Source organism: Streptomyces hesseae (genome assembly GCF_031845785.1).
GTDB lineage: Bacteria > Actinomycetota > Actinomycetes > Streptomycetales > Streptomycetaceae > Streptomyces > Streptomyces hesseae.
Window position 1 is genome coordinate 1 of record NZ_JAVRFI010000035.1, and the last position, 57,671, is coordinate 57,671.

General features: G+C 72.9%; 43 protein-coding genes and 1 other RNA gene (1 of these 44 running past the window's edge). 11 read left to right on the forward strand and 33 right to left on the reverse strand.

Features of this window, described 5'->3' with window-relative positions; translation table 11 throughout:
• Positions 1-630: 630 nt before the first annotated feature.
• The 8 genes from RM609_RS32050 to RM609_RS32085 all read right to left on the reverse strand — a co-directional run bounded on the left by RM609_RS32050 (position 631) and on the right by RM609_RS32085 (position 8,635).
• Positions 631-2,937 (reverse strand): HelD family protein, encoded by a 2,307-nt coding sequence (locus RM609_RS32050; protein WP_311615861.1) that lies wholly within the window; start codon positions 2,935-2,937, stop codon positions 631-633.
• Positions 2,938-3,123: 186 nt separating this feature from the next.
• Positions 3,124-3,915: an anti-sigma factor family protein gene (locus RM609_RS32055; RefSeq protein WP_311615776.1), complete on the reverse strand. Its 792-nt coding sequence runs from the start codon at positions 3,913-3,915 to the stop codon at positions 3,124-3,126.
• Positions 3,912-4,451 carry a sigma-70 family RNA polymerase sigma factor gene (locus tag RM609_RS32060; protein WP_438828589.1) on the reverse strand — a complete coding sequence of 180 codons (540 nt, stop codon included), beginning with the start codon at positions 4,449-4,451 and terminating at the stop codon, positions 3,912-3,914. The genes RM609_RS32055 and RM609_RS32060 overlap by 4 nt, the downstream gene beginning before the upstream one ends.
• Before the next feature lie 110 nt (positions 4,452-4,561).
• Positions 4,562-5,167, reverse strand: a complete 606-nt coding sequence (locus RM609_RS32065) for a CGNR zinc finger domain-containing protein (protein ID WP_311615781.1) — start codon at positions 5,165-5,167, stop codon at positions 4,562-4,564.
• 112 nt (positions 5,168-5,279) lie between these two features.
• On the reverse strand, positions 5,280-5,549 hold the full coding sequence (locus RM609_RS32070; RefSeq protein WP_311615783.1) for a hypothetical protein: 270 nt from the start codon (positions 5,547-5,549) through the stop codon (positions 5,280-5,282).
• A gap of 38 nt (positions 5,550-5,587) precedes the next feature.
• Positions 5,588-6,169: a flavodoxin family protein gene (locus RM609_RS32075; protein ID WP_311615785.1), complete on the reverse strand. Its 582-nt coding sequence runs from the start codon at positions 6,167-6,169 to the stop codon at positions 5,588-5,590.
• A gap of 52 nt (positions 6,170-6,221) precedes the next feature.
• On the reverse strand, positions 6,222-7,199 hold the full coding sequence (locus RM609_RS32080) for a LysR family transcriptional regulator (RefSeq protein ID WP_311615787.1): 978 nt from the start codon (positions 7,197-7,199) through the stop codon (positions 6,222-6,224).
• A gap of 209 nt (positions 7,200-7,408) precedes the next feature.
• Positions 7,409-8,635, reverse strand: coding sequence for a COG1470 family protein (locus RM609_RS32085; protein ID WP_311615789.1), 1,227 nt, complete (start codon positions 8,633-8,635; stop codon positions 7,409-7,411).
• Between the two features lie 73 nt (positions 8,636-8,708).
• Here RM609_RS32085 and RM609_RS32090 point away from each other — a divergent pair, with 73 nt between their 5' ends.
• Entirely contained in the window at positions 8,709-9,170 is a 462-nt protein-coding gene (locus tag RM609_RS32090) for a GNAT family N-acetyltransferase (protein ID WP_311615790.1), read from the forward strand.
• Positions 9,171-9,259: 89 nt separating this feature from the next.
• Here the strand turns inward: RM609_RS32090 and ssrA are convergent.
• From ssrA to ftsE, 5 genes are all read right to left on the reverse strand, one after another.
• Positions 9,260-9,629, reverse strand: a transfer-messenger RNA (tmRNA) gene (gene ssrA, locus RM609_RS32095).
• A gap of 98 nt (positions 9,630-9,727) precedes the next feature.
• On the reverse strand, positions 9,728-10,240 hold the full coding sequence (smpB, locus tag RM609_RS32100; protein WP_311615792.1) for an SsrA-binding protein SmpB: 513 nt from the start codon (positions 10,238-10,240) through the stop codon (positions 9,728-9,730).
• Positions 10,241-10,258: 18 nt separating this feature from the next.
• The gene (locus RM609_RS32105) at positions 10,259-11,551 is read right to left on the reverse strand and encodes a S41 family peptidase (protein WP_311615794.1); all 1,293 of its coding nucleotides are present in this window, start codon (positions 11,549-11,551) and stop codon (positions 10,259-10,261) included.
• 124 nt (positions 11,552-11,675) lie between these two features.
• Positions 11,676-12,590 (reverse strand): permease-like cell division protein FtsX, encoded by a 915-nt coding sequence (gene ftsX / locus RM609_RS32110; protein WP_311615796.1) that lies wholly within the window; start codon positions 12,588-12,590, stop codon positions 11,676-11,678.
• Positions 12,591-12,618: 28 nt separating this feature from the next.
• On the reverse strand, positions 12,619-13,308 hold the full coding sequence (gene ftsE / locus RM609_RS32115; RefSeq protein WP_311615798.1) for a cell division ATP-binding protein FtsE: 690 nt from the start codon (positions 13,306-13,308) through the stop codon (positions 12,619-12,621).
• Positions 13,309-13,550: 242 nt separating this feature from the next.
• Here ftsE and RM609_RS32120 point away from each other — a divergent pair, with 242 nt between their 5' ends.
• On the forward strand, positions 13,551-13,745 hold the full coding sequence (locus RM609_RS32120; protein WP_311615800.1) for a hypothetical protein: 195 nt from the start codon (positions 13,551-13,553) through the stop codon (positions 13,743-13,745).
• Positions 13,746-13,867: 122 nt separating this feature from the next.
• Here the strand turns inward: RM609_RS32120 and RM609_RS32125 are convergent, their stop codons facing one another.
• The 4 genes from RM609_RS32125 to RM609_RS32140 all read right to left on the reverse strand — a co-directional run bounded on the left by RM609_RS32125 (position 13,868) and on the right by RM609_RS32140 (position 19,793).
• A complete protein-coding gene (locus RM609_RS32125; RefSeq protein ID WP_311615802.1) occupies positions 13,868-14,944 on the reverse strand; it encodes a hypothetical protein in 1,077 nt (358 codons plus the stop codon).
• 256 nt (positions 14,945-15,200) lie between these two features.
• Complete coding sequence (gene prfB, locus RM609_RS32130) at positions 15,201-16,307, reverse strand: peptide chain release factor 2 (protein WP_311615804.1); 1,107 nt, start codon at positions 16,305-16,307, stop codon at positions 15,201-15,203.
• 139 nt (positions 16,308-16,446) lie between these two features.
• Complete coding sequence (locus RM609_RS32135) at positions 16,447-17,790, reverse strand: serine/threonine-protein kinase (protein WP_311615806.1); 1,344 nt, start codon at positions 17,788-17,790, stop codon at positions 16,447-16,449.
• A gap of 212 nt (positions 17,791-18,002) precedes the next feature.
• Entirely contained in the window at positions 18,003-19,793 is a 1,791-nt protein-coding gene (locus RM609_RS32140; RefSeq protein WP_311615808.1) for a serine/threonine-protein kinase, read from the reverse strand.
• Positions 19,794-20,305: 512 nt separating this feature from the next.
• Here RM609_RS32140 and RM609_RS32145 point away from each other — a divergent pair.
• From RM609_RS32145 to RM609_RS32160, 4 genes are all read left to right on the forward strand, one after another.
• Complete coding sequence (locus tag RM609_RS32145; protein WP_311615863.1) at positions 20,306-24,085, forward strand: FtsK/SpoIIIE domain-containing protein; 3,780 nt, start codon at positions 20,306-20,308, stop codon at positions 24,083-24,085.
• A 177-nt stretch (positions 24,086-24,262) separates the two neighbouring features.
• Positions 24,263-25,702, forward strand: a complete 1,440-nt coding sequence (locus tag RM609_RS32150) for an ABC transporter substrate-binding protein (protein ID WP_311615811.1) — start codon at positions 24,263-24,265, stop codon at positions 25,700-25,702.
• A 14-nt stretch (positions 25,703-25,716) separates the two neighbouring features.
• Positions 25,717-27,081 carry a carbohydrate ABC transporter permease gene (locus tag RM609_RS32155; RefSeq protein ID WP_311615813.1) on the forward strand — a complete coding sequence of 455 codons (1,365 nt, stop codon included), beginning with the start codon at positions 25,717-25,719 and terminating at the stop codon, positions 27,079-27,081.
• On the forward strand, positions 27,078-27,974 hold the full coding sequence (locus tag RM609_RS32160) for a carbohydrate ABC transporter permease (RefSeq protein ID WP_311615814.1): 897 nt from the start codon (positions 27,078-27,080) through the stop codon (positions 27,972-27,974). Before RM609_RS32155 ends, RM609_RS32160 begins: the two co-directional genes overlap by 4 nt.
• Positions 27,975-28,044: 70 nt before the next feature.
• On the opposite strand, the gene RM609_RS32165 is transcribed toward RM609_RS32160, so the two are convergent.
• The gene (locus tag RM609_RS32165) at positions 28,045-29,589 is read right to left on the reverse strand and encodes a glycosyltransferase family 39 protein (RefSeq protein WP_311615816.1); all 1,545 of its coding nucleotides are present in this window, start codon (positions 29,587-29,589) and stop codon (positions 28,045-28,047) included.
• A gap of 89 nt (positions 29,590-29,678) precedes the next feature.
• On the opposite strand from RM609_RS32165, the gene RM609_RS32170 reads away from it, so the two are divergent.
• Positions 29,679-31,472 carry a glycosyltransferase family 2 protein gene (locus RM609_RS32170; protein ID WP_311615818.1) on the forward strand — a complete coding sequence of 598 codons (1,794 nt, stop codon included), beginning with the start codon at positions 29,679-29,681 and terminating at the stop codon, positions 31,470-31,472.
• Positions 31,473-31,523: 51 nt separating this feature from the next.
• Here RM609_RS32170 and RM609_RS32175 read toward each other — a convergent pair whose 3' ends face one another.
• The 6 genes from RM609_RS32175 to manB form a co-directional block, all read right to left on the reverse strand.
• Entirely contained in the window at positions 31,524-32,696 is a 1,173-nt protein-coding gene (locus RM609_RS32175; RefSeq protein WP_311615819.1) for a glycosyltransferase, read from the reverse strand.
• Positions 32,693-35,521, reverse strand: coding sequence for a bifunctional glycosyltransferase/CDP-glycerol:glycerophosphate glycerophosphotransferase (locus RM609_RS32180; protein WP_311615821.1), 2,829 nt, complete (start codon positions 35,519-35,521; stop codon positions 32,693-32,695). The genes RM609_RS32175 and RM609_RS32180 overlap by 4 nt, the downstream gene beginning before the upstream one ends.
• Positions 35,522-35,524: 3 nt before the next feature.
• Positions 35,525-36,808 carry a glycosyltransferase family 87 protein gene (locus RM609_RS32185; protein ID WP_311615823.1) on the reverse strand — a complete coding sequence of 428 codons (1,284 nt, stop codon included), beginning with the start codon at positions 36,806-36,808 and terminating at the stop codon, positions 35,525-35,527.
• Entirely contained in the window at positions 36,805-38,439 is a 1,635-nt protein-coding gene (locus tag RM609_RS32190) for a hypothetical protein (RefSeq protein ID WP_311615825.1), read from the reverse strand. Before RM609_RS32190 ends, RM609_RS32185 begins: the two co-directional genes overlap by 4 nt.
• A 3-nt stretch (positions 38,440-38,442) precedes the next feature.
• Positions 38,443-39,258 carry a polyprenol monophosphomannose synthase gene (locus RM609_RS32195; protein ID WP_311615827.1) on the reverse strand — a complete coding sequence of 272 codons (816 nt, stop codon included), beginning with the start codon at positions 39,256-39,258 and terminating at the stop codon, positions 38,443-38,445.
• Between the two features lie 141 nt (positions 39,259-39,399).
• Positions 39,400-40,479 (reverse strand): mannose-1-phosphate guanylyltransferase, encoded by a 1,080-nt coding sequence (gene manB, locus RM609_RS32200; protein WP_311615829.1) that lies wholly within the window; start codon positions 40,477-40,479, stop codon positions 39,400-39,402.
• 138 nt (positions 40,480-40,617) lie between these two features.
• On the opposite strand from manB, the gene RM609_RS32205 reads away from it, so the two are divergent.
• Positions 40,618-41,181 carry a GtrA family protein gene (locus RM609_RS32205; RefSeq protein WP_311615831.1) on the forward strand — a complete coding sequence of 188 codons (564 nt, stop codon included), beginning with the start codon at positions 40,618-40,620 and terminating at the stop codon, positions 41,179-41,181.
• Here the strand turns inward: RM609_RS32205 and RM609_RS32210 are convergent.
• The 4 genes from RM609_RS32210 to RM609_RS32225 all read right to left on the reverse strand — a co-directional run bounded on the left by RM609_RS32210 (position 41,109) and on the right by RM609_RS32225 (position 48,936).
• The gene (locus RM609_RS32210) at positions 41,109-42,269 is read right to left on the reverse strand and encodes a glycosyltransferase 87 family protein (protein ID WP_311615833.1); all 1,161 of its coding nucleotides are present in this window, start codon (positions 42,267-42,269) and stop codon (positions 41,109-41,111) included. The two genes, RM609_RS32205 and RM609_RS32210, sit on opposite strands and share 73 nt — an antisense overlap.
• A gap of 84 nt (positions 42,270-42,353) precedes the next feature.
• Positions 42,354-47,360: an NAD-glutamate dehydrogenase gene (locus RM609_RS32215; RefSeq protein ID WP_311615835.1), complete on the reverse strand. Its 5,007-nt coding sequence runs from the start codon at positions 47,358-47,360 to the stop codon at positions 42,354-42,356.
• A gap of 332 nt (positions 47,361-47,692) precedes the next feature.
• Complete coding sequence (locus RM609_RS32220) at positions 47,693-48,397, reverse strand: HAD family hydrolase (protein WP_438828590.1); 705 nt, start codon at positions 48,395-48,397, stop codon at positions 47,693-47,695.
• A gap of 35 nt (positions 48,398-48,432) precedes the next feature.
• On the reverse strand, positions 48,433-48,936 hold the full coding sequence (locus RM609_RS32225; protein ID WP_311615837.1) for a DUF6912 family protein: 504 nt from the start codon (positions 48,934-48,936) through the stop codon (positions 48,433-48,435).
• A gap of 286 nt (positions 48,937-49,222) precedes the next feature.
• Between RM609_RS32225 and RM609_RS32230 the strand changes: the two genes are divergently transcribed.
• A complete protein-coding gene (locus RM609_RS32230) occupies positions 49,223-49,663 on the forward strand; it encodes an Rv3235 family protein (RefSeq protein ID WP_311615839.1) in 441 nt (146 codons plus the stop codon).
• Positions 49,664-49,738: 75 nt separating this feature from the next.
• Here RM609_RS32230 and secA read toward each other — a convergent pair whose 3' ends face one another.
• Positions 49,739-52,558: a preprotein translocase subunit SecA gene (gene secA, locus RM609_RS32235; protein WP_311615841.1), complete on the reverse strand. Its 2,820-nt coding sequence runs from the start codon at positions 52,556-52,558 to the stop codon at positions 49,739-49,741.
• A 226-nt stretch (positions 52,559-52,784) separates the two neighbouring features.
• On the opposite strand from secA, the gene RM609_RS32240 reads away from it, so the two are divergent.
• On the forward strand, positions 52,785-53,378 hold the full coding sequence (locus RM609_RS32240; RefSeq protein ID WP_311615843.1) for a GNAT family N-acetyltransferase: 594 nt from the start codon (positions 52,785-52,787) through the stop codon (positions 53,376-53,378).
• A gap of 13 nt (positions 53,379-53,391) precedes the next feature.
• Positions 53,392-54,645 carry a winged helix-turn-helix domain-containing protein gene (locus RM609_RS32245; protein ID WP_311615845.1) on the forward strand — a complete coding sequence of 418 codons (1,254 nt, stop codon included), beginning with the start codon at positions 53,392-53,394 and terminating at the stop codon, positions 54,643-54,645.
• A gap of 57 nt (positions 54,646-54,702) precedes the next feature.
• On the opposite strand, the gene RM609_RS32250 is transcribed toward RM609_RS32245, so the two are convergent.
• From RM609_RS32250 to RM609_RS32265, 4 genes are all read right to left on the reverse strand, one after another.
• The gene (locus tag RM609_RS32250; RefSeq protein ID WP_311615847.1) at positions 54,703-55,446 is read right to left on the reverse strand and encodes a response regulator; all 744 of its coding nucleotides are present in this window, start codon (positions 55,444-55,446) and stop codon (positions 54,703-54,705) included.
• Positions 55,447-55,694: 248 nt separating this feature from the next.
• Positions 55,695-56,381, reverse strand: a complete 687-nt coding sequence (hpf, locus tag RM609_RS32255; RefSeq protein WP_311615849.1) for a ribosome hibernation-promoting factor, HPF/YfiA family — start codon at positions 56,379-56,381, stop codon at positions 55,695-55,697.
• 338 nt (positions 56,382-56,719) lie between these two features.
• Positions 56,720-57,445 (reverse strand): ComF family protein, encoded by a 726-nt coding sequence (locus RM609_RS32260; RefSeq protein WP_311615852.1) that lies wholly within the window; start codon positions 57,443-57,445, stop codon positions 56,720-56,722.
• 150 nt (positions 57,446-57,595) lie between these two features.
• Positions 57,596-57,671 carry the end of an LpqB family beta-propeller domain-containing protein gene (locus tag RM609_RS32265; RefSeq protein WP_311615854.1) on the reverse strand. The gene runs 1,766 nt beyond the window's last position, so the window shows 76 of its 1,842 coding nt (coding positions 1,767-1,842); its start codon lies off the right edge, out of view; its stop codon occupies positions 57,596-57,598.

The following is a 57,671-nucleotide window of genomic DNA, read 5'->3' on the forward strand; positions in this document are numbered from 1 at the left end:
TCCAGGCCGGTCACGGACCCACCGGAGGACTCCACGGCCGTGGTCAGCTCACTGACCGCGGTCCCCGACACGGGAACCTCCAACCGGACCGTCATCGAATACGAGACGCTAGGCGCCGTTGCCATGGCCGCTTTCCCCTGCTTTCGCTGTTCTGCGCTTGTTTCGATCGCTTCGCCGTGGTTCGCGTCACGAAGACGCGACATGTCCCGTCGAGGACGCGACGTTCGATCGTCCCACCTACCGGCGAGTAGGGGGTAACCCGGCCCTCATTCCGGAAGAAAGCTTCCGGAATCTTGCGGAATCTTGGGAAGACAAAAACCGACGGGCGCCCTTCCGCATAAGGAAGGGCGCCCGTCGGTTCACGAAGAGCGACACCGACCCGCCATGCTCGCCTCGCGGCAAGTGGTCGCTCGTAGCGACGAAGGTTGGGCCCGGGGGCTTGGATCGAGCCGGTGTCGTAACCAGGCTAACAAACAGTCCACGGAACTGATTCCGCGCGGAGCGTCCCACCGGGAGAACGGGCCGTACGGGCGGCCGGAACAGGCCGTTCGGCCGCACCGGTCCGGCCATCCGGCCCACAGCGAAAGCCCTGCACCGGCCCCCCGCCGACCCGTTCCGCCCGGCGCCCGATCAGTCGCGCAGCAGGTCGGGCACCCCGTGCTCGTCCGGGTCGTCCCGCTCGCCCGAGACCACCGTCAGCCGCTGCGTGGCCCGGGTGAGCGCCACGTAGAGCACCCGCAGACCGGCCGGTGACTCGTCGGCGATCCCGGCCGGGGTGACCACGATCGTCGCGTCGTACTCCAGGCCCTTGGCCTCCAGGCTGCCCAGCACCACCACACGGTCGCTCAGCCCGGCCAGCCACTCCCGGGCCTCTGCCCGGCGGCCCATGGGAACGACCACGCCGACCGTGCCGTCCACGTCCGCCAGCAGGTGCTCGGCCTCCGCGCGCACGGTCGCGGCGAGGCCGTCGCCGGCGACCACGAAGCGGGGCTCGATGCCGGTGGAGCGCACGGCCGAGGGGGACTCCATCCCCGGCATGGCCAGCGCCAGCACCTTCGACGCCAGCTCGGCGATCTCCGCGGGGTTGCGGTAGTTGACCGTGAGCCGGAAGCGACGGCGGGGACGGGTGCCCAGCGCCTCGTCCCGGGCGGCGCCGGCCTCGTCGGGGTCGGACCAGGAGGACTGCGCCGCGTCCCCGACGATCGTCCAGGTGGCGTGACGGCCGCGGCGGCCCACCATCCGCCACTGCATGGGCGTCAGGTCCTGGGCCTCGTCGACGATGACGTGCGCGTAGTCGCGGCGCTCCTCCGCCAGCCGCTCGGCGCGCTCGCGACGCGACTCGAAGCGCTGCGGCATCAGTTCCTCGAGGCCGGTGAGCGCGTCGAGCGGGTCGGCCTCGCGGGGCTGCTTGGGGCGGACCGGGGCGCCGAGCAGCGTCTCCAGCTCGTCCAGCAGCGCCACGTCGTGCACCGACAGCGGGCCCTTGCCGGCCGGGTCCAGCCGGCGCAGCGAGCGGGCCAGCCGGCGGGTCTCGCGGGGGTTGAGGTCCCGGCGGGACCAGCGGCCCAGCCGCTTCTCGTCAGCGAGGCAGGCCAGCACCCGGCGGGGGGTGAGCTCCGGCCACCAGGCGTCGAGGAAGTCGATGAAGGAGTCCTCGGTGGTGATGTCCTCGTCGAAGGCCGAGCGGGCCTCGGCGGCGAGCTCGGGATCGGTGTAGCGGCGGGGGCCGCCGGACCTGGACCACAGGGCGTCGAGGATCAGCCGGCGGGCGCGGGGGCGCAGCAGGTTGATGGGGGCGGTGCCGCCGAGGGCCGCGTTCCGGATGCGCCGCAGGTCGTCGGCCTCCAGCTCGATCCGGGCGCCGAAGGCGACGACGCGCAGCCGCTCGGGCACGGGCACGCCGGAGCGCGGGACGTCCAGGGCGCCCCGGACCGCCTTGCGCAGCACCTTGACCATGCGGGAGGAGCCCTTGATCCGGGCGACGTCCGGCTCGTCGTAGACCTCGGCCTCGGCGCCGTCGACGAGGTTGCCGACGGCGCGGATGGCGACCTGGCCCTCCTCGCCGAGCGAGGGCAGCACGCCCTCGGTGTAGGCGACGAGCAGCGGGGTCGGCGAGACGACGAGGATGCCGCCCGCGTAGCGCCGGCGGTCCTGGTAGAGGAGGTAGGCGGCGCGGTGGAGGGCGACGGCGGTCTTGCCGGTGCCGGGGCCGCCCTCGACCTCGGTGACCGAGGCGGCGGGGGCGCGGATGACCAGGTCCTGTTCGGCCTGGATGGAGGAGACGATGTCGCGCATCGTGTGGCTGCGGGCCTGGCCGAGCGCGGCCATCAGGGCGCCGTCGCCCACCACCGGCAGGGCGTCCCCGTCGAGGGTGGCGCGCAGCTCCGGGCGGAGCAGGTCGTCCTCGACGCCGAGGACCCGGCGGCCCTTGGAGCGGATGACCCGGCGGCGTACGACCCGGCCGGGGGCGACCGGGGTGGACCGGTAGAACGGCGCCGCGGCGGGGGCCCGCCAGTCGATGACGAGCGGGGAGTAGTCCGCGTCGAGCACGCCGATGCGGCCGATGTGGAGGGTCTCGGCGATCTCGGCGGTGTCGTCCCGTACGGCGTCGTCGGCGGGGTCGACGGAGGTGTAGGCGCCGTCGGGGCCCTTCTTGCCGTCCTTGCCGAGGAGGAGGTCGATCCGGCCGAAGAGGAAGTCCTCGAACTCGTTGTTCAGCCGGTTGAGATGCACGCCGGCGCGGAACACCTGGGCGTCGCGCTCGGCGAGCGCTCCGGGGGTGCCGACCTGGCCTCGTTTGGCCGCGTCGTCCATGAGGAACTCCGCCTCGTGGATCTTCTCCTCGAGGCGTCGGTACACCCGGTCGAGATGGTGCTGTTCGGCGCCGATCTCACGGTCCCGGATCCCTTCGGACTCCGTCGCCGTCTCTGTCGCCACATGGTCGTGTGTGGCGTTCTGCGCGGCCACCCAGGCCCCCTTCTGCTGTGCTTAGGGCAGCCGTCAACCGTACGCGAACAGGGGTACTGAGCGCACCTGTCAGGACATGAGGGGTTTGCCACGAGTGTCGGGTGTTGACGGATCGCCCATCTGTCGATCACAGCGGGGCATCACAGCGTCACCGCGTCACAGTGTCACGGTGGCGAGGTGTTTGCCGTCGAGGGTGCGGATCTCGAAGCGGGCGATGTCCTCCTCGTTGAACGCGACACCGCCGTGGGTGTAGAGGGGCTCCTTCCCCGCCGTGTAGCCGGGGGAGCCGACGGGGACCCCGCTCTTGTCGCCCTTGTCGATGCCGTAGCCGGCCTCCGGGACCGCCCAGGTGGTGGCGACCTGCTCCTGGCCGTTCTTGCCGACGGCGACGAGATCGCAGGTCAGCGGGCCTTTGACATTGCCGAGCTTGAGCGCCACATGGGTGCCCCAGGCCTTGTCCTGGAGGGACACGGTGGCGTTCACGTGGGTGACCGGGTCGGTGCCGCCGTCGTACTTCTCGCCCTCGTCGTACATCTGCTTGGCGGCGCTTACACCGGTGTGGCCCTGCCCGGTGTCCTGCGCGGTGAGGGCGGCGCCGGCCAGCGGTCCGGCGACGATCAGGGCGACGGCGGCGGCGACCAGCCACAGCCGGCGGGTCCGCTGTGTCCTACGGGTCACGGTGACGTCGTCGAGCAGCCGGTCCAGCACTTCGGGGCGGGGCTCGGGGGCGAGGGCCGCCGGGCCGGGGGTCGCCTCCTTGAGTTCGCCGAGGAGCGGAGCGAGGCCCATGAGCGTCTCCAGTTCGGCGGCGCACCGGGGGCAGTCGGCGAGGTGCTCCTCGAAACGGGCGGTGTCCGCCTCGTCCAGCACGCCGAGCGCGTAGGCGCCGACGGCGGTGTGCTCGTCGTCCCGCCGTGGGTGCTCATGGTGCGGTGCCGGCCGGTTCATGCCGTCACTCCTCGTTCCTCGAGCGAGAGCCTCATGGAGCGCAGCGCGTAGAACACCCGGGACCGTACGGTCCCGGCCGGTACTCCCAGCACTTCCGCCGCCTCGCTCACGGTACGTCCTTTGAAGTAGGTCTCGATCAAGGCCTCTCTGTGGGCTTCGGAAAGGTCGCCCAGCGCGTCGGAGATCGTCATCAGGCGCAGCGCCCGGTCGATCTCGTCGGCGGCCGGCAGCAGTTCCAGCGGCCCCGGGTCGACCTCGGGGGGCCGGGCCCGGCGGCTGCGGTGGTTGTCGATGACGATGCGCCGGGCGACGGTGATCAGCCAGGGCCGTACGGAGCCGGTGGCGCCGCGCAGCCGGTCGGCGTTGCGCCAGGCGCGCAGCAGTGTCTCCTGGACGACGTCCTCCGCCCGCTGGCGGTCGCCCGCCACGAGCCGGAGGACGAAGGCCAGCAGGGGGCCCGCGTGCTCCTTGTAGAGCGACCGCATCAGGTCCTCGTCGGGACTGGTCCTGTCAGCCACGACGGCATCCTTGCGCAAGCCTTCCCCCTTGGTCGAGAGCGCGGGGCCGGGGTGTCGCCGCCGGGTCACGGCCGTGCCGTGGCCCTTCGACCAGGAGTACGGGCGGCGGCCGGATCCCGTTCAGCGCCTCAGGCCTTGTCTCCCGCCGTCATGGGCTCGCTGGTGCGGCGGCGGTGGCGGGCCACGCGCTCGCGGTTGCCGCAGACCTCGCTGGAGCACCAGCGCCGACGGCGGCCGCGGGAGGTGTCGAGATAGATCAGGGGGCAGTTCTCGCCCTCGCAGCGGCGCAGCTGGCCGCGGGCGACGGGGTCGGTGAGGAGGTCGACGGCGTCGCGGGCGACCTGTCCGAGGAGGGCGCCACAGTCCGGGGCGCCGGCGAGGCGGCGGACGAGCCGCCCGTCGGCGCCCCGGGCGGCCGCGGGCGCGGGCGGCGCGGTGGCGGCGAGGGCGTTCATCCGCTCCAGGTCGGGCCCGGCGGCCCGGCCGTCCCCGTCGAGCTCGGCGTGCACGACGCGCGCGAGCAGCTCACGGGCGGCCTGGAAGCGCGCGAGCCACGTGCCGTCCACGGCGTGGAGCGGCGTGCCCGGCGGGACGACGCCGGTGCCGAGCAGCCACGCCTGTAAGCGCCGGGAGCCGTCGAGCCGGTCCGGTGGTTCGGCGGTGGCCAGCAGGTCCAGGCAGAGCCGCCCGCAGTCGAACCTCAGACCATTCGTGGCCGCCGCGGCCGGTGCCATGCGTCGTCACCTTTCCGTATGGGTGTTCCCCGGTTCCCCGCCGTTACAGGGTGCCCGGTGGGGCGGGCGGCGGGAAGGGGCGGATCACGGGTTTCCGCCAAGTGCCCGCGGCTCAGCGCCGGGAGCCGGCCCGTGGAGGGCGGGGCATCGGAGGCCGCCGGAACCGCCGGCGGCGCACCGAAGCGAGAACGGTCGGGGCGATCCACCCCGCCGCCAGCACCACGGCTCCGGCCACCAGGATCTGCACCAGGACCGACCCGTCGGCGGCCGAAGCCGCCAGCATCGCCGCTCCGTTGGCGGTCACACCGGCGGCGAGCCCGTACACCGCCCATACGAGCCACCTCACGCCTCGCCTCGGGGCGGCGGGGTCCGTGTTCACCATGACGTCTCCTCTGGCGGAGGGCGCGGTAGGCCCCCAGGCTAGGGGATCGGCGGCTGGAAGAGCCCCTTCGCCGCCGCCACGGCCCCCGCGTCCTCCAGCACCGCTCCCGGTTCGGTCCCCGAACCCAGCAGTTCCCCGCCCCACCGCATGCCCATGTACGCGGCGGACGCGCGCAGCGAGCCGAGGAGCGGTTCGGCGACCGTGCGGCCGTCGCTGCTCGACGCGGCGACGGCCCAGAGCGTCGAGCCCCGCATCCGGTCGCGGAAGCGCAGTTCGGGGATGCTCAGCCAGTTGACCCAGTGGTCCAGGTAGAGCTTGGTGCTGGCGGAGACGGAGTACCAGTACACCGGTGAGGCGATCACCAGGTCGGTCGCGTCGAGGGTGGCGTCGAGCAGGAGCTTCTCGTTGCCGGTGGGAGGGGCGAGGGTTCGGTCGGCGCTGTGCCGGAGGTCCTCGAACGCGGGCAGCGGATGGTCGCTGAGCCGCAGCCACGTCTGCCGTACGCCGGAGGGCAGTTGGGCCGCCGCCCGCCGTGCCAGCGTCTCCGTGTTGCCGCCCTCACGGCCGCTGCCCAGCAGGAAGAGAAAGGAGCGCTTAACATTCTGATCAGCATCCGTCATGAATGACCACAACAGCGACCAACTCATCGTCATTCCATGTCGTATGACGATGTCACGATGCGTTCATCAAGGCCGCGTCGGCTTCCGGGAGCCATGCGTCCACGGGCCGTTCCAGCCATCCACGCGCCCCCGCGAGCTCCCGTGCCGCGTGGCGCAGCGCGTCCAGTCCGGGATGGCGGAGGCCCCGCCGCCACACCATCGCCACGGGCGACAGCGGTACCGGGTCGACCAGGGGCCTCAGCGCCATCCCCGGCACCTCGATGAACTCCTCGCTCGCCAGCACCGCCCAGCCCCGTTTCCGTATGACGCGGACGAACTCCTCCTCGCCCTCGATCCCGGGGAACGGCTCCGCGACGGCGATGCCCCGGCCCGCGAAGAGCCGCTCCGCGAGGCCGGTCCACTCCGCCGTGTCGGGGTTGCCCGCGCCCGCGTAGAGCGTCTCGCCCCGCAGCGCGTCCAGCGGTATCCGGTCCCGGTCGGCCAGGGGGTGGTCGTCGGGCAGCAGCACGGTCATCCGCTCCAGCCGTACGGGCAGGTGCTCCAGCCCGGCCCGGACGTCCGCGGGGAGGCCGGCGATCCGGCCGAAGGAGACGTCGAGCCGGCCGGCGAGGATCCGTTCGGCCGCTCCGGCGAGGCCAGAACGGTAGCGGGCCACCAGTTCCAGCCGGGGTGCCGCCCGCCGGGCCTCCGTGAGCACCCGCCCGCCGGTGCTCACCGGGCCGCCGACGTCCACGAGCAGGGGGCGGCTCTCTCCCGCGCACGCCGCCGCGAACTCCTCGTACGCGGCGAGGACCCGGCGCGCGTACGGCAACAGCCGCTCCCCCTCGGCGGTGAGCGCGACCGCGCGTGTGGTCCGGGAGAACAACTCCGCGCCCACCTCGCGCTCCAGCCGCCGGATGTCACGGCTGAGCGCCTGCTGGGCGAGGTACAACCGTGCGGCGGCGCGCGTGAAATGGAGCTCCTCGGCCACGGTCACGAAGGCGCGGAGCAGCCGGGGTTCGGCATCGAAGGCGGTGTACGGCTCGGGCACGCACGGCAGTTAACAACACACGCGCGTGAATGGCCACCGATCAGGTGTTGGACCCCGGCCCCCACCTGCGGCGACTGTGGAGACATGATCCGCTTCCTCGCCGTTCCCCCGACCTGGACCGAGCCGGCCTGGACCGAGCCGGCCGGCCCCGTACACCCCGCCCTCCGCACCCGGCTCCGCCGTGCCCTGGGCCGTGCGCGCCGGGGCGCTCAGTGAGCCGTCGCCCGCCCCCGTCGGCGTACCAGCAGCACCACGGCCCCCGTCCCGGCGGCCAGCACCGCGAGCCCCGCGCCCGTCCCCGCGACGATCAGCGCGGGGTCGGGGCCGTCGTCGCCGACCGCCTTCGCCGCGAGGGCCCCGACCGCCCTGCCGGTGATCTGGAGGATTCCGGTCCGCTTCACCCGGCCGTGGTGGCTGATCACGGTCACGGGGTAGCGGCCCGGCTCCAGCCCCACCCGGACCCGGGCGGGGCCGTAGTAGCGGGGGTCGTCGCCGTCGCTCGCCTTGCTGTCGTCGCGCCGCAGCGGAACCGGGCGTTCGAAGGCGGGCGAGGTCGCCGTGAGCCGGTCGTCCTCGCCGGGGTCGGGGGCGGCGTCGCGCCACAGGACGTTCACCGTGCCGCCCGCCGGGACCCGGTGGCCGTACGCGCGGGCGGTCTCCGGGCGGCCCTCGAAGGAGAAGAAGGCGGGGCCGCGCGCCCTGCCCACATAGTCGCCGTCGCCGGGGCGGGCGGCCCGGACGACGAGCGGCTTCTCGCCGACGCGCCGGCCGCCGCCCGCCGTCAGCGTCACCTTGTACGTGCCGTCCTTGGCGTCCGGCGGCACGGAGACGAGGGCGGTGAACATCCGGGGGTTGTTCCAGTGGATGCCGCGCGGGTCGTGGACCAGCGGGATCGCGGCAGGGAGCAGCGGTGAGGCGATGGCGAAGGAGTCGCCCGTCTCCCCCGGGTAGAGATCGTCGTACGAGACGCCCAGCTGCTCCCCGGGCCGCAGTACGTCGTCCTTGGCGCCCACCCGGAACTCCGGCCGTCGCGCGGCCCTGATCTCCACCTGTTCCTCGGCCACGACCCGCCCGCCGGCGTGCACGCGCAGCGGATACGTCCCGGGCCTGGCCCGCGTCGAGACGGCGGGCCGCGCGTGCAGTCCCGGGCCGCCGCCCCGGCCCGCGGCGCCGGGGTCCTCGTAGGGGTCGAGCCGCACCCGGCGGTCGAAGACGGGCGAGGTGACGGTGGCACCGGAGGCGGCCCGCAGGCCCCGGACGTCGATGTCGATCAGTTCCCCGGGCCGGTTGTCGAAGGCCCCGTTGAGCAGCACCTGCACCCCGCCCGGGTCCCCCCGGGTCCCCCGGTGCCCGTCCTGCGCGACGGCCACGGCGGACCCGCCCAGCCACAGCGTGCCCGTGCCCACCACGGCGACAGCAGTTCGTGTCCAGTTCACCGGCCACCCCCTATGTCACCCAGGAAGAGGGCCCGTCCGGCCCCCCGGTTGCACGACGGCTACCCTTCCGCGCGTGAGCGACGAAGCAAACAAAGCAAACGAAGCGAGCGACACCCCTACAAACCGTAGCTATGAACTCGGCCCGGGTGTACCGGCTACGGAGACCTACCGCGCCCTGCGCGCCGCGACGGGCCTCGGCGCGAAATCGGTCGAGGGATCGGCCGTCGGGCTCCCGAACACCTGGTACGGGGTGCTGGTCCGGGAGGAAGGAAACCCCGAGCCGGTGGGCATGGGCCGGATCGTCGGGGACGGCGGCTGCCACCTTCAGATAGTCGACATCTGCGTACTGCCTGAGCACCAGGGCCAGGGCCTGGGCAAGCGGATCATGGAGGCCCTGACGACCGAGCTGGAGCGCCGGGCGCCGGAGGGCGCCTATGTCTCCCTGATCGCGGACGGGGACGCCCGCCACCTCTACGCGAAGTTCGGCTGGACCGAGGTGGCCCCGGTGTCGGTGGGCATGGCGCGGCTGTTCTAGCGGCAGTTCCAGCGCGTCTTCCGGCGCGCGGCAGCAGAAAAGCGTACGGCCCGCGAGTCAGACTCGCGGGCCGTACGCCTACATGGGATGAGTGGAGATGGCGGGAATCGAACCCGCGTCCAACGGTGCGGAATCAGGGCTTCTCCGTGTGCAGTTCGCTGCGATTTTCTCGGCCCCGGAGATCACGCGAACAAGTCTCCGACGGGCTCAGCCACTGTTTGATTTCCCACCAGGTCCCGTGGCCGGGCCTAGTGGTTTAGTCCCCTAGCTGATGCCAGGATCCGGGTCGGGAACAGCCCCGGGCTGACACTTCGCAAGTCGCTACTTAGGCAGCGAGGGCGAAGGAATCGCGCTTGGTGTTGGCGATTATTGGTTGCGACATATGGTTTACGAGATCATTGCCGCTTCCTCGACACGCTTCCCCTGCTTCGACATCCGCTGTCGAAACCGATCATCCCCATGTTGTTTTTTCAAGGTGCGCACCCGGTACCACCCGGTGTGCCGCGTTGCCCATCGTACTGGAACGACGCCGGGCGGGGCCAGCGTATTCCCGCAGGCTAGCCCCGGGCCGCCGCCGACGCCCGCTGCCGGCGCCGCGCCGCCGCGATCGCGCGGTTCGACTCGCGAGTGTCCTGCTTCTCGCGGAGCGTCTGCCGCTTGTCGTACTCCTTCTTGCCCTTCGCCAGGGCGATCTCGACCTTGGCCCGGCCGTCCTTGAAGTACAGGACCAGCGGGATGATCGTGTGGCCCGTCTCGTCCGCCTTGGAGGCCAGCTTGTCGATCTCCGCGCGGTGCATCAGCAGCTTCCGCTTGCGCCGCGCGCTGTGGTTGGTCCACGTCCCCTGGGCGTACTCGGGGATGTGGGCGTTGTGCAGCCACGCCTCGCCGCCGTCGATCTGGACGAAGCCGTCGACCAGCGAGGAGCGACCCTGGCGCAGCGACTTGACCTCGGTGCCGGTGAGCACCAGGCCGCACTCGTAGGTGGTCAGGAGGTGGTAGTCGTGGCGCGCCTTCTTGTTCTGCGCGACGATCTTCCGGCCCGACTCTTTCTTGTCCTTGTCTTTAGCCATAGCACCGTCATTCTCGCACTACGCCCCGCCCCCGAGGCCACTCAATACTCTCCGGCCCCGCGCCTCGGCGTCCCCCTCCCCGCCGTCCCCGGCCGGTCCCTGGACGGCCAGGTCGGGGGTGATCCCGGTGCCGTCGACCGCCCGGCCCGCCGGGGTGCGGTAGTGGCCGACGGTGAGCTCGGCGACGGAGCCGTCCGCGAGCCGGCTGGGCATCTGGACCGAACCCTTGCCGAAGGTCCGGGAGCCGACGACGACCGTGCGCCCCCGGTCCTGGAGCGCCCCGGTCAGCAGCTCGGCGGCGCTCATGGTGCCGCCGTCGACGAGGACGACGAGGGGGCGACGGGTGTCCCCGCCCGGCTCGGCCCACAGGACGTGCCGGCTGCCGCGCACGTCGTACGTGGCGACGAGCCCGCCGTCGAGGAACGCGGAGGCGGCCGTGACGGCCTCGGTGACCAGCCCGCCGGAGTTCCCGCGCAGGTCCAGCAGGATCCCCTCGCCGGGCGCGGCCTCCCGGACCGCCTCCCGGACCCGCTCTCCGGTGCCCCGGGTGAAGGAGCTGACCTTGATCAGCGTGGCCGGGAGGGCGCCCGCCGGCCCTCCGTCGCGCCGCTCGACCTCGACACTCTCGGTGAGCAGCCGCTCGCGGCGCAGCGTCCGCTCCCAGCGCTCCGCGCCGCGCTGGATGCCCAGGCGCACGGTCGTACCGGGCGCGGAGACGGGCCACGAGCCGAGGGAGTGGCCGTCGCCGCGCAGCAGGGAGACGACCTCCGTCACGGGGCGGCCTGTGACGTCCGCGCCGTCGACGGTCAGGAGCCGGTCGCCGGGGGCGATGCCGGCCCGCTCGGCGGGACCGTCGGGGCGGACCCCGTCGACCTCCATCCGGCCGCCCTCCACCCGCCGGGTGGTGAGGCCCACGCCGACGTACGCGCCGTCGAGGGCGAGCGCGAAGCCTTCGTACTCCCGGGGGGTGTAGACGGCGCTCCAGGCGTCGCCGCTGCGGCTCAGCAGCTCGGCCGCGGCCTGCGAGCCGGACTTGCCGTCCTCCACGGCCCGCTCGGCGGCGGCCTCCACGGCGCGGCGGTCGACGGCGTGCCGGTCGGCGGCGCGGGGGCCTGTGGCGGTCCGGCCGACGGCTCCGTGGAGCACCTGCCGTTCGCCGTGCTCCCCCGCCGGGGGCCGGGCCTGCCGCCCGTCGGCGACCCCCCACGCGGCGGTCGCGGCGCCCGCCGCCAGCGCCCCCATGAAGACCAACGTCAGCGCGGCCCCGCGCCTGGCGCGGCGCGGCGGTACGAACAACGTCGGGCCGGGCATGCGCGTGAGTCTAGGACACCGAAGGGCGCCGTACGGGGAGTTGACCGTACGACGCCCTTGACTGTTCCACGCCTCTCTACAGCTTCTGCACCGCCCGGCCCCTTCGGGCCGCCCTTCGGGAGCCCTACACCTTCAGGTACTTCCGCAGGGCGACGAACGCCGCCAGCGCGGGCATCAGCAGCCCGATGGCGATCACCAGGGGCATCTTGGCGAAGACGGCGTCCCAGCCGATGAACTGGATCACGTCGATCTGGTGCGCCAGCCAGTTGTTGACCAGGAAGTACTGGACGCAGACAAGCAGGACACAGGCCAGTCCGGCGCCGAGCAGCCCGGCGAAGGCGGCCTCCATGATGAAGGGCGTCTGGATGTAGAAGCTGGACGCGCCGACCAGCCGCATGATCCCGGTCTCCCGGCGCCGGCTGAAGGCCGAGACCCGGACCGTATTGATGATCAGCATCAGGGCGACCACCAGCATCAGCGCCATCACGCCCAGGGCCGCGAGGTTCATGCCGTTGAGGAGGTTGAGGAGGGGCTCCAGGGTCTTGCGCTGGTCCTCCACCTCCTGGACGCCGGGCCGCTGGGAGAAGGCGCTGGAGACCACCCGGTACTTGGCGGGGTCCTTCAGCTTGACGCGGAAGGCCTCCTGCATCTGGTCGGGGGTGAGGAAGGGCACGATCGGGGAATTGCCGAACTGCTCCTTGTAGTGCTTGAACGCCTCGTCGGCCGTCTCGAACTGGACCGACTGGACGACCGGCATCTTCTGCAGGTCGGCCTTGATCTCCTTCTTCTGGTCCTCGGTGACCGCCCCCTTGGCACAGGCGCCGCCCTGGCTCTGGGCGTCGTTCTTGTTGCAGAGGTAGATCGAGACGTTGACCTTGTCGTACCAGTAACCCTTCATCGTGCCGACCTGCTCGCGCATGAGCAGGGAACCGCCGAACAGGGCGAGCGACAGCGCGACGGAGACGATCACCGCGAAGGTCATCGTGAGATTGCGGCGGAGACCGACGCCGATCTCCGACATGACGAACTGGGCGCGCATGGCGTCCTTTCAGTGCCCTCGGGCGGTTTCAGTGCTGGTAGCCGTAGACGCCGCGCGACTGGTCGCGCACGAGACGGCCCTGTTCGAGTTCGATGACGCGCTTGCGCATCTGGTCCACGATCTGCTGGTCGTGGGTGGCCATGATGACCGTGGTGCCGGTCCGGTTGATCCGGTCCAGCAGCTTCATGATGCCGACGGAGGTCTGCGGGTCCAGGTTTCCGGTGGGCTCGTCGGCGATCAGCAGCCGCGGCCGGTTGACGAACGCGCGAGCGATCGCGACACGCTGCTGCTCACCGCCGGAGAGCTCGCCGGGCATCCGCTGCTCCTTGCCGCCGAGACCCACCAGCTCCAGGACCTGGGGCACGGCCTTGCGGATCTCGCCCCGGGGCTTCCCGATGACCTCCAGGGCGAAGGCGACGTTCTCCGCGACGGTCTTGTTGGGCAGCAGCCGGAAGTCCTGGAACACCGTGCCCAACTGGCGGCGCATGTGAGGCACTTTCCAGTTCGAGAGCCGGGCGAGGTCCTTGCCCAGGACATGGACCTGACCGTGGGTGGTCCGCTCCTCGCGCAGCAGCAGCCGAAGGAAGGTCGACTTCCCGGAGCCGGAGGAACCGACCAGGAAGACGAACTCGCCCTTTTCGATCTCGAGCGAGACGTCCCGGAGCGCCGGACGGTTCTGCTTGGGGTAGGACTTGGAGACGTTGTCGAATCGGATCACGAGTGCACCACGTGTCGGCCTGGGGGGCGGCACGGAACGCCGCGTTCGCGGCTCCCGTCGGTGTGCGTGACCATACCGAACCGCCCGTGCACGCGCAGTCGGCCTCGGGAGTCAACGGGACAATTGGGTTCCATTTCGCGCTTCACCGGGCCGGCCGCGCCGGACGGCGGTAAAGCTGGCACAGTGGTAAGGGGAACCGCACGACGTTCCCGCGCGTTGGACGTACCGGAGGAGGACTTCGCATGACATGCGACCGACTGGTGTGCGCCAACTGCGCGGCCCCTGTCAATGAGGGCAGGTGCCCGGTCTGCCGGGCGAGCCGCGAGCGGTTGCAGCACCAGGAAGGCATCTTCGGCGGCCTCACACCGGCCGCGCTGATCGCGCTACTGGTGGTGCTCGTCGCTCTTGCTGTGCTCGCCCGCGGATTCACAGGGTAGCGACTCGATCGCTCTCCGATATCGATGCCGATGCTTGGATATTGATACTTATAGGCCGAGGCCCGGGACGCTTTCCGCGTCCCGGGCCTCGGTCGTCGTGCGCGCGCTTACGGCCGGGGCCGTCAGGCGGCGGCCGCGCCGCCGCGCTCGATCAGGCGCGGCAGCATCCGGAAGCCGATGCCACCGGCGATCATCGTGGCGGCGCCGACCACGAGGAAGGTGGTCTGACCGGCACCGGTCTCGGCCAGCTGACCGGCCTGCGCGGGCTGGCCGGACTGGCCGCCCTGACCGGACTGACCGGTCTGGGCCAGCTCCTCCTTGGGCTTGCCCTGCTGGACGGGCTGGACACCGGCGTTGTCGGGGCTGGTGTTGCAGTTGCCGTCGGTGTCCACCGGGCAGGTACGGGCGTCGTCGCCGCCGGTGGAGCCGGAGCCGCCGGTGGCGGAGCCGCCCGTGGAGCCCGAGCCACCCGTGGTGGAGCCGCCCGTCGTGCCACCGCCGGTGGTGGAGCCGTGGTCGCCGCCGGTGGTGCCGCCGCCGGTCGTGGAACCGCCGGTCGTACCGCCGCCGGTGGTGGAGCCGCCCGAGGTGGAACCGCCGGTGGTGGATCCACCGGTCGTGGAACCGCCCGTGGTGGAGCCACCGGTCGTCGAACCGCCGGTCGTGGAGCCACCCGTGGTGGAACCGCCGGTGGTCGAGCCACCGGTCGTGGAACCGCCACCCGTGGTCTCACCGCCGGTGGTGGAGCCGCCGGTCGTGGAACCACCTGTCGTGGTCTCACCGCCGGTGGTCGAGCCACCGGTCGTGGAACCACCCGTCGTGGAACCGCCACCCGTGGTCTCGCCACCGGTCGTGGAACCGCCGGTGGTCTCACCGCCGGTCGTCGAACCACCCGTGGTGGAACCACCGGTCGTGGAACCGCCGGTCGTGGAACCACCAGTCGTGGAACCACCAGTCGTGGAACCGCCGGTCGTGGAACCGCCCGTGCCGGACGTGGGCTGCGGGATCTCGGTCGGGGCGGTGGTGGGGTCGTCGGCGGCCGCGGTGTGCACGCCGACGCCGCCCTTCACGCCGAAACCGCCGACCTCGACGTCGACACCGGCGGCCGAGGCCGCACCCGCCGCCGTCAGGGAAGCGCCGGCGGCGATCATCGCGCCGGCGGCTATGCGCGCAACGCGCAGTCGCGTCTTACTCGTCATCTGCCTGCTACCCCCAGTAGCTGAACTCGTCGATGGAGCAGCTGTGCACGGGGCCGCGGCGCTCCGGGGGACGGCGTGACCGATCCGGCCCCGTACGCATGTCGTACGGGCCGGGCCGCTCGCCCCCCGCCACACGCGCCCCAGTGATTCGCATGCCGCGCGCCAGCCTTCCCAGTTTTCTGGGCAGCGTCAAGGAACTTAAGGGCGCGATGTCCGGCTATGCGGGGGTTACGGCAGACAAGCGGAGGGAGTTGTTCTACTTCTCCTGCTGCTTGCGCCAGCGGATGCCGGCCTCGAGGAACCCGTCGATGTCACCGTCGAGGACGGAGGTGGGGTTGCCGACCTCGAACTCCGTACGGAGGTCCTTGACCATCTGGTACGGGTGCAGGACGTACGAACGCATCTGGTTGCCCCAGGAGCTGCCGCCGTCGCCCTTGAGCGCGTCCATCTTGGCGCGCTCCTCCTGGCGCTGGCGCTCGAGGAGCTTGGCCTGGAGGACGTTCATGGCGGTCGCCTTGTTCTGGATCTGCGAGCGCTCGTTCTGGCAGGAGACGACGATGCCGGTGGGGAGGTGCGTCAGGCGGACCGCGGAGTCCGTGGTGTTGACGCCCTGGCCGCCGGGGCCGGAGGAGCGGTAGACGTCGACGCGCAGGTCGGACTCGTCGATCTCGACGTGGTCGGTCTGCTCGACGACCGGCAGTACCTCGACGCCGGCGAAGGAGGTCTGGCGGCGGCCCTGGTTGTCGAAGGGCGAGATGCGGACCAGGCGGTGGGTGCCCTGCTCGACGGAGAGGGTGCCGTAGGCGTACGGCACCTGGACGGCGAAGGTGGTCGACTTGATGCCGGCCTCTTCGGCGTACGACGTCTCGTAGATCTCGGTCTTGTAGCCGTGGCGCTCGGCCCAGCGGAGGTACATGCGCTGGAGGCGCTCGGCGAAGTCGGAGGCGTCGACGCCGCCGGCCTCGGCGCGGATGTTGACGAGGGCCTCGCGGGAGTCGTACTCGCCGGAGAGGAGGGTGCGGACCTCCATCTCGTCGAGCGCCTTGCGGACGGAGACGAGCTCCGTCTCGGCCTCGGCGAGGGCGTCGGCGTCGCCCTCGTCCTCGGCGAGCTCGAAGAGCACCCCGAGGTCGTCGATGCGGCCGCGGAGCGTCTCCGCCTTGCGCAGCTCCGCCTGGAGGTGCGACAGCTTGCTCGTGATCTTCTGCGCCGCCTCCGGGTCGTCCCAGAGTGACGGGGCGGCCGCCTGCTCCTCGAGCACGGCGACGTCGGCCCTCATCTTGTCGAGGTCCAGAACGGCCTCGATCGACCCCATGGTCGAGGAGAGGGACTTCAGCTCTTCGGATACATCAACGACTGCCACGCACCCAGCCTAACGGCTGCGCCGGGCTTCCCGGTCCGAAGGAGCACCCGGAACGCACGGAGGCGGCCCTTCCGGGCGGGGCGGGGGCCGCGGGAAACGGTGAAAGGGCGGGGCCGGGCCCCCTGACCCTCGCCGCTCCCTACCGCGTGCCCGCCGCCGGCGGCGCCGTGTGGTGGATGCCCGGGGGCTGGGAGCCGCCCGGCTTCGCGTCGCCCGTGTCCGAGCCGCCGCCCGTGGCGAACCAGCCGCCGACGCCCGCCGCCGCGGCCAGCGCGACGGCCGCCGCGCCGAGGCGGATGCGGCGGCGCCGTACCTGCTCCGCCGGGGAGCGGTGGCGCGCGGAGCCCGCCCGCGGCTGCCCCGGCGAGCGCGGAGCGCGAGCCGTGCCGTGGGGGCCGCCCGCGAGCTCCTCGGGTCCGGGCACCCGCATGCTGGTGTGGGTGTCCCGGCTGGAGTCCGAGACGCCCGCCCCCGGCACGAGCGGCACCACGCCCCGCCGCCGCGGCTCGGGCACGGCCGCCGCGGAAGCGGCGGTGGCGGGAGCGGGGGCGGAGCCCCCCTCCGCGCCGGCGGCGGCCTCCTCCTCCGGCTCGTCGATGTCGAGCGGCGGAATCCCGGCCAGATGCGGCAGCAGCTCCCGCAGCCGGGCCGCCAGCTCCGAGGCGCGCAGCCGGGACGCCGGGGCCTTGGCGAGGCACTGCACGACGAGCTGCCACAGCTCGTCGGGGATGCCGGGCAGCGGCGCCACCGTCTCCGTCACATGGCGCCGCAGCACCGCCCCGGGGTGGCCGCCGCCGAAGGGCGTGAAGCCGGCCAGGAGCTCGTAGAGGACGGTGGCCAGGGCGTAGACGTCGACGGACGCGCGCGGCGGCAGGCCCTCGATGATCTCGGGGGCGAGGTAGTCGGGCGTGCCGATGACGCTGCGGGCGCCCGGCGAGCGGTCCCGGTCCCGGTCGCGGTCACGGTCGCGGGCGGGTGCCGGGCGGGGCACGTCCACGAGCCGGGCGATGCCGAAGTCCGTGAGCAGCGCGGGGTGCGCGCCGGCGGGCCCGAGGGGGCCCTGCATGTCGAGGAGGACGTTCTCGGGCTTGACGTCGCGGTGCACCACCCCGGCGGCGTGCGCGGCGGCGAGGCCGTCGGCGACGTCGGCCACGATGGCGACGGCCGCCTCGGGCGCGAGGCGCCGCTCGCGGTCGAGCCGGGTGCGCAGGTCGGTGCCGCGGATGAGGTCCATGACCAGGGCGAGGTCGTTGCCGTCGACGACGAGGTCGCGGACGCCGACCACATGGGGGTGGTCGAGACCGAGGAGGGCCGCGCGCTCCTGCACGAAGCGGCCGACGAGCTCCTGGTCGGAGGCGAGATCCTCCCGCAGGAGCTTGATGGCGACCGGCCCCTCGGGGCCTTCGCCGAGCCACACCGTCCCGACACTGCCCCGTCCCAGGACCTGGTGGGCGGTGTACCGGCTGCCGATCTTCCGTGCCAAGACTGTTCCCCGACTCCTCCGCCATCAGGCGACATCATCCGACGGGCGCGGCCAGGCGGCCGTCACCCGCGCTGGCGACCAAGCTACGCGGCCGGAGGGGCGTTGGGGACACCGATTCAGTGCCAACCGTTACTTCTGAGGCAGAAAACACCCTTCGGGTGTCGACATATCGACTGCCTTATCGGTTCTCCAACACCCCGCCGCCGTCCCGGTCACTGGCCGGAACCCGACCCCGCTCCGGAGTCGGAGCCCAGGCTCGAGAGCCAGTCCTTGACGCTGGTGATCCAGTCCCGGGCGGCGGCCCAGAAGCTCTTGCCGTCGGCGACCCAGTCCTTGAGCGGCGTGAACTCCCACACCAGCCAGGAGCCGACGATCAACACGACGATCATGAACAGACAGCCCTTGAGGCAGCCCAGTCCCGGGATCCGCATGGGGTTCGCGCTGCGCCGGCGCGGCGGGCGCGGCTCCCGGCGCGGCGCGGGCGTCGGCTCGGGCGCGTACCGCTGCGGCTGGGGTTGAGGCTGGGGCGGCTGCGGGGGCTGCTGGTAGCGCGGTGCCCGCTGGGGCTGCGGCTGGGGCTGCGGCTGCCGCCGGGGCGGCCGCTGCGCCGGGTACTGCTGCTGCGGCGGCTGCGGGGCGTACTGCTGCTGGGGCGGCTGCTGGTAGCCCTGCGGCGGCTGGGCCGGGCGGCGCTGAGGCCTGCGGCGCAGCGGGTCCTCGCCCGGGTCGAGGTACTGGGTCTGCTCGTTGCGGTCGCGGGCGGCGCGCAGCTGGTTCTGCCACGGGTGCGGGCTGTCGCCCTGGCCCGGCTGGGCGGACGGCGGCCCCGGCGGTACGGGCGGCATGACGCGCGTGGGGTCGCCACCCTGCGGACCGGAGCCCGCGGAGAGCACCTGGGTGGGGTCGGCGTCGCCGGTCCGCCCGGGGCCCGACAGGCCGGTGCTGGGCAGGACGCTGGTCGCGGCGTTCGGGTCGTACCCGGCCGGGGCGGTCCCGGCGGAGGACGGGAGCACCTGGGTGGGGTCGGCGTCGCCGGTGGCGGGACCCGTGCCGGGGAGGGTGTGGAGGCCCGTACCGGGCACCCGGGTGGGCTCGGGGTCGGGCGTGAGCAGCGCGCCGACGCCCAGCGCCGCCTCGGCCTGGTCCGGGGAGGCGTGCACGCCGACGCCGGAGGCGACGACGCGCAGGCCGCGGGCGAGGTTCTCGGCGCTGGGCCGCTCCTCGGGGCGCTTGCGCAGACAGCGCTCTATGACCGTCCACAGCGGCTCGGGCACGGTCGTGGGGCGGCGCGGCTCGGCGCTGAGGTGCTGGTGGAGGACCTCGAGGGCGGTGGCGCCCGCGAACGGCGGACGGCCGGTGACCAGCTCGTACAGCAGGATGCCCGCGCCGTAGACGTCCACGGCGGAGGTCTGCGGGCGGCCCTCGGCGGACTCGGGCGCGACATAGGCCGGGGTGCCGACGAACTCGTGGGTGCGGGTCAGGCCGGGCGAGTCCGCGAGGCGCGCGATGCCGAAGTCGGTGAGCATCGGGTGCATCTGCCCGGCTTCGCTCTTCAGCAGCACGTTGGCGGGCTTGAGGTCGCGGTGGACGATGCCGTCGGCGTGGCTGGCGGCGAGGGCGTCGGCGATCTGCGCGGTGAGCAGCGCTGCCGCGACGGGCGTGAAGGGGCCGTTCTCGCGGAGGTAGCGGTGGAGGTCCGGGCCGTCGACCAGGTCCATGACGAGCGCGAGGAGATCGCCCTCGACGACGAGGTCGCGGGTGCGGACGATATTGGGGTGGGTCAGCCGCAGGAGCACGGAGCGCTCGCGCAGGAAGCGCATCACGACGTCCGCGTCGTGGGCCAGCTCCTCCTTGAGGACCTTGATCGCGACGGTCTCGCCGGGCTGCCCCGCCACCGCCGCCTCGGCGCCGGCCGCCTGACGCTGGCGGGCACGCCAGACGGTGCCCGTGGCGCCGCGTCCGAGCGGCTCCTCGAGCAGGTACTTGCTGCCTACCGGCCGCACGTCATGCGCTCCCTGGTCGTGATCCGGATGCCGAAACCTTCGATACCGTCGCCTTCCACCGGCACCTCCGCCCCACTGTAGTGCCGCCGTCCGGACCGCCGGCCCGGCGAATCCGGTGGGCTTATGGGTGGGGCTCATGGGAAAGACGCGGGCCGGGTGCGGATGGTTGCCGCAAGCGGTGGCGCTCCCCTCAATATCGGCAATAAAGGGGTCGAGAGCAGGCAATTCCCAGAAGAAATCAGCCATCGCCCCACCGCGACCAGCGCGTTTCGCATACTCGGACCGTCGTTCAAGATCACGAATCGAGTCTCGCCGGGCGAATCGTCCCCGGTGGATGCGAGGATGCTCGCGGCGGGAGGATGCTGCTCGCCAGCACGGATGCGGCGGGGAGGGAGCGGGAAGACCCCGCGCGACGTGGTGACCTGTACGTGCCGACACGCCCGTGCGAGGTGGGGGAAGGCCTGGCGCCGCCCCTGCCGCGTACTCCGGGCAGGAAGGGACCGTTGACGGCGATGCAGATCCGGCTGACCGTCCTCGGGCCGCTCAGCGGCCACACCACGTGCGCCTGCGATGTGCTCGTGACCGCCCCCGCGGGGACCGCCCTGGCCGCCGTGACCAGCGGCCTCGCCACGGCCGTCGCGGCGGCGGGATCCGACCTCGGCAGCGGTGCCGTCGTCGTCCACTCCGGCGACGAGCGGCTCGACCCGCAGCGCTGTGTGCTGGGCGAGCCGCCGCTGATCGACGGCGCGGTGCTCTCCCTGGGCGCCCCCGCCGACCCCGAACGCCACGTTCCCCTTACCGGCCCCCTCCCGGCCGCCGCGCGCCTCCACGTGGTGTCCGGCCCCGACGCGGGCGGCGTCCACCTGCTGCACGGCGGCGAGATCCGCGTCGGCCGCTCCAGCTCGGCGGACATCCCCCTGGACGACCCCGACGTCTCCCGCCTCCACTGCGCGGTGACGCTTTCCGACGACGGTGTCGTCACCCTCCACGACCTGGGCTCGACGAACGGCACCACCCTGGACGGCGCCCCGGTCGACGGCACCCCCGTCCCCCTGGCCCCGGGCGCGCTGCTGCGGGTCGGCGAGTCGACCCTGAGCCTTTACGGGGTGAGCGCGGGGGCGTCCGGGGCCTCGGACGCCCCCGACGCCCCGGACGCCCTCCCGGCGAGACCGGACGGCGAGGGGCGCCTCCGGGTGCCTGTGCGAGTGCGCGGGGGGTCCGGGGAGAGCGCGGTGGCGCTCCCGGGCGCGCAAAGCGGCGCGGGCGCCCCCGGGGACGCCGGGGCGCTGGGCGCCGGCCTTGCGGGCGCCGGGCCTGCGGGCTGGGGCGCGGGCGCGCGGACGGGGCACGCGGGTGCGGACGGCCCGGCTGGGCTGTCGCCCGCCGAGGACGCCGGCCCTGGGGGCCGGGGCGTGGGCGCCCGTACGGGCCGTACGAGTGGACACACGAGTCCGGACGGGCAGGCCGACGCGACGGCCTCGGCCGGCGGCGGCGAGCCGGGCTGGGGCGCGGGGGCGCGGGCCGGGTTCGCGGGTGGCGTGCCCGCGTCCGGGCGGGCTCCGGCCAGCTGGGGTTCGGACGCGCAGGCGGCCCGCGCGGGCGACCCCGGGCAGCAGCCCGCGTGGCGGAGCGGCGGCCCCCTCGACGCGTCCCCGGACCGGGACAAGGACCGGACGAACGGGCGGGGCGACGGCGGGACGAACCAGGCCGCCGGATTCGCGAACCTCACCGGACCCGACGCGGAGGCGCCCCCGGGCGCGTACCCGCCGTACCAGGCGGACGCCTTCGGCGACGGCCGCGACGGCGGCCACGCCACCCACACCGTGCGCGGCAACGCCGCGCTGACCCCCGGCACGGCCGCCGCGCCCGCGCAGCCGCCGCAGGCGGACGGCGGCGGCAAGCGCCGCGCCCGCGGCATAGGAGCGTGGGCCCGCCGCCTCACCGGCGGCGGGCGCGCCGCCGAGCAGCGCGAGGCGACGGTGGGCGAAAGCCCTCAGGAACAGGCCGCCACCGGCGCGCCCGAGCGCGCCCCCGACACCGCCGCCGCGCTGCGCGAGCGCTGGCCGGACCCCGCCGCCGTGCTGCTGACCGCGCTGGGGCCGGGCCCCCGGCTGTGGGAGCGCGGCCCGGGCCACCCGGACCTGCTCACCGTCCGGCTGGGCACAGCCGACCGCTACGCGCCCGACGGCGGCGGGCCGCTGCCGTCCGTGCCGGTGACGGTCGGGCTGCGCGAGGTCGGGGCGCTCGGCATGACCGGGCCCCGGGAGCGGCTGTCCGGGCTCGCCCGTTCCGTGCTGGCGCAGCTGGCCGCGTTCCACGCGCCCGGCACCCTGGAGTACGTACTGCTCAGCACCGACCGGTCGCGTCCGGCCGAGGAGCGGGCGGCGGAGTGGTCCTGGCTGGGCTGGCTGCCGCAGCTGCGGCCGGCGCACGGGCAGGACTGCCGGCTGCTCGTCGGCTACGACCGGGAGCAGGCCGAGGCCCGTACCGCCGAGCTGGTGCGGCGCCTGGACGACGGCCCGCTGGGCACGGGCTGGACGACGGCGCCGCCCGAGGCCGTGGCGGCGGCCGCCGCGCGGCACGAGGGCCCGTACACGGTTCTGATCGTCGACGGCGACCCCGGTTCGACCGCGCTGCGCGAGACGGTCGCGCGGCTGGCGACGGGCGGTCCGGCGGCGGGCATCCACGTCCTGTGCCTGGCGGAGGCCCCGGCCACCACACCCGCCTCCCCCGTCTCCGCGACGCTCGCGTCGGCAGAGGCGGTCTCCCCCGCCTTCGCGCACTGCGGCGCGGTCGCGCTGCTGAGCGGTGACGTGGCGACGGTGGTACAGGTCATCCACCGCGCGTCGGCGCCGTCCGCGCCCGTGGCGCACCCCGTGCGCCCGGGCCACACGATGATCGCCGCGCTCGACGCCGTGTCCGGCGCGTGGGCCGAGCGCTTCGCGCGGGCCCTGGCGCCCCTGCGCATGGCGGACAACACGGGCGACCCCGCGCACGCCTCGCGCATCGCGGCGGCGCTGCCCCGGTCGTCCCGGCTGCTGGACGAATTGGGGCTCGCCCGGGCCACGCCCGCCTCGCTGACCGCCCGCTGGGCGGCCGCCACCGACCGGGGCACCCGGCCCGGGGGCCGGGCCGTGGCCGTACTGGGGGCCGGGCCGCACGGTCCGCTGTCCGTGGATCTCGCGGCGGACGGGCCGCATCTGCTGGTGGAGGGCTCGCCGGGCAGCGGGAAGACCGAGCTGCTGCGGTCGCTCGCCGCGTCGCTCGCGGCGGCCGACCGGCCGGACCGGCTATCGCTCGTCCTGGTGGACGGGGCGGCCGCCGAGCGGGGCGAGGGGCTGCGGGTCTGCACGGACCTGCCGCATGTGTCGACGTACCTCGCCGCCGCCGACCCGGTGCGGATGCGGGAGTTCGCCCAGGCGCTCGCGTCGGAGCTCAAGCGCCGCGCCGAGCTGCTGGGCACGCTGGACTTCGTCGGCTGGCACGACCGGAACCCGGCCCCCGGCCCGAACGTGGTCGGCCCGCGCCGCCCCGCCGAGCCGATGGCGGCCCCGGCTCCGGTCGCCGCCGCTCCGGTCGCGGCGGCCGCCTCCGGGTCCGCCTCCGGTTCGGGTATCGGTTCGGGCATCGGCACCGGCGTCGGTTCCGGTGCCGTCTCCGGTTCCGGTGCCGCCGATCTCGAGTCCGCGCCGAGCGGGACGCTCAAGTTGCGTACCCAGAGCGGCGGTCGGACCCGTACGGCCGAGACGGCCCTGCCCCGGCTCGTCGTGCTCGTCGACGACTTCGACGCCCTCGTCGCCCCCGCGCTGGGCAGCACGGGCCGCCCGGCGGCCGGTTCGGTCGTACGGGCCCTGGAGGCCGTGGCGCGGGACGGCGAGCGGCTCGGGGTGCATCTGATCGCCGCGTCGGGCCGTCCGGACCGTACGGCCGACACGGCGGCGGTCGAGCGGGCCGGGCTGCGGGTGACGCTGGACATCGCCCCGCCGTCGGCGGACGCCGGCGGCGACGGGCCCGGCGCGGGCGAACCCGCCCCGGGGCGTGGCCGGTTGCGGCGTCCGGACGACGACGCGACCACCCCGTTCCAGGCGGGCCGGGTCACCGGCCGCATCCCCCGCACGGCGACGCTCCGGCCGACGGTCGTGACCCTCGACTGGCAGCGCCTGGGCGACCCGCCCACCCGCCGGCCGGTGCGCGAACTGGGCAACGGTCCCACCGACCTCGCCCTGCTGGCCAGCGCCCTCCAGCGCGCGGCGCAGTCCGCCGGGGCCCAGGCGGCACCCCCGTTGCTGTAGTGGCGGACCGTCCGTGCCGGAGCGTCACAGCCCTGTCACGATCGGCTGGTTGACGTCGGAGACGGTATTGCGGCGGTCCGTGCCGGGGCGTAGGACTGTCGCACGGGAGTGCGGCCGTATGCCGGGGCGACGTGCGGCGCGGCCGTCGACGGGGACCGGGCACGGGAGGTACGGGCCATGCGCACGGCAACACGTACATCGCTCCGCGCGGCACGCGCGGAGCGCACCCCACGCCCGCGCAGAGCGGGCGGCGCGGGCGCACGGAGGGGCGCGCTGGCCCTGGCCGTGGCGGGAGCGCTGGCGCTGACCGCCGCCGGCTGCGGTGACAGCGGCGGGGACAAGGACAAGAGCGGCGACAAGCCCGCCCCCGGACAGTCCGACCTCATCACGCACACCGTGCAACTCCCCAAGCTCAACGGGCAGAAGCTCAAGGTGACCGCTGTCTGGACGGGCGTCGAGCAGAAGAGCTTCACCAAGGTCCTGGACGAGTTCGCCAAGCGCACCGGCGCCGAGGTCGCGTATGTGCCCAGCGGCGACGACATGTCCGCCTTCATCGGCTCCAAGGTGGCGGGCGGTGACCCGCCGGACGTGGCGATGCTGCAACAACCCGGGGCGTTGCGGGAGTTCGCCGGTAAGGGGTGGCTCAAGCCGCTGGGCGAGGAGGCCCGGGCACAGCTGAAGAAGAACTTCTCCCAGGGCTGGCAGGATCTGGGCTCCGCCGACGGCAAGCAGTATGGCGTGTACTTCAAGACCAGCAACAAGTCCCTCGTCTGGTACAACACCAAGATCTTCGAGGCGGCGGGCGTCAAGGTGCCCGCGACCTGGCCGGAGTTCCTGCGCACCGCGCAGGCCGTCGCCGACTTCGGCGTCTCGCCGGTGTCGGTGGGCGGCGCGGACGGCTGGACGCTCACGGACTGGTTCGAGAACGTCTATCTCTCCCAGGCGGGCCCGGAGAAGTACGACCAGCTGGCCCAGCACAAGATCAAATGGACCGATCCCTCCGTCAAGGACGCGCTGACCACGCTCGGCCAGCTCTTCGGCAAGAAGGAGCTGCTGGCGGGCGGCCAGGAGGGGGCGCTCCAGGCGCAGTTCCCCACGTCGGTCACCCAGACCTTCAGCGGGGGTGAGAAGGCGAAGGCCGCCATGGTCTTCGAGGGCGACTTCGCGGCGGCGAACATCACTGCCGCCAAGGCGAAGATCGGCACCGATGCCAAGGTCTTCCCCTTCCCGGCAGTCGGGGGCCGCGCGCCCGTGGTGACCGGCGGCGACGTGGGCGTGGCCCTCAAGGACAGCCAGGCGGCGCAGGCGCTGCTGACCTTCCTGGCCTCCACCGACGCCGCCGGGATCTGGGCGAGGGAGGGCGGCTTCATCTCCGCGAACAAGAACCTCGGCCTCGCCTCCTACCCCGACGACGTGCAGCGCTCCATCGCCAAGGCGCTGGTCTCGGCGGGCGATTCCTTCCGCTTCGACATGTCCGACCAGGCGCCCGCCGCGTTCGGCGGCAAGCCGGGGCAGGGCGAGTGGAAGGATCTCCAGGACTTCCTGCGGAACCCGGCGGACGTGGAGGGCACCCAGCAGCGGCTGGAGTCCGACGCGGCCAAGGCGTTCAAGAACTGACAGGACCGGTCGCCATGACCACAGCCACCGCCGTCCCCCCGCCCCCCGATCCCCCGGTACGCCCGGCTCCGGCCCCGGCGCGGGGCAAGGGCCGGGGCGCGCTCGGCACGCGGCCCTGGGTGGCCGCCTGCTTCCTGCTGCCCGCGCTGGCCCTACTGGGCGCCCTCGTCGTCTATCCCATCGGGTTCTCCGTCTACCGCAGCCTCTTCGACGCCTCCGGCCACGGCTTCGTGGGCATGGACAACTACCAGGAGGTCTTCACCGACGCGCGGATCCGCACGGCGCTGAAGAACAATGTCATCTGGGTCGTCGTCGCCCCCTCCGTGGCCACCGCCCTCGGCCTGATCTTCGCGGTGCTCACCGAACGGGTGCGCTGGGGCACGGCGTTCAAGCTCGTCGTCTTCATGCCGATGGCCATCTCGATGCTCGCGGCGGGCATCATCTTCCGCCTGGTGTACGAGCAGAACCCGGATCGCGGCGTCGCCAACGCCGTCTGGGTCGGCATCCACGACACCTTCGCCGCTCCCGCCCCCTTCCCGGGGGCGCACCCCCGGCCGGCGGGTGACCTCGTGGCGAGCGGTGGCGGCGCGTTCACGACGAAGGCGGCGGCGCGGGCGGGCAGCGCGGTGGCGCTGCCACTGGTGGCCGTGAAGCCGGAGGACGTGTCCGGCGCGAGGGACGCCATCCCCGCGCGGGACGTGGCCGGGAAGGTCACCGGCACGGTGTGGATGGACTTCACCCGGGGCGGCGGCGGAACGGCCGGGAAGATCGACGCGGGTGAGAAGGCCCTGGCGGGGGTGAGGGTGGAGGCCGTCAGGGACGGCAGGACCGTCGCCTCCACCACCACGGACCCCGACGGCACCTTCACCCTGCCGACGGCGGCGGACGGCGCCCGGCTGCGGCTGCCCGCGGCCAACTTCGCCTCCGCCTACAACGGCGTCGACTGGCTCGGCCCCTCCCTGGTGACCCCGTCGATCATCGGCGCGTACATCTGGATGTGGGCGGGCTTCGCCATGGTGCTCATCGCGGCCGGCCTGGCGGGCGTGCCGCGCGAGCTGCTGGAGGCGGCGCGCGTCGACGGGGCCAACGAGTGGCAGGTCTTCCGCCGGGTGACGGTGCCCCTGCTGGCACCGGTCCTCGCGGTGGTGGTCGTCACCCTGATGATCAACGTGCTGAAGATCTTCGACCTGGTCTACATCATCGCCCCGGGCTCCAGCCTCGACAACGCCAATGTGCTGGCCCTCCAGCTCTATCAATCCTCCTTCGGCACGGACGTCAACCAGGGCGTGGGCAGCGCCATCGCCGTCTTCCTGCTGCTGCTCGTCACTCCGGTGGTGATCGTGAACATTCGCCGGATCCGGAAGGAGCGGCAACGATGAGCTCTCAAGACACCGTTGTACGGGGCGAGGTCGTACGGGGCGAGCGTTCCCTCCCCGCCCGGCTGGCCGCCCGCCTGGGCGCGGGGGCGACGCGTGGTTTCCTCGTCCTGGTCGGGCTGTTCTGGCTGATGCCGACCGTGGGGCTGCTGCTGTCCTCGCTGCGTGACAAGGCCGACATCGCCGCCTCCGGCTGGTGGCAGGTCTTCGCCCACCCGTCCCAGCTGACGACGGAGAGCTATCGCACGCTCTTCGCCAATGACAAGGTGACGCACTCCCTTCTGACCACCGCGCTGATCACCGTCCCGGCGACGGTGCTGGTGATCCTCGTCGGCGCCCTCGCCGGATACGCCTTCGCCTGGCTGGACTTCCCCGGCCGGGACTGGTGGTTCATGGTCGTCGTGGGGCTGCTCGTGGTGCCCGTGCAGGTGGCGCTGATCCCGGTGGCCAAGCTCTTCAGCGCGCTGGGCATCTTCGAGTCCACGGTGGGGGTGGTGCTCTTCCACACCGCCTTCGGGCTGCCCTTCGCGGTGTTCCTGTTGCGGAACTTCTTCGCGGAGATACCGCGCGAGCTGCTGGAGGCGGCCCGGCTGGACGGCGCGGGCGAGCTACGGCTGTTCACCCGGGTCGTACTGCCGCTGGGCGGGCCGGCCATCGCCTCCCTGGGCATCTTCCAGTTCCTGTGGGTGTGGAACGACATGCTGGTCGCGCTGATCTTCGCGGACAGCGGCAACCCTCCCATCACGGTGGCCCTTCAGCAGCAGGTCCGGCAGTTCGGCGACAACGTGGACATCCTCGCGTCGGGTGCCTTCCTCTCGATGGTCGTTCCGCTCGCGGTGTTCTTCGCCTTCCAGCGCCAGTTCGTGAGCGGAGTGATGGCGGGCGCGGTGAAGTGATGGGGGGTGCGGTGAGGTGACGGCGGGTGCGGTGAATGACCGGGGGTGCGTGACCACGGGTACGTGACGGCTAGCGCCGCAGGTACAGCGACACCGCGCCTCCCCGTACGAACACCGTCGACTCCTCCCGGTACAGCGCGTCGAGCTCCCTGGTCTTGGCGGACTCGGCGCGCTGGGCCCGGAACCAGGGCGTCCCGACCGTGGTCGTGTCCGCCACCACCCACACCCTCGTCCCCGGGGGGAGCCCCCGCAGCCGGGAGCGCAGCTCCCCCGCCCCGACCTCGTGGCCGTAGAGGGTGCCGGAGGCGGCGGGCGACTTCTTGAGGGTGAGGTCCCGCAGCCCCCTGAAGGCCTCCGGGTAGCCCAGGGATATCCGGCGCTCGTGGAGCGGGAGGAACAGCACCGCGTCCCCCGGCCGGGCCGTCCTCCCGACGGCGGCGGCCACCCGGGCGAGTTCGTCACCCCGGCTGGACGGCAGCCGCTCACGCTCGTGGAAGGGCAACTGCGCCACGAAGACCACCGCCACGGCCGCGGCCCCGACCGCCGCCGCGACGCGCGGCCACGGCACCAGCCCGAGGAGCCGTTCCGCGCCGGCGGCCGCCAGCAGCGGCACGCCCGCGAGGCAGAAGAGCAGATAGCGGTCGAGAAAGAGCGGCTGCCACTGTGAGGCCGCGTAGAGCAGCACTGGCGGTACGACGGCCAGCGGCAGGGCGACGGCGGTCAGCCGCAACGGGCCCGTGCGGGGCAGAGGGACGAGCACGGCGACGGCCATCAGCGCGACCACACCGGCCACCACGGGCTCACCGGGGCCCGCGAAGGCGTGGAGGAACGCCTTCGCCTGCTCGTATCCCGGTGTGCGGAGCCAGGAGACCTGCTCGCTCTGGCCTTGGGAGAGCACGGCCAGCGGCGCCAGCACGGCGCAGGCCGCAGCCGACGCGCAGCCCCAGCCGCGCCATATCCGCCCCGGGACCCGGGAGAGCAGCAGCGTCAGCCCATGGGCCGCCAGCAGCAGGATCGCGAACTCGTGCAGCAGCGCCGTGACCGCCACCACCGCGCCGTAGCCGGCCCAGCGCCCCGGCGAACCCCGCTCGACGGCCTCCAGCAGCAGCCACGTCGCCAGCGCGCCACCCGCCGCGACCAGGGCGTACGAGCGGCCCTCCTGCGCGTAGTGGCCGACGAACGGGGTGGCCGCGTACAGCAGCCCGGCCCACAGGCCCACCCGGGGGCGGGCCAGCCGGCAGCCGATCGCGCCGATCAGCCCGGCGGTGACGGCCGCGGCCACGACGGACGGCAGCCGCAGCGTGGTCTCGTCGGCGCGCAGCGCCAGCACGGGGCGCATCAGCAGGTAGTAGAGCCCGTGCACGGCGTCGACGTGGCCGAGCAGGCGCAGGATGTCGCCCGTCGACCGGCGCGCCACCTGGAAGGTGGCGGCCTCGTCCCGCCACATCGTGCCCCGGTCGAGCCCCCACAGGCCCAGGAGGAGCATGACGGCGGCGGGCACGATCACGGCCAGGGGCACTGCGGCGGGCAGCCCCCGGAGCGTGCCCCCGAGCGTGGCCGCCCATGGCGTCCTCGGCTCCGTCCTCAGCTCGGGCCGTACCGCGGTCCGTGCCATCCTCGCCCCTCCCCGCATCCGCTCCTGTCGGCCACACGCGGTCGCAGAATGCCCCAATTACACATACTTATTGGATAAAACTGTGCTTTATGGCAGTGAACGGGAGCGGAATCCCTGTCGCACACCCCGCCGCCGGGCTCCCGGCGGCCGTCCGGGCCGACGCCCGGGTCGGCGTGATCGTCATCGGCTACGACGACGCCGCCCATATCGGCCACGCCGTGCGCTCCGCCCTCGGCCAGGGCCCGGCCGTCGCCGAGGTCGTCGCCGTGGACGACGCGTCCACCGACGGCACGGGGGCCCTCCTCGACCGGCTGGCCGCGCGCGAACCCCGGCTGCGGGTCGTCCACCGGGCCGTCAACAGCGGTGGCTGCGGCACTCCCCGCAACGACGGCCTCCGGGCCACCACCGCGCCCTATGTGATGTTCCTCGACAGCGACGACATCCTCCCCCGGGACGCGGTGACGGCCCTGCTGCGCGGCGCCCTGGCCCATGACGCGCCGGTGACGGCGGGGCTGTGCGTCCGCCGGGAACTCCCCCGGCGGCGGGACACTCCCTGGCAACCCGCCCTCTACCGGCGGCCCGCCGTCCACGCCTCCCCCGAGAAGCACCCGGCGCTGCTGCGCGACACGCTCTGCGTCAACAAGCTCTACTCCCGCGACTTCCTCACCGCGCACGGCATCGACTTCCCCGAAGGCCCGTTCCCGTACGAGGACTTCGTCTTCAGCGCCCGCGTCCTGGCGGCGGGACCGCGTGTCGCCGTCGTCCCGGACCCCGTCTATGTCTGGCACGTGCGCAGGGGCGCGGCCCGGCCCTCGATCTCCCTGGACCGTGAGCGGGTGGCCAACTGGCAGGCGCGTGTCCGCGCCCATGAGCGGGGTGTGGAGGTCTTCCGCGACGCGGGCAACGAGCCGCTCGCCCACGCCGCCCGGGTGAAGTTCCTCGACCACGATCTGCGGATGTACGTCCGGGAGCTGCCCGGCCACGGCCCGGCGTACCGCGCGGCCTGGTGGCGGGCGGCGCGCGCCGCGCTGGCCGCCTGCGACGAGGCCGACCTGCGTGCCGCGCGGGCCCCGGCCCGCTGGATCGCCCGGGTCGTGCTCGCCTCCGAGACCCCGCGCGACCTGGACCGCCTCGCCCAGCTCGCCGCCCGGCCCGCCCGGCTGCTGCCGCCGTACGCCGAGGCCGCGGGGCGGCCGATCTGGGCGGCGGACCTGCCGCAGGCCGTCCTCGACGGCCTCACCGGCCCGGGCGCCAAACCGGCCCGCCGGCTGCCGGTCACCATCGACGCCACCCTGCGCCACCGCCCGGGGCGCGGCCGTCACGCCGAACTCCGGCTTCGGGTGCACGAGCTGTACGGCCGTCTGGCGGCCGCCCGGCCGCATGGCGTCGATGTCGAGCTCCGGCTGCGGGACGGCGATTCGGTCCTGGAACACACCGCCTCGCCACAGCCGGACGAGCCGAATGTCCCGGGCGGGCCGGACGGGCCAGGCAGGCCGGGCGGGCCGGACGCAGGGACGTCCTGGGGGGTCTCCGTGCCCGTGGACCTCGCGGCGCTGGCCGCGCGGGGGCTCCTCGACGCCAGGGCCCGCAGGGCCCTCACGACCGGACCGCAGTCCTGGGACGTACGCGTCCGCATCCACTGCGCGCACGGCGGCACCCTGCGGACGGCGGTACGGGCCGTGGGCGCCGGCTCCCGGCCCGCCGTGCTGCTCGGCGCGCGGTACGGCCTGCTGCTGGCGCAGCCGCACGCCACGGCGAGCGGTTCGCTCGTCCTGCGGCTCGCGCCCGGCGCCCGGTGCGTGCTCGGTGTCGCCCTGCGCAGGGCCCGTACGCTCCTGTCCCGACTGCCACTCCTGCGGCGTACGGCGGCTGCCCGTACCTAGCCTCGTTACGCACATATCGGCATCCCCCTTGTGACCGGTCCGGTGGCGGACCTAGCGGTCGATCTCCTCGAACAGCGCCTCCCAGCGGTCCAGGACCGCCGGCAGGGCCAGTGGCGCGACGTGCTCGCGCGCGGCCCGCCCGTAGCGTTCACGCGCCGGGCCGTCCCCCATCAGCTCCCCCAGCGCGGCCGCGAACGCCGCCGTGCCCCCCTGCGGTACGAGCGTGCCCGTGCGCCCGTGGACGACCAGCTCGCGGACGCCGCCCGACAGGTCGAAGCTCACGCAGGGCACCCCGGCGGCGGACGCCTCGGCGAGGGCCATCGGCCGTCCTTCGCGCTCGCTGGTGAGGGCCACCAGCGACAGCTCCCGGTAGGCGGCGGCCATGTCGCGGACGGTGCCCCGGAAGCGGACCCTGTCGCCGACGCCGAGCCGGTCCGCCCGCGCCCTCAGCTCCGGTTCCTGCGGGCCGTCGCCGAAGAAGTGGAGCTCCCAGCCGGGGTGTTCGATCGCGACGGCGGCGAAGGCGTCGAGCAGCCGGTCCAGCCGTTTGACCGGCTCCAGCCGCCCGACCGCGCCGACGCGCCGGCCGTCCAGAGGCGCGGGGGCGGAGGACACGAAGGGCAGCGGGTTCGGCATCACCCCGGCGTTCGGCAGCCGCCTTCGGCGGAACTCCGCCGCGTCCGGCTCGCTGAGGAACAACGACTTCTCCAGCGCCGGATAGTGGCGCAGGATCAGCTCCAGGTTGACGGACGCCCGCGCCTGGTGGAACGACTCGTGGTACTGGCCGATGGCCCGCACATGGGCCGGCCGCGCCACGGACTCCAGCCAGACCGCCGCCCACGGCGAACCGGCGATCACATACCCCGTACCGTTCTCCGGTGTCCCGGCGAACCGCCGCGCCAGCAGTGTCCGGGCCCGCTGTCGCTCCCGGCGCTCGGCCCGTGCCGACCACAGCCGCGCCGGACTCAGCCGCTCGGCGAGGGAGTCCGCCCGCCAGGAGGGCGCGGCGGGTGCCCGGTAGAGCGTGGTCCGCCGGTAGGCGGGATCGGCGATGTACGAATGGGGCCGGGGGCTCGGCCGGATGCCGATGAGCTCGACGGCGTGGCCGCGCTCGGCGAACCCCTGGGCGAGGGTGTGCAGCACCCTCTGCGAACCGCCCGTCGAATCGACGTCGATGCCGAGCAGGAACAGCCGCCTCCGGCGGTCCGAGGCCAGGCGGTTCACCGGTCGCTCCCCTCGAAGAACAGGTCGACCACGGCCTTGCTCGACCACCCGGTCTCCAGGGGGTTGAACCGCTCCTGGAAGCGGGCGTACGCACCGGCCCACCGCTCGCGCACCCCCGCCAGATCGCCCAGCGCCTCGGCCAGGTCCCTCGTGGTGGCGAGCATCGGGCCGGGGGCGATGTCCGGCAGGTCGTAGTAGGCACCGCGCGACAGGGAGCGGTAGTCCTCGTAGTCGTCGGTGTAGAGCAGGATGGGCCGGCCCAGGTTGGCGTAGTCGAACATCACCGACGAGTAGTCCGTGAGCAGGGCGTCCGAGGCGAGCTGCAAATCGTTGAGATCGGTGAACTCACGCCCGTCGCGCACCGCGTGCCCCAGCTCGCGGGGCACGGTGAACCGCTCGTAATAGTGGGGGCGGACCACGACCGTCCACTCCTCGCCGACCGCGCCGACGAGCCCCGCCAGATCGACGCGGATCGACGCCCCGCTGCCGCGCTCGCCGTCCCGGAACGTGGGGGCGTACAGCAGCACTTTCCGGCCCTCGGGGATCTGTAGCCGCTCCCGGGTGCGGGCCGCTCGGTCACGCTGCTCCGGCTCGTTCCAGCGGACGAGCACGTCGTTGCGCGGCAGCCCGGTGCGCAGCAGCCGGCCCGCGTAGCCATTGGCCCGTACGAACGTCCGCTCGAACTCCTCGCTGGGGGAGATCAGCGCGTCCCAGCGGGCCACCGTCGCGTGGTGCTGTCGGCGCCGCTCGGGGCTCGCCAGCCGTAGCTCGGGGATGTCGAACCCCATGTGTTTGAAGGCCTGGCCGTGCCAGGTCTGGAGATAGCGGGTGCCCGCCCGTTTGGCGAAGGACACGGGGAAGCCGTGCGAGTCCACCCAGTAGCGCGCCCGGGCGACCGTACGGGCGTACTCCCAGCTGCCGCGCCGGACGAGCTCCACACCCTCGGGGAAGGAGGACCGGTCGCCGGAGTACGACCAGACCACGCGGAGCGGGAGGCCGCGCCGGACGAGTTCCTCGTGGATATAGCGGGGACTGTCGGCGTAGCCGCGCCCCTCCAGGGCCTCGAAGACGACAAGCTTGTCGTCGATGGGCAGTTTCCGCAGCTCGTGATAGGCGAGGGCCTTGGCGCGGGGCCCGGTCGCGCGGCGGATGAGCCGGTGGGCGCCGCGGCGCAGGGCGGGCCGGCCGGGGGTGAGGGCTTCGGCCCGGCCGAGGGCACCCGTCCGCTCCCAGGTGAGCTCGAACCGTCCGGCGCCGTGCCCTTCGCACCCCGCCCGCACCAGGTGCCCGCCGATCCGTGCCCGCAGGGACGGCGCCGGGGCGGGGGCCAGCAGCGGATCGGTGCGGGTCAGCCCTTGCCGGGTGAGCACCACGTGGGGGTGGCGTCGCCCCCGGAACCCGGTGGGCCCGAGGGGTACCCGGCGCAGATCGATCTCGGCCCGGGCGGTGCGCGCCCCCGGCGCCTCCGCGCCCTCCCCACCCGGCTCGCAGCCCTCCCCACCCTGCTCATAGTGGAAGGGGACGACGAGGGACCCCGTGCTTGCGGCGACGCGCAGCTCCGCCGTGACGGGAACGGGTCCGGCCAGCAGTCGTGCCGGGTCGTAGGTGCGCAGGGTGAGGCGCAGGCGGCTCCCGGCCGGTTCGACGCGCGTCACCTCGTGCCGTAGGGGGCCGGTGGTGAAGGGCTGGTCGTCCAGGCGCCATTCGGTGATGTCCAGCTCCCGGGCGGCCCGTTCGTCCTCGGGCAGCTCCCGCCCCCAGTACCGGCGCCCGGCGGTGTCGCGCACGGTGTGGCGGGGGGCGATGCGGGGCCGGTCCAGGGTGCGCGCGCATTCGGCGGCCTCTTCGAGGCGGCCGGCGAGGAGCAGGTACTGGCAGACGCGCTGTTCGCGCGGCACCGTCTCCCAGGCGTCGGGCGCGATGCCGGCGAGGTAGGGGGCGACGAGGGCGGCGAACTCCTCGGTCCACTTCCGGTCGCGGAAGGGCAGGTCGCCGAGGTGGAGGCGGAGGTCGTGCCGGAGGAACTTGGCGTCCTTCGCGGGTCGCAGGCCGGCGTGGCCCGACTCCTCCAGGAAGGCGTCGACGCGCCGGGCGACGGCGATGCGGTCGGCGACGTTCCGCAGTTTGTGGCGGCTGGAGGAGATGGAGGGGCCTGTGGCAGGGTCGCCGGCGAGCCGCCAGGTGTAGACGGGCCAGGGGACGACGGCGAAGGACCGGGCCAGGGTGAGGGCTTGGGCGGTGAAGAGCTGGTCCTCGTAGTGCAGGTCCTCGGGGAATCTCAGGCCGTGGCGGGCGAGGAAGGCGGCGCGGTAGAGCTTGTTGGTGGAGAGGTGGTCGAGGAGGTATTCGGGGGCGGCGCGCAGGCCCGCCACGAGGCGGATGTCCCCGAAGAGCTCGGGGTACCACAGGGCGGTGGTGCCGCTCTCCTCGAAGAGCCGGGTGACCTCGCCGGTGACGAGGTCGACTCCCGTCTCCTCCGCGGCCAGCAGCAGTGATTTGCAGGAGTGGTAGGGGAGTTCGTCGTCGCTGTCGAGGAACATCACATAGGGGGCGCGGGCGGCGGCGATACCGGCGTTGCGCGGGGCGCCGCAGCCGCCGCTGTTGACCGGGAGCCGCAGCAGGCGCACGCGTGGGTCACCGGCGGCCAGTTCCCGGGCGGCGCGGGGGGTGTCGTCCGTCGAGCAGTCGTCGACGACGATCGCTTCGAGGCGGCGCAGCGACTGTCCGAGGACCGATCGCACGGCGCGCGGCAGCCGTCCGGCGTCGTTGTGGACGATCACCACTACGCTGACCTCCGGGGTGATGGAGGGCACGGGAACGGACATGGTTCACCTCGCTTCCGGATCGGGCCGGGCCTCAACCTCCGAGATCTCCGAGACCTCCAAGGCCTCCGAAACCTCTGAACACAGAGAGTAACCACAACTACTCTCCGTGACAATCCCTGCGTCCCGCCCTCTTCCCCGCCACGCCGCCAGCCCCAGCACCGCCGCCAGCCCGCCGAACATCACCACGTCCCGGAACGCGTGCCGCTGCCCACTGTCCACACCCGGCCACGGCACTCCGCCCAACTGCGGCACCAGAGGCACCCAGAACCACACCGACCTCGCGGTCGCCCCCCGCACCACCACCGACGTGGCCAGCGAGGGCACCACGACCAGCGCGTAGTTGAGGAACGACGGGCGCGAGACCACGAACGCGGCCAGCATCAGCAGCGCGGCGCACTCCACCAGCCGCAGCGCCGGGTCTCCCCCGCGGCGCCACCGCAGCCACGCGAAGTACAGCACCGCCGTCCCGGCCACGGCCGCCAGCGCGAACGCCAGCGTGTGCGGCACTCCCAGCCGGGGCAGCACGGCCGGCCACGAGGCGTCGTACGGGCGGGCGTACGCGTCCTGGCCGTGCAGCAGGAACGGCAGCGTCCGGGTGAAGAACAGCCCCGGCCTGGGCAGCGCGACCGCCGCCGACAGCGAGATCGCGGCGGGCACCCCCAGCGCCCACGCCAACGCCCGCCACTGCCGCGCCAGGAGGAACAGCAGAAACAGCGGTACCAGCATCGGTTTGAGCGCGACGGCCGCCCCGACCACCACGCCCGCCGCGGACCACCGCCCGTTCCGCGCCAGCAGGAGGGCCGCCGGGAAGGCGACCACCGACGCCGCCGTCCAGTTGCCCAGGAACACCAGGCTCTGGAAGGGCAGGAACAGCGCCGTGCCCAGTGCCAGCGCCACCGCCAGCCGGCTGTCCGCCCGGACCCCGAAGATCCGCAGCGCCAGCACCCCGCCCACCGCGACCAGCGCACCGGTCACCACCGGCACGACATAGAACAGCACCTTCTCCGAGAGGAGCGTCTGCGGCAGCGCCGCGAACACCGCCCCCGGCGGATACAGGAAACGTTTGTCCGCGTACGGCGACCCGCCGCTCAGCAGCGCATGCGCCGCCCGCACCACCACCGCGTTGTCGATGCCGGAACGCGCCTTGCCGTACGCCCGCACCGAGCTCAGGGTGAACACCAGCACCGCCGAGACCAGCGCGGGCCGGGGGGCCCGGCCGCGCAGCCACGCGGAGGCCACGTCACCGAAGGACGGCACGGTCACCGGCGCGGTCTCCGTCGCGCTCATCGTCCGACGACCTCCAGCAGCACGCGCCCGCCCGGCCCCTGGGCCGCCTTCCTGAGCGCGGGGTCGCCCGGGGCCAGGCCCGCCGCCCCGTTCTTCTGCAGCACCCACGTCACGCCGTACTCCTTGAGGATGCCGAGCCGCTCGGCCCGGGAGGTGGCCGGGGCGAAGTAGCGCCGCGTGGCGTCGTGGCGCCGCTTCTCGTCGGGGAGGAAGAGGTCGGGATAGGCCGGGGCGACGGTGTATGGGCCGTACGCGGGGAGCGTTCGCAGCGCGTAGTAGTCGTTCGTCATCACCGTCGCCCCTTTGGGCACATGCGCCACAGCCCAGCCGAAACGCGGCCACAGCGCGATGACGGGCGCCTCGCGCAGCCCGGGCGGCACTGCCTCCCTCCGGAGCACGTACGACAGCACTCCCGCCTGCGCCCACGTCCCGGCCAGCAGCGCCGCCACCGCCACCACCGGCAGACCGCGCCGCAACCGCTCACCACCGGCCCCATGCCCCTTAAAGGCCTCACAGCCCTTAGAGGACCCACGTCCCTTAGAGGCCTCACAGTCCTCAAAGGCCTCACGGCCCTCAAGAGCCTCGGCCGTCTCGACGGCGAGCGCGAGCTGAGCCGGGATCAGCACGGCCGGCAGCGCCCTCCCCCACGCGTAATGACCGCTCACCCAGCCCGCCGCGACGACCGCCGTCCCCAGCCCGAAGAGGAGCGCCAGCGGATCGCGGCGATCGCGCCACCACCGCGCCCCGAGGGCCGCCACCCCTACGGCCACCAGGCAGAACCGCTCCGCCGCACGGCCGTAGAGCGCCCGGTGGACGGGGTCCAGCCCACCCCCGCCGAGCAGCGCGGGAAAGGAGTAGTACGGCCAGCACAGCGGCAGCACCAGCGCCACGGCGCCCCCCGCCGCCAACCGCGCCCACCCGGCCCCACCCGGCCCCGGCCGCGTGCCGAGCAGCACCGCCAGGACCCCCAGCACCGCGACAACGCCGGTGAACTGATGCACCAGCAACACCGAGCCCAGCAGAAACCCCAGCCCCACATGCCCCGGCAGCCCCCAGCCGGCCGTCCGTGCCCGGCGCAGCAGCGCCCACAGCCAGCAGGAGAGGCCCAGGGCGAAGGTGCCCGGATAGGCGAGGGTCAGGCTGAGCGAGGCCAGCCCCGGCATCCCGCTCCACGCGAACGGCACCACCCCGTACAGCAGCAGCACGCACAGCAGCGCGAGCGGGACGGCGATCCGCGCCCGGCTGAACGTCCGGGTGAAGGCGGCGAGGCCCGTGCCCAGCAGGGCGAGGCCGGCGAGACCGGCCAGCCGCAGCACCCCGAAGGTGCCCCAGCCGGTCGCCGTCGCCACCAGCGCCAGCGCGACCGTCCACGGCGAGTAGTACGGGCTCGGTGTGTCCTCGTCCACCAGGGGGTTGCCCGGGTGGACCAGGTCCGCGCGCAGCCGCTCCAGGACCGCGGCGTGCATCCCGAGGTCGCCGGACCACGGCAGCCGCACCACCATGAGCAGCAGCAGGACGCCCAGCAGCAGGACGGCGACCGCGGCCGTCCGGCGCGGCAGGCCCGCCCGGCGCGGCCGGGAGGTCCGGGAGAGCGGCGGCCGGGGCGTCCTGAAGGCCGTGGGCGGGCTCACGGGTCAGTGGGGGCGCTTGCCGGCCGCCGGCGCGCGGAGCGCTCTGGACCGCAGCCGCCAGGGCATGGCCACGGATTCGAGTTGCACGGCGAGGTTCATCTTCGACTCCCCGGCGGTGCGGTCCTCGAAGTGGATGGGCACCTCCATGACCGTGAAACCGGCGCGCAGCGCGCGGTATTTGGTCTCGACCTGGAAGCTGTAGCCCGCGCTGTCGACGCTGCCGAGCCCTACGGCCCGCAGGGCGTCCGCGCTCCACAGGTTGAAGCCGCTGGTGATGTCGCGGACCCGGGTGCCGAGGATCCCGCTGGCGTAGGCGTTGGCCCAGCGGGAGAGCAGCTTGCGGTGGGCCTTCCAGGCGTCGGAGAGGGTGCCCCCGGGGACGTACCGGCTGCCGACGACCACGTCCGCGCCGGTGGCGAGGGCGACGCCGAGCATCTCGGAGATCTTCCCGGTCGGGTGGCTGCCGTCGGCGTCCATCTGGAGGACGTACACGGCGCCCTCGGCGACGGCCCGCTCCATGCCGGCCGCGTAGGCGCGGCCGAGGCCGTCCTTGGTGGTGCGGTGCATGACGCCCATGCGCGTCCGGCCGGGCTCGTTGTACTTCTCCGCCAGCTGCTCGGCGACGGTGCCCGTGCCGTCGGGGCTGTTGTCGTCGACCACCAGCAGCCGCAGCCCTTCGAGGGGCAGGGCCATGAGCGCCTCGGCCATGGTGGGGAGGTTCTGCGCCTCGTTGTACGTCGGCATCACGACGGTCAGCGGGGTACGGCCCCATTCGGCGGGGAGCGGTGTCGCGGCGGCGGGGGTGCGCGGAGGGCTCATGAGCGGATCCTCGGCAGATGGAGAGCGGGAGTGGGCGGCTGGCGACAGTTGGCGGTCGGCGGATGTTCAAACACTGAGTCGGTCAAACGCTGAGTCGGTCAAACACTAAGTCGGTGTTCGCGTACGGGCAGGCGGTGACGCTCAGACGGCCGAGAAGCGGATGGCGGCGTCGGGGATCGCGGTCCCGCACCAGACGCGCGCCCCCTCGCGCAGCTCGTTGTCCCCGCCGATGTCGGAGCGGTCCCCGATCACCACGTCGTCGAGGAGGGTCCGGGGGCCGACCCTGGCGCCGGTGCCGACCATGGACGCCCGGACGTGCGCGCCCTCCTCGATCCGGGCGCCGTCCAGCACGACGGATCCGTCCACGACGGCGCCCGCCGCGACGTACGCGCCGCTTCCCACCACCGTGCCGCCGAGCAGCCGCGCCCCGTCCGCCACCCGGGCGCCGGGCAGCACCAGGTACTCGCCGGGGTCCCCGGGGACGGCCGGGGAGCGGACGACGCCGCGCACGAGGTCGGCGGACGCCTGGACGAAGGCCGAGGGACGGCCCAGGTCCAGCCAGTACGAGGCGTCGACCACGCCGTGCAGCACGGCCCGGGCGGCCAGCAGCCCGGGGAAGGTCTCCCGCTCGACGGAGACCGGCCGCCCCGGGGGGATGGTGTCGATGATCTCGCGCCGGAAGACATAGGCCCCGGCGTTGATCTGGTCGGTGACGATCTCCTCGGGGCGGCGCGGCTTCTCGGTGAAGGCCAGGACCCGGCCGTCGGGGGCGGTGGGCACCAGGCCGAACGCGCGGGGGTCGGCCACCCGGGTGAGATGGAGGGTGACATCGGCCCGGGCCCGCTCGTGGCGCAGCAGCAGATCCCCGACGTCGAGGCCGGTGAGGATGTCGCCGTTGAAGACGAGCACGGGGTCGGTGGGCCCGGAGGTCAGGGCGATGGAGGCGTGCCGGATGGCCCCGCCCGTGCCCAGCGGCTCCTCCTCGTGGACGTAGGTGAGCCGCAGGCCGTGGGCGGAGCCGTCGCCGAAGTAGGGCTCGAAGACCTCGGCGAGGTAGGAGGTGGCGAGCACGACGTGCTCGACGCCGGCGGCTCTGGCGCGGGCCAGCTGATGGGCGAGGAAGGGCACCCCGGCGGCCGGGACCATCGGCTTCGGCGTGTTGATGGTGAGCGGCCGGAGCCGGGTTCCCTTGCCTCCGACGAGCAGTACCGCCTCGGTCATGCCAGTTCCTCACCCATCGCGGCCTCGCCCATTGTGGTCACACTGTCGCACTGCGTCAGTTTTTGCGGCAATTTACACTACAATCGGTTGTCTACGTGAGATGTCCGCTACGCGTGGCGACCGTATCTGGAGATGCCCTTGCGCCCGACGGAATCGAGACCGACGGAATCGAGGAGGCGGCGTCCGCCCGGCCGGGGGCGGCTGTCGGCGCTGGCCCGGGAGTTCGCGAAGTTCGGCACCGTGGGCGGGCTGGGGATCTTCGTCAACCTCGGGGTCTTCAATGTGTGCCGGGGCGCCACCGGCCTGCCGGTGGTGCGATGCAGCGTGATCGCGACGGCCGTCGCCATCGCCTTCAACTACCTGGGCCTGCGCCACTTCACCTACCGCGACCGCGACAGGAGCCACCGCAGCAGGGAGATCGCCCTCTTCGCGGCCTTCAGCGGCATCGGACTGGTGATCGAGAACGGTGTCCTCTACATCGCCACCTACGGCTTCGGCTGGGGCGGGGCGCTCCTCGGCAACCTCTTCAAGTTCCTGGGCATCGCCACGGCGACCCTGTTCCGCTTCTGGTCCTACCGCGCCTGGGTGTTCAGGGCCCTGCCCGGGCGGGCCGGGCGCCACGGCTCCCCTCACGGCGACCCGTCGAACAGCACGAGCAACCCGGCCGCGTACCAACCCGAGACCACCGCACCTCCACCGTAGAGACACACCCTCACCCCCAGCGGAACACGCGCGAGCGGCCGGGCCGCCAACAACAGCGGAACCGGCAGGAACGGCAGCATGAAACGTGGTTTGGAGTACGGCGAGCCCGGCGTCCCCACCATCAGCAGCCAGGCTCCGGCGACGGCCACGACCAGCGGCCAGGGCACCCGCCGGTCCAGTGCCAGCGCCACCACCGCGGCCGCCGTCAGCAGCACCACGGCGACCACGGCGACATGGCGCACATCGGTGACCGCGCGAGGGTCGCGGTAGAGCAAGACCTGCCGCAGGAAGTCCGCGGTGCCCGCGCCGAAGTCGAACGTCTGCCCCCAGGCCCGCTCCGCCTCGAACCAGCCGTCCCAGCGCCCCACCCGGCTGCCCAGGTAGAGCCAGCCGCCCAGCAGCCCCAGCGGCGCCAGGGCCAGCGCCGCCCACGGCCGCGCGCCGTCCCGCCGGCGCAGCACCGCCCCGCCGGCGGCCAGCAGCACCGTTGCGATCAGCACTGTCGCCGTCGGCCGTACGGCGCCCGCCAGGGCGCACAGGACGCCCGCCGTGACCCAGCGGCGCCGCACCAGCGCCACCAGGGCCCACATCAGCAGGGCGCTGAAGACCGCCTCCGAGTACGGCACCCACAGCGCGAAGGCGTACGGCGAACAGGACCACAGCGCCACGCACGCGTACCCGGCGCCCCGGCTTCCCCCGCAGTGCCGTACGAGCGTGTACACCCCGGCCCCCGCCACCGCCGCCGCGCACCAGGAGATCAGCACCCCGGCGCAGTCGGCGGGCAGGCCGGTCACCAGGTGCAGACCGCGGATCAGCGCGGGGACGAGCGGGAAGAAGGCGAGCCGGGTGTAGTCGGGCGTGCCGTCGGGGCGGTGGGGGATGAGGCGGGGATAGCCCCGCTCGGCGATCCGGAGGTAGTTGCCGCTGTCCCAGCGGTACAGCAGCCAGCGCGTCCCATGGCCGAGGTGGTGGTTGACCAGCAGCAGGACGGCGAAGCCGACGGCGGCGACGGCCAGCTGGACGGCCGCCGCGACGGCCATCTCCCGGTGCGCCGTCCGGGTGGCCGTGAGCCGCGGAACGACTGTCATCCGACTCTCTTACACATACGAAAAGGGCGGCCCCGGGGGTTTTCCCCGGAGCCGCCCCCTTCATGCCGGTGCGGCGGTCACCCGTCAGGTGTGCGAACGCAGCAGGGTGCGCATCGTGCGCATGGCCACCGACAGGTTGGCCAGGTCGAACGCGTCCGACCCGCGGATCTCGTCCAGCGTCGTCCGCGCCCGGGTCAGGATCGCGGCGTTCCGCTCCTCCCACGTGGCGAAGCGCTCCTCCGGCGTGGCGGAGCCGTTGCCCGCGGAGAGGACCTCGGCCGTCAGCGCGGCGTGGGCCGCGTAGAGGTCCTCACGGATGGAGGCGCGGGCCATGGACTGCCAGCGGTCGGCACGCGGCAGGTCGATGATGCGGTCCATCAGCTGGGTGATGTGCAGCCGGTCGGCCAGGTCGTAGTAGACCTCGGCGACGCTCAGCGGCTCCTTGCCCGTGCGCTCGGCGGTGGCGACGATGTCCAGCGCCGGGAAGACGGACGAGAAGCCCGCGACCTTGACCGCCAGCTCGTCGGGCACGTCGGCGTCGACGAGCTCGTCGTGGATCGACTGCCACCACTCGATGTCGGCGCCGCGCAGCAGCTTGGGCAGCTCGGCCCAGACCGTGTCCACGCCCTCGCGGAAGAACGCGATGGTCTCCGCGAGCTCCAGCGGCTGCGGGCGGTTGTTGAGCAGCCAGCGGGTGCCGCGCTCGACCAGCCGGCGTGAGTGCAGCCGGATGCGGGTCTGGACGTCGGCGGCGACCACGTTGTCCAGGCCCTCGACGGCGTCCCAGACCTCGTTCAGGCTGAAGATCTCGCGGGCTGCGGTCTGCGCCCGGACGATCTCCTCCAGCGAGGCGCCGGTCTCCTCCCGCAGGCGGTGGAGGAAGGTCGAGCCACCGGAGTTGACCGTGTCGTTGACCAGGACGGTCGTGACGATCTCGCGGCGCAGCGCGTGGTTGTCGATGTTCTCGCCGAACGACGTGCGCAGGGCCTGCGGGAAGTAGGCGTAGAGCAGTCGCTGGAGGTACGGGTCGTCGGGCAGCCCGGTGGCGAGCAGCTCCTCCGCCGTGGTGATCTTGATGTAGGCGAGCAGGACGGCCAGCTCGGGCTGGGTCAGACCGCGGCCGGCGGCCAGCCGCTCCCGGATCTGCCGGTCGGCGGGCAGGAACTCCAGGGCGCGGTCGAGGTGGCCGTCGCGGGTGAGGCGGCGCATGATCCGCTGGTGGGCGTGGAGCAGGCTGGGCGCCTGGGCCACACCGTTGGCCAGGGCCACGTTCTGCGCGTAGTTGTTGCGCAGCACCAGCTCGCCGACCTCGTCGGTCATCTCGGCCAGCAGCTTGTTGCGCTGCTTGACGGTCATGTCGCCGTCGGTCACGAGGGCGTTGAGCAGGACCTTGATGTTCACCTCGTGGTCGGAGGTGTCCACGCCGGCGCTGTTGTCGATGGCGTCGGTGTTGATCCTGCCGCCGGTCGAGTCCGGGCCGCCGGCCAGGGCGAACTCGATGCGGCCGAGCTGGGTCAGACCGAGGTTGCCGCCCTCGCCGACGACCTTGACGCGCAGGTCCCGGCCGTCGACGCGGATGGCGTCGTTGGCCTTGTCGCCCACGTCGCCGTGCGACTCGGTGGACGCCTTGACGTACGTGCCGATGCCGCCGTTCCACAGGAGGTCGACCGGGGAGCTGAGGATGGCCTTCATCAGCTCGGCGGGGGTCATCTTGGTGACGCCGGGGGCGATACCCAGGGCCTCGCGCACATGGGCGTTGACCGGGATCGACTTGGCGGTGCGGGGGTGGACGCCGCCGCCCGCGGAGAGCAGCTTGGTGTTGTAGTCGGCCCAGGAGGAGCGGGGCAGCTCGAAGAGCCTGCGGCGTTCGGCGTAGGAGACCGCCGCGTCCGGCTTGGGGTCGATGAAGATGTGGCGGTGGTCGAAGGCGGCGACCAGGCGGATGTGCTCGGAGAGCAGCATGCCGTTGCCGAAGACGTCACCGGACATGTCGCCGACGCCGACGACCGTGAAGTCCTCGGTCTGGGTGTTGTGGCCCAGCTCGCGGAAGTGCCGCTTGACCGACTCCCAGGCGCCGCGGGCGGTGATGCCCATGCCCTTGTGGTCGTAGCCGGCCGAGCCGCCGGAGGCGAAGGCGTCGCCCAGCCAGAAGCCGTAGGACTCGGCGACCTGGTTGGCGATGTCGGAGAAGGTCGCGGTGCCCTTGTCGGCGGCGACGACGAGGTAGGTGTCGTCCTCGTCGTGGCGGACGACGTCCTTGGGGTGGACGACCTCGCCGCCGACCATGTTGTCGGTGATGTCGAGCAGACCGGAGATGAAGGTCTTGTACGAGGCGATGCCCTCGGCGAGCCACGCGTCACGGTCCACGGACGGGTCCGGGAGCCGCTTGCCGACGAAGCCGCCCTTGGCGCCTACGGGCACGATGACGGTGTTCTTCACCATCTGCGCCTTGACCAGGCCCAGGATCTCGGTGCGGAAGTCCTCGCGCCGGTCGGACCAGCGCAGACCGCCTCGGGCGACCTTGCCGAAGCGCAGGTGCACACCCTCGACGCGCGGCGAGTAGACCCAGATCTCGAAGGCCGGGCGGGGCGCGGGCAGGTCCGGGATGGCCTGCGGGTCCAGCTTCAGCGAGAGGTACGAGTGCGGCTCGCCCTGGCTGTTCCGCTGGAAGTGGTTGGTGCGCAGCGTGGCCTTGATGACGGTGAGGAAGGAGCGCAGGATGCGGTCCTCGTCCAGGCTCGCCACCTGGTCGAGGGCGCCCTCGAGCTCCTCCAGCAGCCCCTCGATCAGCTCGTTCCGGCCGTCCTGCGGGAGCGCCGGGGACATCCGGGCCTCGAACAGGTTGACCAGGAGGCGCGTGGTGTGGACGTTGTTGCTGAGGGTGTCCTCCATGTACGCCTGGCTGAAGGTCGTACCGGCCTGCCGGAGGTACTTGGCGTAGGCCCGCAGCACCATCGCCTGGCGCCAGTCGAGACCGGCCCGCAGCACGAGGTTGTTGAAGTTGTCGTTCTCCGCGGCGCCGGACCACACGGCCGCGAAGGCCTCCTGGAACCGGGCGCGCGCGTTGTCGCCCACCATGTCCCCGGGCAGCCGCAGACCGAAGTCGTAGATCCAGGCGTTGGCCCGGTCGGCGCAGCGCAGCTCGTACGGGCGCTCGTCGACGACGTCGACGCCGAGCCGCTGGAGCACCGGCAGGACGGCGGAGAGGGAGACGGGCTCACCCGTGCGGTAGATCTTGAAGCGGCGCTCGCCGGGGCCCGCGCCGACCGGCTCGTACAGGCTGAGCTCGAAGTCCTGCGCACCGCCGGCGGTGGTCAGCTTCTCCAGGTGGGCGAGGTCGGAGACGGCGCCGCGGGGGGTGTGGTCGGCCTTGTAGCCCTCGGGGAAGGCCTGGCCGTAGCGGCGCAGCAGCTCGGCGGAGCGCTCCTCGCCGACCTCGGCGGTGAGCGTCTCGGCGAAGCCGTCGGCCCAGGAGCGGGCGGCCTCCACAAGGCGGGCCTCGATGCGGTCGGCGTCGGCCTCGGAGAGCTCGGGCAGCGCGGAGCCGGGCTCGACGCGGACGACGAAGTGCAGCCGGGAGAGGACGGACTCGGTGTTCCAGGCCGTGAAGTCGACGCTGGTGCCGTTGAGCTCTTCCTTGAGGATGTCGATCAGACGCAGCCGGACGCCGGTGGTGTAGCGGTCGCGCGGCAGGTAGACCAGGGCGGAGTAGAAGCGCCCGTACTCGTCGCGGCGCAGGTACAGCCGCAGCCGGCGGCGCTCCTGGAGGTAGAGCACGCTGGTGGCGATGGCGCGCAGCTGGTCGGCCTGGATCTGGAAGAGCTCGTCGCGCGGGTAGGTCTCCAGGATCTGGAGCAGGTCGCGCCCGTCGTGGCTGTCGGGGCTGAAGCCGGCGTCGTCCAGGACCTGGGAGACCTTGCGGCGGATGACCGGGACGCGGCGGACGGACTCGGTGTAGGCGGCCGAGGAGAACAGGCCCAGGAAACGGCGCTCGCCGACCACATTGCCGGCGGCGTCGAACTTCTTCACACCGACGTAGTCGAGGTAGGAGGGGCGGTGGACGGTGGCGCGGCTGTTGGCCTTGGTGAGGACGAGCAGCTTGTGCTCACGGGCCTTGGCGCGGGCGTCCGCCGGGAGCCGGCTGAAGGACGGCGAGGTGGGGCGGGGCAGCGGGGCGTGGTGGCCCTCGTGGTGCCCGTTGGCGGTGTGCGAGGGGTCGGAGCGCAGGACGCCCAGGCCGGTGCCGGGGACGGCGGTGAGGACGTCCTCCTCCTCGCCGTCGGTGGTGACCTTGGTCAGGTCGTACTCGCGGTAGCCGAGGAAGGTGAAGTGATCGGCGGCCAGCCAGCGCAGCAGCTCACGGGCCTCGTCCAGCTCGGTCTGCGGGACGTCGGCGGTCGGCTCCTCGGCGAGGCCCTCGGCGATGCGCAGCGCGGCGTCGCGCATCTTGCCCCAGTCCTCGACGGTCTCGCGGACGTCGGACAGGACGCGCACCAGGTCGGCGGCGATCTGCTTGAGGTCGTCGCGGTCGGTCTCGCGGTCGGTCTCGACGTGGATCCAGGACTCGACGAGCGCGTCGTGCGGCAGCTCGGTGTCCTTGCCGTTGCCGTGGGCGTCGCAGGCGGAGCCGAGGACCTCGAGGAGGCGGCCGGTCACATCACGGCGGACGACGACCTGCGGGTGGATGACGACGTGGATGCCACGGTTCTGGCGGGAGAGCTCATTGGTGACGGAGTCCACGAGGAAGGGCATGTCGTCGGTGACGACCTCGACGACGGAGTGGCTGGACGTCCAGCCGTTCTCCTCGACCGTCGGCGTGTGGACGCGCACGTTCGCGGTGCCCTGCGGCCGGTTCTCGGCCAGCCGGTAGTGCGAGATGGCCGCGCCGTAGACGTCGACCGGGTCACGGCCGGTGAGGTCCTCGGGAGCGGTGTGCAGGTAGTAGCGCTGGAGGTAGGCGGTCAGGGTCTTCTGGTCGAGTCCGCCCTCGCCCTTGGGGCCCGCCGGGTGCGCTCCCCCCGGGCTGCCTTCAGCGACGCGGGCCGCCCGCTCGAGCAAATCGGCCTTTGCTTCGTCCAGCTTGGTCTGCATGTCCTCTGGCTCCTGTCGCGCGCCGTTGCGTGACATAGGTGGTGATGGCTTCACGTCGCGACTCGGGGTGTCCGGTCGTCATCGACGGTCCGCCGGGATGAGGGGTGGCCGGGCGGAACACGGCGAAACGCCGTCAGGAGAGCCCGGCTCCGGGGATCCGCTGCGACGGCCCGGGCGCGGTGGCGGCCCGGGGGCAGGACAGGGGCGACGGCGCCCCTGCTGGATATCGCGCTGATCACCTGGTAAGGCTATCGCTCTTCCCCCGGGACGCGTCCATGAGCAGCTTCTATACATTACGGCCACGAAACCTTCGCACTCTGGACAGCACGGCCTCAGACAACGAGACGTTCCGCCTCGGCGACGGCCTCCGCCAGACTGTCCACCACCGGCACACCCGCCGCCGCCAGACTGCCCCGGCTGTGCGAGCCGCCCGTGTACAGCACGGCATGGGCACCGATGTGCGCCGCCGCGACGGCGTCGTCCACGGCGTCCCCGATGACCACCGTACGCCCGGCCGCCACACCGTCCAGCCCGGCGAGATGGCGCGCCATGTGCTCCGTCTTGCTGCCGCCGGAAGGCCCGGTGCGTCCGTCCACCCGGATGAATCTTCGCTCGATGCCGAAGCCCCGCACCAGCGGCAGCAGGTCCTCGTGCCCGTACATCGACATGATCGACTGGGTGCCGCCGGCGTCCTGCCAGCGCGCCAGCAACGACTCGGCGCCGTCCGTGAGGCCGCAGCGTATGCGGTGGTCCGCGTAGTGCCGGTGGAAGACGACGTCCATGTGCTGCCACTCGGCCTCGGTGGGGAGGCGGCCCATCAGTCGCTCGTAGAAGCGCGGGATCGGGACGCAGTACAGCTCCCGGTATCTGGCCAGGGTGATGGGCGCCAGGCCGATCTCGGCGAAGGCGGCGTTGGTCGCCGTGATCACCGCGTCGATGTCGTGGAACAGGGTCCCGTTCCAGTCCCAGACGATGTGCGGCGCGGCTTCCGTGCGCCGCTCCCCCGTGCCCCGCGTGCCCATGCTCTGCATCCCCATGCTCACGACCGTACCGTCCGGGTCCGACAGACCCCTCAGACGAGGTTCGGGATCTCCTGGACGCCGAACCACATCAGCTCGTGGTCGTCGGCCCCGTCCACGGTGAACTGCGCGTCGTCGTCGCCCTGGTCCGCCGCGCCCAGCGCGGCCGCGGCGGCGGCCACGTCCTCCTCGGCGTCGTCCGCGTCGACGTGCACCGAGGCCGCCTTCTTCAGCGGCACGGCCTCCGCCAGCCGCACCGCGCCGAGCGCCGACTGGTCCGACCCGCGCTCCGGGCCGGCGGTCACCGCCGTGTCGGGCACGTCGACCGCCACGACCACACGCCGTCGCGGCGCCCGCGGATCGGCCGCCAGCTGCCGCAGCGAGCCCTGCGCGGCCCGGCTCAGCGCCGCGTACTCCAGCTCCTCGGTGTCGTCCGAGACGTACCACTCGCGCAGGGCGGGGGTGATGGCGTAGGCGTCCAGCGGCGCCGGGCCCAGCAGGCCCGCCTTGTGGGCCTCGGCGAGGCCGGGGAGGGTCAGGGGGACGTAGACGCGCATGACCGCCGCTTTCCTGCTTCCTGAGGGCTTACGAACAGTGCTGCCAGCATACGGGCGCGAGTCCCCCTTCGAAGTGCCGGAGCCCCCCTGGCGGCCGCCTCCCGGACGCCCCGGTCCCCCACCGTGCCCGCCCCTCGGGCCCCATGTCCCCCTGATAGGTGAACGATCCCGGCCCCGAGGCCACCCCCGGGACGTCCTTGCCCGCCTCCGGACGGCGCCGGTAGAAGATCCACCGACCGAAGCCACGCCCGGTACCAGCCGGGCCGCGCACCACGGGGGCGATCGCGTGTACAGGACCAGGGGACCCGCCGGACCGGGCCCGGCCGCGCCACCACGGCGCACGGACTCCCGGCGGCCGGCCGCCGACGCTGCCGCCCGTCGCCACGAACGCGAACGACGCCATCCGCGCTACTGGTTCGCCGAGCGGCTGCTGCTCACCCTCAGCGGGCAGCGCCCGGTGCACTGGATGCTCGGGCACACCCTGCCCCCGGCCTACGACCAGCTGGCCGAGCTGGCTCCCGGGGCGCCCCTGCGGCCCGTCCCACCGGGGCACGGCATCCCCTTCGTGCGCCACTGCGACGAGTTCCAGCCCCGGCCCGGGGTGATCGAGGCGTTCGCCCGGATCGCCTCGGGGGACCGGCTGCGGGCGCTGGCCTTCCGGCTGGAGCACTGCCCGGACCGGCGGTGGCGGTGCGCCGCGGTGGAGCTGGGCGGAGCCCGTACCTGAACACGGCGAAGGGCGGGACACCGGTGGTGTCCCGCCCCGATAACAGGCCTTGCGCGAACAGGCCCTCGCGCGCCGTTACTTCTTGCGGCGGCGGCCGGCGGCGCCGCGCTGGGCCTTGCGGCGCTCGGCGCGGGTCATGCCGTCCGCCTCGGAGCGGTACTCGGTCATCTCGTCACCCGTGAGGTCACGCTCGTCGAGACCGGCCTCGCCGTCCACCGTGGGGGCGGAGAAGTGCAGCCGGTCGGGGCGCTGCGGGGCGTCCAGGCCCTTCGCGCGGATCTCCGGGCGGGCGGCGGGCACGGTGTCCTGGCTCTTCTCCAGGGACGGCGCCTCGCGCTGCTCGACGGGGACCTCTTCGAGCTGCTGGTCGACCTGGACCTCCAGGTTGAACAGGTAGCCGACCGACTCCTCCTTGATGCCCTCCATCATCGCGGTGAACATGTCGAAGCCCTCGCGCTGGTACTCGACCAGGGGGTCCTTCTGGGCCATGGCCCGCAGGCCGATGCCCTCCTGGAGGTAGTCCATCTCGTAGAGGTGCTCGCGCCACTTGCGGTCCAGGACGGACAGCACGACGCGGCGCTCCAGCTCACGCATGATGTCGGAGCCGAGGTGCTCCTCGCGGGCGGCGTACTGCTCGTGGATGTCGTCCTTGACGGACTCGGCGATGAACTCGGCGGTGATGCCCGCGCGGTCGCCCGCCGCGTCCTCCAGCTCCTCGATGGTGACCTTGACCGGGTAGAGCTGCTTGAAGGCGCCCCACAGCCGTTCCAGGTCCCACTCCTCGGCGAAGCCCTCGACGGTCTCCTGGCGGATGTAGTCGTCGATGGTGTCGTCCATGAAGTGCGCCACCTGCTCGTGGAGGTCCTCGCCCTCCAGGACGCGACGGCGCTCGGCGTAGATGACCTCGCGCTGGCGGTTGAGCACCTCGTCGTACTTCAGGACGTTCTTACGGGTCTCGAAGTTCTGCTGCTCGACCTGCGACTGGGCGGAGGCGATGGCCCGGGTGACCATCTTGTTCTCGATCGGCACATCGTCGGGGACGTTGGCCATGGCCATCACGCGCTCGACCATCTGGGCCTTGAACAGGCGCATCAGGTCGTCGCCCAGCGACAGGTAGAAGCGGGACTCGCCCGGGTCGCCCTGACGGCCGGAGCGGCCGCGCAGCTGGTTGTCGATACGGCGCGACTCATGGCGCTCGGTGCCGAGGACGTAGAGCCCGCCGAGGCTCTTGACCTCCTCGAACTCGGCCTTGACCGCGGCCTCGGCCTTCTCCAGGGCGGCGGGCAGCGCGGCCGCCCACTCGTCGATGTGCTCCTCCGGGTCGAGGCCGCGCTGGCGCAGCTCCGCCTCGGCGAGGTCGTCGGGGTTGCCGCCGAGCTTGATGTCCGTACCGCGGCCGGCCATGTTGGTGGCGACGGTGACGGCGCCCTTGCGGCCCGCCTGGGCGACGATCTGGGCCTCGCGCTCGTGGTGCTTGGCGTTGAGGACCTCGTGCGGGATGCCGCGCTTGGACAGCTGCTGCGAGAGGTACTCCGACTTCTCGACCGAGGTCGTGCCGACCAGGATCGGCTGGCCCTTCTCGTGCTTCTCGGCGATGTCCTCGACGACGGCGGCGAACTTCGCGACCTCGGTGCGGTAGATCAGGTCCGACTGGTCCATGCGCTGCATCGGACGGTTCGTCGGGATCGGCACCACGCCGAGCTTGTAGATCTGGTGGAACTCGGCGGCCTCGGTCATGGCCGTACCGGTCATACCGGACAGCTTGGAGTAGAGGCGGAAGAAGTTCTGGAGGGTGATCGTGGCGAGCGTCTGGTTCTCGTCCTTGATGTCCACCCCTTCCTTCGCCTCGATCGCCTGGTGCATGCCCTCGTTGTAGCGGCGGCCGGCGAGGATACGGCCGGTGTGCTCGTCGACGATCATGACTTCGCCGTCCATGACGACGTAGTCCTTGTCCTTCTTGAACAGTTCCTTCGCCTTGATGGCGTTGTTCAGATAGCCGACGAGGGGGGTGTTGACCGACTCGTAGAGGTTGTCGATGCCCAGCCAGTCCTCGACCTTGCTCACGCCGGCCTCGTGGATGGCGACCGTGCGCTTCTTCTCGTCGACGTCGTAGTCGCCGGTCTCCTCGACGCCCTTCTGCGGGTTCGCCGGCTCGCCCTTGGTCAGGCGGGTGACGAGCTTGGCGAAGTCGCCGTACCACTTCGTGGCCTGGTCGGCCGGACCGGAGATGATCAGCGGCGTACGGGCCTCGTCGACCAGGATGGAGTCGACCTCGTCGACCACGGCGAAGTTGTGCCCGCGCTGGACCAGCTCGTCCTGGGACCACGCCATGTTGTCGCGCAGGTAGTCGAAGCCGAACTCGTTGTTCGTGCCGTACGTGATGTCGCAGCCGTACTGCTCGCGACGCTGCGCCGGGGTCATGTTGGCGAGGATGCAGCCGACCGACAGGCCCAGGAACTTGTGCACCCGGCCCATCAACTCCGAGTCGCGCTCCGCCAGGTAGTCGTTCACCGTGATCAGGTGGACGCCCTTGCCCGACAGCGCGTTCAGGTACGTCGGGAGGGTGCCGACGAGGGTCTTGCCCTCACCGGTCTTCATCTCCGCGACATAGCCCAGGTGCAGCGCGGCGCCGCCCATGAGCTGGACGTCGTAGTGCCGCTGGCCCAGGACGCGCTTGGCGGCCTCGCGGACGGTCGCGAAGGCCTCGGGCAGCAGGTCGTCCAGGCTCTCGCCGTCGGCGTACCGCTGCTTGTACTCCTCGGTCAGGGCGCGCAGCTCAGCGTCGGAGAGGTGCAGGAAGTCCTCTTCGATGGAATTGACCTGGTCCGCGATGCGGTGCAGCTTGCGCAGGATCTTGCCTTCTCCTGCACGCATGATCTTGCCGAAGACGGACACGTAGGCTGGCTCCTTGCCGGTCGGGCCTGGGCACGGTGGGGTGCGCGGGCACGACGGGGCAGTCCCCGCCGCAACGGCCATCGTAAGCGAGGACCCCACCACGCCGGGAGGTCCGTCATCACCGAGGCCGGGTGTCACCCACTGTGAGAACGAACGGCAGTCCCGGAAGGTGCCGGAGCGGCGAAATTCGGACACGTCCGAAGCGCCCCGAACCTAGACTCCGCCCATGGAGCCCATACATCTGACCACCGAACGCCTGCTGCTGCGCCCGTTCACCTCGTCGGACGTACCCGCCGTGCACGCGGCCTGCCAGGACCCGGACATTCCGCGCTACACCAGCGTGCCCTCCCCCTACACGCCGGAGGACGCCCGCGCGTTCGTCGAGGCGAAGTGCCCGGACGGCTGGCGCGATGACTCCATGTACACGTTCGGTCTCTTCTCCCGCGAGGACGCCCGCCTGATCGGCTCCATGTGCCTGGTGCGGCTCGCCGAGCTGCGCACCCCCGAGCGCCAGGCCGAGCTCGGCTACTGGACCGCCAAGGAGGCCCGCGGCCACGGTTACACCGTGGAGGCCGCGCGCGAGGTGATCCGCTGGGCCTTCGAGGACCTGGGCGTCGAGCGCCTGGAGTGGTACGCGGAGGCGGGCAACGAGGGCTCGCGCGCCGTCGCCCTGAAGGCGGGGTTCCGGATGGAGGGCACCATGCGCTCGAAGATCGTCTACAACGGCACCCGCCGTGACGCCTGGGTCGGCTCGCTGCTCCCCTCGGACCTCGGCCGGCCGACCCACACCCCCTACCTGCCGTTTCCCGAGCGCGGCTGATCATCACCGGGCGATGTCAGTGGTCCCCTCTAGGGTGATCGGCATGACAACTGCCGCCACCGTCAAGGCCGGTACGTCCGGCGCACGCCCTTCCGGGAACTACGGGGACGCCGTCCGGCTCTCCGCCGACGAGGCGCGCCGGGTGGCCCTCCGCGCGCAGGGCCTGCTCGGCACGCCCGACCGGAAGGGGGGCGTCCGGGGGGTACTGCGCCGGCTGGGCGCGGTCCAGCTGGACACGATCTCGGTGCTCGCCCGCTCGCACGAGCTGGTGCCCTACGCCCGGCTGGGCGCCGTCGGGCGCGATGCGGTCGAGGAGGCGTACTGGAGCGGGGACGCCGAGACGGGGGCCTTCGAGTACTGGTCGCACGCGGCGTGCGTACTGCCGATCGAGGAGTGGCCGCTGTTCGCCTTCCGCCGCCGGGCCATGCGGGAGCGCGGCCACCGCTGGCACATCATGGCGGACGCCGACCGTTCCTGCGCGGCCGTCCGGGACCGGCTCAGGGCCGAGGGCCCCCTGACGGCCACGGATCTGGGCGGCGCCAAGAACGGCGGCGAGTGGTACGACTGGTCCGAGACGAAGATCGCGGTGGAGTGGCTGCTGGACACCGGTGAGGTGGTCTGCACCCGCCGGCGCGGCTGGAAGCGGGTCTACGACCTGGCCGAGCGCGCCGTGCCGGACGCCCTCTTCCACGACGATCTGGACGACGCCGAGTGCATGCGGCGGCTGGTGGCCCAGGCGGGCGCGGCGATGGGTGTGGCGACGCGCGCGGACCTGGCGGACTACCACCGGCTCAAGGGCGATCAGGTCGACGCGGTCATCGGCGGTACGGGGCTGGTGCCGGTCGAGGTGGCGGGCTGGGACAAGCCGGCGTGGGCGGACCCGGCTGCGCTGGCCGAGGAGCCCCGGGGCCGGCACCGTACGACGCTGCTCTCGCCGTTCGACTCGCTGATCTGGGACCGGCCGCGCACGGAGCGGATATTCGGCTTCACCCACCGGCTGGAGGCGTATGTGCCCAAGGCCAGGCGTGTCCACGGCTATTTCGCGATGCCGCTGCTGACGGGCGGCCGGCTGGCGGGCCGGGTGGATCCGGCGCGCGAGGGCCGGACGCTGGTGGCCCGGCAGGTGTCGCTCGAGGGCCCCAGGGCCGTCGAGCCCATGGCCCGGGCGCTGTGGGAGGCGGCCGAGTGGGTGGGCTGCGACAGCGTGCGCGTCGAGCGCTGCGACGACGCGAAGCTGGCCGCCGCCCTGGTGGACGCCCTCGGCTGAGCCCCGCGACGGCCCGGCGGGCGGGTGGGCGTCGGGCGGCAGGCAGCGGACGGCGGCTCAGCGGATCTCGAGGATCTTCTCCCGCATCGCGTAGACGACCGCTTCCATCCTGGAGTGCAGCTGGAGCTTCTCCAGGATGTTGCGGACGTGGTTCTTGACGGTGTTCTCGCTGATGAACAACTCCTTGGCGATGTCGCGGTTGTTCATCCCGGTGGCGACGAGCTTGAGGACCTCCAGCTCGCGGTCGGTGAGCCGGGGGGCGGGCACCAGCCTGCGCTCGTCGGTGCGCTGGATCATCGACTTGAACTCGGTCAGGAGCTTGGAGGCCATCGACGGGCTGATCTGGGACTGGCCGTCGGCGACCGCCCGGATGGCCGTCGCCACCTCGTCGGTGGAGATCTCCTTGAGGAGGTAGCCGGTCGCCCCGGCCTTGATGGCGTCGTAGAGGTCGGCTTCCTCGTCGCTGATCGTCAGCATGATGATCTTCGCGCTGGGAGCCACCTCCTTGATGGAGGTGCAGGCCTCGATGCCGCCGCGCTTGGGCATCCGGACGTCCATGAGGACGATGTCGGGCAGCAGGTCGGCCGCCTTGTCCACCGCCTCCGCGCCGTCCCCGGCCTCGCCGACGACCTCGATGTCCTCCTCGTGCTTGAGGACGATCTCCAGCCCCCTGCGGAAGAGCGCGTGGTCGTCCACGACGAGGACCCTGATCGGCTCCCTCCGCGTGGCGCCCCGCCCGTCCCGGGCGCCTTCCTCGTCGTCCTCGTCGGTCCCGATCACGGGCCCGAACCTGTCCGCCATCGTTCCTCCCCCTGAAGGCCATGGCCCGTCGCGGTCACTCGGTCCCGGTGCCGCCCCAATCGGCTCCGGCGGACCGGTGGTTGGTCCGGGCCATGATTTCATGCCGGACCGCCGGACGGTGCCTCCCCGGCCGCGGAGGTGGCGCGGCGCACAAGCGGTGCCCCGGGAGCGCGCCGGGCGCTCCGGGGCACCGTCACCGGTCCGCGGCTCACGGGGCCCGGCCGCGACGTACGGCCGGGCCGCACGGGTCAGCCGCCGAGCTCTCCGCCCGCTCCTCCGGGCTCTCCGCTGTAGAAGGGGTCGCTGTTCAGGCGGATGACGCCGTAGTCGTAGGCGTGCCGCCGGTAGACGACACTGGGCATCTTGGTCTCGGAGTCGACGAACAGATAGAAGTCATGGCCGACCAACTCCATTTCGTACAGCGCCTGGTCGAGCGCCATGGGGGCCGCGGAGTGGGTCTTCTCGCGGACCACCAGGGGGCCTTCTCCCCGGATCTCCAGTGGTCCCATGTGGGTGACGGGCACCTCGCCCGTCCCCTGCTCCGCGACGAGTTCACCGCTGTCGTTGAGCTCTGCGGCGCCGATGACGGCGCCGACGTCGCTCGCCGGGACGCGTCCGTTGCCCCGACGGGAATGACGCTTGTCGTGCTGCTTGCGCAGCCGTGCCTCGAGCTTGCTCGTGGCCAGATCGAGCGCGGCATAGGGATCCGTCGCTGCGGCCTCCGCCCGGATGACCGGTCCACGGGAGATCACCGTGATCTCCACTCGGTCGGAGCGGTCGGCCTGCCTCGGGTTGGGCTCCTTGGACACCTCCACGTCGAGGCGAATCACCTTGCCGTCCAGCTTCTGGACCTTCTCCAGCTTCAGCTTCTCGGCCACGTGCTTGCGAAACCGCTCGGGCACCTCTGTCTTGCGGCCCTTGACGACGATGTCCACGCAGAACTCCGTTCCCGGATCGCTCCGCCGAAGGTTGCGGAGCGCATCCCTCTTGCATCAGGCCCCGGGGGTTCCGGAGCCACCGACTAAGCGGTTTTCACCTCCTCCTCCCCCGTCGGCGAGATCTACACCCCACCCGGCCTCAAGGCTCCACGGGCTTCCTACAAGCTTCCGCCCAGGCGTACAAAGCACGCCAATCGGAGATATCAGGCATAGATCCTGCCCTTCCTCACAACCGAACATATCTCGCTCGGAAGCCCGTCGGTACCCCCTATCGCGACGTACCTCCGTTCAGGTGTTTTCCGGCCGTTTCCCTCAGCAACGTGGGGCGTTCTCCGTCAGTTCCGGTTGTTTCCGAAAGCTCTCGGGGCAGCCGCGATCACCGCGGCGGCCATGACCCGGCCGTCGCCGACCGTCACCGCGCGGGCCGCCTCCGCCAGCGAGGCTCCGGTCGTCATGAGGTCGTCCACCAGCACCACCGGACCTCCCGGTCCCCACAGCCGCTCCGCTCCCCGGGCGGCCTCCATCGCCCCCGCCACATTCGCCGCGCGCCCCCGGGCGTCCAGGCCCGACTGGTCGAGGACGGGCCGCCGCAACCGCAGCACCGCCGCCACCCGCGCGGGCACCCCGGAACCGCGCAGCGCCCGGGCCGCCGCCAGCGCCACCCGCCGCCCGGCGTCATGCCCCCGCCCGGCCACCGCCGACCGCGCGGAAGGCACCGGCACGAGCAATAACGGGCCGCTCCAGCCCCGTACGTCCCAACCCGCACCAGGACGACCGGCCGCCTCCACCGCGCCCGCCAGCGCGGCGCCCAGCGGCTCGGCCAGCGCGAGCCCGCCCCGCTCCTTGTGCGCGATCAGCGCCGAGCGCACCCCGCCCTCGTACCGGGCGGAGGCGTACACACGCGGCAGCCCGGGCGGGACCGGATCGGGCCGCACCCGCCGCGCCCGCCGCCCGCCCAGCTCCCCACGACATCCCTCGCACAGCACGGACCGCGGCAGCCCGCACCCCGCGCAGTCCACCGGCGCCACCAGGCCGGCGAGTTCCCGCCACCACCCGCGCATGACTCCACTGTCGCGCGCGGCCCCGGAAGCCGCCACCCCTGTGGATAACCCGCGGCATCCCCGCGAAACGGCCCCTGGCCTGCGCGAACGCGCCGCTCACCGCCCCGCCCGCGCCGACCGTCCCCGGTCGCCACGGGACGCCACCGGCCGTCACCCCGGGTAGACCGGAGCCGTACCTTCCTTGCCCACCAGCTTCCAGTTGGTGTCCGGCAACAGCCGTACGACC

Excerpts from the sequence above, each read along its gene's own strand:
- RM609_RS32075 (WP_311615785.1), bottom strand. The coding sequence starts at position 6,169 with ATGACGGATGCTGATCAGAATGTTAAGCGCTCCTTTCTCTTCCTGCTG.
- RM609_RS32220 (WP_438828590.1), bottom strand. The coding sequence starts at position 48,397 with ATGGGGATGCAGAGCATGGGCACGCGGGGCACGGGGGAGCGGCGCACG.
- RM609_RS32055 (WP_311615776.1), bottom strand. The coding sequence starts at position 3,915 with ATGAACCGGCCGGCACCGCACCATGAGCACCCACGGCGGGACGACGAG.
- RM609_RS32225 (WP_311615837.1), bottom strand. The coding sequence starts at position 48,936 with ATGCGCGTCTACGTCCCCCTGACCCTCCCCGGCCTCGCCGAGGCCCAC.
- manB (WP_311615829.1), bottom strand. The coding sequence starts at position 40,479 with ATGACCGAGGCGGTACTGCTCGTCGGAGGCAAGGGAACCCGGCTCCGG.
- smpB (WP_311615792.1), bottom strand. The coding sequence starts at position 10,240 with ATGGCTAAAGACAAGGACAAGAAAGAGTCGGGCCGGAAGATCGTCGCG.
- RM609_RS32250 (WP_311615847.1), bottom strand. The coding sequence starts at position 55,446 with ATGGCGGACAGGTTCGGGCCCGTGATCGGGACCGACGAGGACGACGAG.
- RM609_RS32240 (WP_311615843.1), top strand. The coding sequence starts at position 52,785 with ATGGAGCCCATACATCTGACCACCGAACGCCTGCTGCTGCGCCCGTTC.
- RM609_RS32215 (WP_311615835.1), bottom strand. The coding sequence starts at position 47,360 with ATGCAGACCAAGCTGGACGAAGCAAAGGCCGATTTGCTCGAGCGGGCG.
- RM609_RS32065 (WP_311615781.1), bottom strand. The coding sequence starts at position 5,167 with ATGGCACCGGCCGCGGCGGCCACGAATGGTCTGAGGTTCGACTGCGGG.
- RM609_RS32260 (WP_311615852.1), bottom strand. The coding sequence starts at position 57,445 with ATGCGCGGGTGGTGGCGGGAACTCGCCGGCCTGGTGGCGCCGGTGGAC.
- RM609_RS32150 (WP_311615811.1), top strand. The coding sequence starts at position 24,263 with ATGCGCACGGCAACACGTACATCGCTCCGCGCGGCACGCGCGGAGCGC.
- RM609_RS32105 (WP_311615794.1), bottom strand. The coding sequence starts at position 11,551 with ATGCCCGGCCCGACGTTGTTCGTACCGCCGCGCCGCGCCAGGCGCGGG.
- RM609_RS32160 (WP_311615814.1), top strand. The coding sequence starts at position 27,078 with ATGAGCTCTCAAGACACCGTTGTACGGGGCGAGGTCGTACGGGGCGAG.
- ftsX (WP_311615796.1), bottom strand. The coding sequence starts at position 12,590 with ATGCGCGCCCAGTTCGTCATGTCGGAGATCGGCGTCGGTCTCCGCCGC.
- RM609_RS32125 (WP_311615802.1), bottom strand. The coding sequence starts at position 14,944 with ATGACGAGTAAGACGCGACTGCGCGTTGCGCGCATAGCCGCCGGCGCG.
- RM609_RS32120 (WP_311615800.1), top strand. The coding sequence starts at position 13,551 with ATGACATGCGACCGACTGGTGTGCGCCAACTGCGCGGCCCCTGTCAAT.
- RM609_RS32070 (WP_311615783.1), bottom strand. The coding sequence starts at position 5,549 with ATGGTGAACACGGACCCCGCCGCCCCGAGGCGAGGCGTGAGGTGGCTC.
- RM609_RS32145 (WP_311615863.1), top strand. The coding sequence starts at position 20,306 with ATGCAGATCCGGCTGACCGTCCTCGGGCCGCTCAGCGGCCACACCACG.
- RM609_RS32165 (WP_311615816.1), bottom strand. The coding sequence starts at position 29,589 with ATGGCACGGACCGCGGTACGGCCCGAGCTGAGGACGGAGCCGAGGACG.
- RM609_RS32185 (WP_311615823.1), bottom strand. The coding sequence starts at position 36,808 with ATGAGCGCGACGGAGACCGCGCCGGTGACCGTGCCGTCCTTCGGTGAC.
- RM609_RS32210 (WP_311615833.1), bottom strand. The coding sequence starts at position 42,269 with ATGACAGTCGTTCCGCGGCTCACGGCCACCCGGACGGCGCACCGGGAG.
- RM609_RS32180 (WP_311615821.1), bottom strand. The coding sequence starts at position 35,521 with ATGTCCGTTCCCGTGCCCTCCATCACCCCGGAGGTCAGCGTAGTGGTG.
- RM609_RS32195 (WP_311615827.1), bottom strand. The coding sequence starts at position 39,258 with ATGAGCCCTCCGCGCACCCCCGCCGCCGCGACACCGCTCCCCGCCGAA.
- RM609_RS32155 (WP_311615813.1), top strand. The coding sequence starts at position 25,717 with ATGACCACAGCCACCGCCGTCCCCCCGCCCCCCGATCCCCCGGTACGC.
- RM609_RS32170 (WP_311615818.1), top strand. The coding sequence starts at position 29,679 with ATGGCAGTGAACGGGAGCGGAATCCCTGTCGCACACCCCGCCGCCGGG.
- RM609_RS32245 (WP_311615845.1), top strand. The coding sequence starts at position 53,392 with ATGTCAGTGGTCCCCTCTAGGGTGATCGGCATGACAACTGCCGCCACC.